This is a genomic window from Streptomyces sp. NPDC002838 (assembly GCF_040295365.1).
Lineage (GTDB): Bacteria > Actinomycetota > Actinomycetes > Streptomycetales > Streptomycetaceae > Streptomyces.
The window spans coordinates 1-56,146 of record NZ_JBEOVF010000009.1; the positions used below are offsets into that span (position 1 = coordinate 1).

Consider the following 56,146-nt stretch of genomic DNA (forward strand, 5'->3'; position numbering starts at 1 on the left):
CCCGGCATCCCCGCGCCGGCCACCGGCTCCGCCCCTGCCAGGCAGGTGATCGTCTTGTTCCGCTCCCGCGGCGCCAGCAGCCCGGTCAAATACTCGCGAAACCCTCGCCGCTGTGCCAGGCTGAAGAAGAGGTCGTCGAACCGGGCCGCGTACTCCTCCAACGGCCCCGGCGCGAGCGGACACGGACGGCGAGCAGTCATCTTCAGCCCCCAGCAAGGCAGTTGACTCCTGCCACCGGCCTACGACCAACCCGACCTGTCGTCAACCCGCACCACTACCGGATTTAACGAACTACCGGTAACACATACGCGAGGACCGTACTCCCATCTGGCCTCGCCCGGTCAGGCCGCGGTCCGGAAGCCCTCGGCACGCAGGTCCTGGTCGCGGAGCTGGGTGAAGTCGACGTCGAGTTTCGGGTCGTACTCCTCGGGCTGGATGCCGAGTTCGTGAGTGGAATACTCGCCGAACCGTTTGATGTGCTCGGTCAGGTACGGCGAGATGTGGGCCAGGTCCTCCGGGTCGATCTCCCAGCCCTCCTCCAGGAGCTGGCGGACGATCTCTGAGATGTCCAGGGCATTGTGAAAGATCACCGCTTCTCTGAACTGGCAGGGCGGTTCGTGAGGTGACGTCCGCTTCGCGGTTGAAGAGGCGGCTTCTTCAGCAGTCCTAGGGCAGGGCTGTGGCCCAGTACTCCATGGCCTTTTCGGCCAGGTAGCGGACCAGCCTCAGGTCGGCGGCCAGGTCTCGTGCTTCCTGGCTGTGTAGACCCAGGAGAGGCGTACCCTTCGGTCCGCCTCCCTCCTTCATGTGCACGATCCTGTTCCGGATGCCGTACACCCGTGAAGAGATGGCATTGCGGTAGTCACTGCCGGGCAGCGGGGCACCGGAGCCGTCGTCCTCAAGCGTCTCGACATGCTGGATGATCGTGGGGTCACTCAGTGTCGTGAACAGCTCCCGATCACGTAGGAGTCCGGCGACGTCTGCCTGTGTCACCGCCAGGTTGATCACGGCATCGAGTTGGTTCTGCTCGCTCCCCAGGCTGCCGGTCTTCTGAGGGCGTGCATACGGAGATTGCGCCTGCTCCTGTTTGGCGACTCCCTGTCGGGCGACCTCCCAGTCGACGGCCTTCGGCATGTAGAACTCGAGCACCTGGTAGAACTTCAGCCACCGCTCGACAGGGTGACGCCCCGCAGCATTGCCGGCACCATAAAGCTCGGCGGGCTCCGCGTCGTATTGCCGCTGAGGGAAACGAAGCTTCGTCGAGTAAGAGGGTCCCCTCCGGCTCCCGAGACGGTATCCGGTGTCCCAAAGGCGCAGTGACGCTGCTTGAGCCTTGGCGAGGCCGAAGAGATACGAGGTGCCGTACGCGACCAGCACCTTCTGTGCCTCGGCTGCGTCTGAGGCCGACACCCCCGAGAGTTCCAGACTTGGTGAGAGCCCTCCTCCGTGGCGCGTGTTGTACAGCAGGGACAGTTCAGGTGGGACGGAGACCAGCCGCAACGACCGGCCTGAGCCGTCTGCCTCCTCACCCACGTGAAACGCCCCTGTCGAGGCAAGCATGCCGGCCAGGTCAGCGCCCAGAGGGCCCTCCAGATCGACGGCTCGCTTCTGTCGTGGGAGGAGACTACGTACCAAAGCATTGTGGAACTGGTCGAAGTCGCCGACAAGGCGAGCTGTGATCACTCCGTTCTGTGGGTACCAGATGGCATGGCGCTCAGGCAGCGGAACTCCTGAGCTGACGATGCGCTCGACGTGCTCAAGCTGCGCTGCCGACCTCAGTCGCATGCGCAGACCGTCGGCGTCGGCAAAGACGACACGTGCATCGTCGCGCCATCGCCGGCCATCCCACTTCTGCTTGCCATCCCACTCGACGACTACGTCGGTGCGTTTGCCCGCAAGGCTTTTAAGGCGTTCGACAGCCTCCTGGTAAGTGATCTGAGGCGGTGCGAACCAATCATCTTCGAAGTCGTCCCAGAGGTCATCGTCGTACTGCGAGATGTCTTCCATGCGGGCCTCTCTGTTCAGGACATGGCCGGCCGAATCGCTTTGTCACCGGCCTCCATCACGGTAGAGATCTAGGGGTGTGTCCAGCACTGGAATTTCTGGACTTGTTCCGCACTGCACCGACTCCCCTCGCGGAGACCGGTGCGGGGATACCGAGGTCGACGACGCTGCGGCTGGTCTGGCGCCGGCCGAGTTGGGCGAGTTTCTCCTCCGCTCCGGCGAGGCTCACTTGCAGTCCTTCGACTTCGCCGAGCCATCCTTCGCGTTCGGCCTCGGCGACGCGGGCGAGGAGGTTGTCGCGGATCTCGACGAGCCTGTCACGCTGAGCAGGGTCGGGCCAGAGCATTGGGCAGCGGACGCCCCGTTGACTGAACGAACAGTGAGAATTGGGCAGTTCAGGGAGCAGATGCTGTCTGCGGTCGCTACGGTCACCGGTCGTGATGGACGATGTTCCCGAGCGGGATCTGGCGACGTTGGTGGTTCCTCGGTGGGGCCGCCTGGTGGAGACCGGCGATCGGTACGAGCCGTATCGGCTCGTCGATCCCGACGGTATGACCGTGGAAGCGGTCGCCGTCTACTTCCAGGAATTACTGGCGGCCGGGAAAGCCCCGTCGACGGTCCGCTCCTACGGAATGGATGTGCTTCGGTGGTGGCGGTTCCTGCAGGCAGTGGGCATTTCTTGGAACCGAGCGACCCGGGCAGAGGCCAGGGACTTCAGCCGCTGGATTCAGCTGACGGTCAAACCAAGGCGAGCGAAGGCTTCGGCTCGGCGGCCGGGACGGGCGGCCAACGCGCCGAACCCTGTGACAGGGAAGCCGTCAGCTGGGCCCGGCTACGCCCCGACCACCGTCGCGCACAGCGAGACGGTGTTACGACGCTTCTACGACATCCACCGCGACGCGGGATCCGGCCCGCTGCTCAACCCGTTCCCACTGGACCTCTCCCGTCGCTCCGGCCGGCCGCACGCGCACCACAATCCGATGGACGGCTGGAAACCGGAGCGGGTGGGGCGTTACCGCCCCAGCATCCCGCGGCGGATCCCGCGCTCCATTCCCGACGAGTGGTTCGACGCGCTGTTCGCTGCGCTGCCCTCCCACCGCGACCGCGCCCTGGTCGCGTTCTGGATCTCCACCGGAGTACGCGCCTCGGAGCTGATCGGCATCCGGCAGCGCGATGTTGACCCCGGCCAGCAGTTGATCAGTGTGGTGCGCAAGGGCACGCGGGCGGTGCAGCAGGTGCCAGCGTCGGCAGACGCGTTCGTGTGGTTGCGCCTCTATCAGCAGGAGGTACACGGTCATGTGCCACGTGGTCGTACGCAGCCAGTATGGTGGACACGGCGACGTCCGCTGCGGCCTCTGACCTATCACGGTGCCCACCGGATGTTCGAGCGGGTCAATGTCTCGCTCGGCGCCGACTGGACCCTTCACGACCTGCGGCACAGCGCGGCCGCCCGCATGGTGCGGGACCCGAAGCTGACGTTGGCCGACGTGCAATGGGTGCTCGGACATGCACATTTGTCCGCCACGGAGCTATATCTGACGCCGCGCAAGGACGAGGTCGTGGCCGGGGTACTGGCCCATCACGAGCGTCAGGCCCGTGAGTACAGCCAGCCGGTGCCGCCACCTCCGGCGCCGGGCTACAACCCGGCGTCGCTGGACGTCTTGTTCGGCCGGTCGTCGTGACCGCCGTCGCCAAGCATGTGACGCGCAAGCCGTTGGAGATTCCGAACGCGACGGCAGAGCAGGCCCAGGCGAGGAACAGCCAGTTGCGGACGCGCTTTCCGGCCCGGCCGGCCGAGCCGTGGTGGCCGCACACCGCACGGCCGCTGGAGGAGACGCTGCGGCGGCTGACGGCGCCGCCGTTTCTCCCGGCGGTCAACGGCACCCGAGCCGGTCGTCGACGCGGGGTGACCAAGCTGCTGCGCTGGTTGTCGAGCCTGCCCGGGGAGACCTGGCAGCAGCGGTGGGAGGCCAGCGGCGCGGAGGATCTCCCTGGAGCCGGCTGGGTGGATCTTCCGCTGCGGTGGCTGCGCGAGTGCGGGTCCTCGCCGTCGTATGACCGCGAGGACCTGTCTTCGGGGCTGCTCATGCTGATCTGCGGAGACGTCATCCGACCTGGCCTGCCGTGGATGCTCACCCGCACGCATCGGTATCTCACCTCGGTCATGGCCGAGGTCCGGGATCCCGACGAGTTCGCGCGCCTGCGCCAGCTGGCCGAGTCCGGGCCGGCGAGCGCGCGCAAGGACGCCCAGATCGCCGCGACGCGCATCGCGACCCTGCTGGCCTGCAAGGGAGGGCTGGTCCGCGACATCACGGTCGGTGACTGCGTGGAGCTCGTCGATGCCCAGCGTCGGGTTCATGCCCGCGGCGGGCAGAAGAAGGTCGACTTCTATCTGCGGCTGCGGGCCTTGGGGGTCTTCCCCGAGGACGCCCCAGCAACGATCCGGGCATTCGGCCTTGCCCTTGGCCAGTTGAGCGTCGAGGAGCTGGTGGACCGCTACCGGATCCAGTGCCGGCCCGTCCGCGATCTGATCGTGGACTACCTGAGGGAGCGGCAGCCTTCGCTGGACTTCGCCAGCCTGGACGCGATTTCGCGCACTCTTGCGGGTCTGTTCTGGGCCCGGATTGAAGCCCTGGCGCCAGGGAGTGCCTCCCTGCGGCTTCCACCGGCAGTGGCCCGCCAGTGGAAGGAGGACTTGAAGGTCAAGAAGCGCACCATCACCGGGCCCGATGGGAAGAGCGTCGAGGTCTCCAGCCCGCGGCTCAATGCCAAGGACGAGCTCATGCGAGTCCGGGCGTTCTACCTCGACATCGCGCAGTGGGCGGCCGAGGAACCAGCACGCTGGGGGCCATGGGCCGTGCCCTGCCCGATCCGTGATGACGAGATCCGCAAGGCGAAGGAACGCAAGCGGCGCAAGGCCCGGATAGACCAGCGCACACGCGAGCGGCTGCCTGTCCTGCCCGTGCTGGTCGCAGCGCCGATCGTCGGCGACGCGCGGCCGCCGACCTGCTCCAGGCAGCGAAGAACGCCGAGCCCGGGGCCTTGGTCTCCGGCACCGACGGGGCACTGCGAAGGGCCGTCGCCCCAAAGGCCGCAGGCCACCTCACCTGGGGCGAAGAGACGTCCAGCGGACGGCGGCGGAACCTGACCTATGAAGAAGAGGAGGCATTCTGGGCGTTCGCCACGATCGAGGTTCTTCGCCTGACCGGCATCCGCAACGAGGAACTCCTGGAGTTGACGCACCACAGCGTCACCCAGTACCGGCTCCCGTCCACCGGCGAAGTCGTGCCGCTGCTGCAGATCGCCCCGTCCAAGACCGACACCGAGCGACTCCTGCTGGTCAGCCCAGAACTCGCCGACGTCCTCAGCGCCATCATCAGCCGCCTGCGCGGCCCCAGCGGGGCGATCCCGTTGGTGGCCTCCTACGACGTCCGTGAGAAGGTCTGGAACCCGCCGATGCCGCTGCTGTTCCAGCGCGACATCGGCTCCGAACACCGCGCATTCACGCCGACCGCAATCCGAAGACTGCTCATCAATGCCCTGGCCGCCACCGGCCTCACCAACGCCGACGGCGAGCCGTACAGGGCCTCGCAGAACTTCAGGCTCAGCCAGTGTTCCGCGAGCCCGCGTCCCATTCCCTGGCCGGCCAGGACGTAGCCGCGGGCGACGGCGTGCAGCACCTGCCACGGCGTCAGCTCGATGGACCGGCCGTGTTCGGCCCGCGCGACGGGGCGCAGTTCGGGTTTCCTGCGTGCTGCTTCCTGGCCTTTTTCCCGGCGCCTTTTGTCGATAGCAGCCGCTGCGGAGTCCACATGTGCGGCCAGTTCGGTCGTCGGGTGGATGTGAACGCTCGTCGAGCGGCTGAGTGCGTTCAGGATCTGTCGCGCGGTTCTCGCCATGCATCCCCCCACGTGTCCGTGTGCCCTGGCCGGCCGGGAATGGTAGTTCGGAGCAATGGGGCGCATACAATTGCGCATGGTGAACAACCGGGTCTGGCACGAGACCCGCGAACTGGCTCTGCCGCCCGCTCTCACCGGCACCCCGCTCGCGAAACGCCCGTACGACCTGCGGCACTCGGCCTTGTCCACCTGGCCGTGCGCGCGCCGATCCGGCCGAGGTCGCCCAGCGGGTCGGCAACAGCGTCGAGGTCCTCCTGAGCCGGTACGCCAAGTGTCTCTATGACCGGCAGTCCATCAACAACCAGCGCATCGAAGGGCTTCTCAGTTCCTACGATCAGCCGCCTGAGCCTGATGAGCAGCACGAGGCGTAGCTCTCCTCGCCCGAGCTGAAGCGGGCGGGGGAGCCCGCCAGGTTCAGCTGGAAGGGCTGGATGCCCCTTGCGCCAAGGCTGCTGCCCTGTGAAGCCCTGGATGCGCTCGGGCCCGGTTGTCAGTGGTGCCGCGTAGCCTCAGTGAGCAGCAGCTCGGCCGGTGGCCCGTAGACGTGCCGTGTCCAGCAGGGAGGGTGTGGTGATGGCTGATCGCAAGACCGTGACGCGCCAGACGTTCATCGGGGAGAAGGGCATCGCCCTGATCGAACGCCGGTGCCTGGAGATGGGCCACCTCTTTCATCCCCGGCGGGTCGATCACGGCATCGACGGCCACATCGATCTGGTCGACCCCGACAACGGTGCCGTGCTGAACCTGACCCTGCTGGTCCAGAGCAAGGCCCAGGACCGGCGCTTCTCCGGTGAGACGGACGACGGGTTCCACTACGTCTGCGACCAGCGCGATCTTGATCACTGGCTGTCCGGCAACTCGCCGGTCATCCTGGTCTTCTCCCACCCTGAGAGTGGCGAGGCGTGGTGGGTGGAGGTCAAGGCTGAGTTTCCGGACGCGGTCAGCCGGGCCAGCCGCGTCGTGCACATCGATAAACACGCGCAGCGCTTCGACCGGGACGCAGCCCATGTACTTCTGCATCTTGCCGTGCCCCGGACGGCGGGCTTGTACCTGCGGCCCGCGCCGAATCACCGAAGTGCTCACCACGAACCTGCTGCCCGTCACCGAGATGCCGCCGACGCTGCATCTGGCCCCTGCGGCCTTCACCGACTACCGCGCCGCCGGTGCCGCTGACCTCCGGCGGGCGCGGGCTCGCGTACATCTGGCCAGACGGCGAGGTCCGCGACGAGGATTGGGACGCCGAGCAGTTCAGGGCCCGACACCTCCAGGAGTACGCCGCTCGGTGCGCACGGATCGCTCCGGGATTGGCCGCCGAAGCTGGCCAGTGAACCGGCCGGCGTACGTACGAGCGCAACGAAAAGGAGAAGGACGAGCGGCGACTGAACGCTGTCCTTGCGGCAGCGCGAGGACTTGTCCGGGGGCGGCCCTTGGTGTGAACCATGGACCGCCCCCGTTTTGTTGGTCGACGAAGGTATGCGACGGGTTTACGGCGCCTGCGAATGGTGCGCTTCGTCTCATCGAGGTCAAGATCAGCAATTCCTCGGCGTTGACCGTGGACATTCGGAGGAGGGGGCGAAGCCGTCGCTGACGGCCAAGATGCGGTACCTGGAGACGCTTCGGGCTCAGGCGGCGCGGTTCGTAGACCCGGAGGAGCTTGTCGTAGCTGCCGCCGCAACGGCTCTCCCCATGCCCGAGCTTCCGCGCGCGGATCCGGCTTTCGCGGTGCTCGGCGGCAACAGCCTGGTGTCCGGGACACTCGTGGACCTGTGGCGCAGGTGGCAGAGCGCGGCCGGGCGGCCCTGGGGAAGGGGCGGGGACGCGCGCATACCTCTCGTACGAGACTGACGAGCACATCCCTCCCTTCCTCGACAGGTGCCGCATTCGCCGCCGGAGTGGGTCAAGGTGGAGCGCCCGCAGGCGCAGCCGAGGACGAACGACCTTGCGCCGGGACGCGAGGCGGCCATCATCACGGCACCGAGGAAGGGCCCAGCCAGCATGAGGACCCCTCAGGGAACTCAGTAGGCGGTGATAGTGGGGCGGGAGAGGATCCTCCATGTCAGGTGATCGCTAGCGAGCGGAGGGCATTCGATGCGGATCAGGGCGGCTCGTCCGGAGGAGGCGGCCATGCTCAGCGAGCTGACCTTGCGTTCGAAGAGCCACTGGGGATATGACGAGGACTTTCTCGCTAGATGCCGGGACGAGCTGACTCTTCAGCCGTTCGAAATCGAGCAGCGGCGCACCGCGGTGGCGGAGCATCAAGGACGGGTCATCGGCTTCGTCACCGTTGAGGGCGACCCACCGGCCGGGGAGTTGGGCATGCTGTTCGTGGATCCGCTGGCCATCGGCAGCGGCGTCGGGTGCTTCCTCTTTCAGCACGCGCTCGCAGTCGCGGGAGCTCTGGGATTCAAACCGTTGGAGATCGGGTCCGATCCGCACGCTGAACCGTTCTACCGGGCCATGGGCGCCACCCGCGTCGGCACGGTGCCTTCCGGATCTATTCCCGGCAGGGAGCTTCCACTGATGATCATCGATCCCTCACGCGGCAGGCTCAAAGACGGGTCCTGAGGTGGCCTCAAAACTCACTGACGTTCCCGCCACCGGGGGCCTGCGACTGGCCTCCCAACTGACCTACATCTGGCTCTCATGCTCACTCATGAAGCCACGCGGGCTTAGGCGCAGGGCCACGAGATCTCACGCCGTGAGCGGTCCTGGCGAACCGACCTCGTGACCCGGCGGCGGCCCTTGGACGTGCGTCACGGATGCCCCGCCGACGATGACGCAAGCATCTCCTCTCTAGCAAGGGAGAGGACTTCGCGACGTTGGCTTGGGGACCAGCTCTGGGGACCAGTGCCCGGTGCACGGATCTGCCTCGCAGCGTCGGCCGTGGTAAAGGTCAGGGAAAAGAGGGAATGCGCCCCAGGGCCGAAACAGAGGGGGCGGTCAGTACGAGTTGCTGCGCGAGACAGACCCGGACTTCGCGCTGCTCGACGGGCCCCTGGGCGAGTGCCTCCGGGGCGGCGACAGCCGCCGACTACTCGGCCAAGTACCGCTGCCTCAGAGTGAACGTCCAGGTCGTCACAGACCGGCCGGCACAGTGCTGTGGATCGCACCTGCGCTGCCAAGACGCACTTACGACCTGGCCGCAGCCCGTGCCCATCGCGTCATCCGGACCTGTCAGCGGCACGGCGTACCCGTCCCGGCCGACGGCGCCTACCAGGGTGCCGGCCGGCCCCGGGTCATCGATGGCTTTGTGCTGGCGTAGAGCGGTGTAGCAGCCCACTCCCGTACCTGCCGTCGTGAAGCGCTCGCGGCAAGGGGAAGTAAGCGAAGTCGCACCTGGAACGCACGTTCGTCCGTCGACGACGCGTCCGTGTGACGGCATCGGCGGACGTGTTTGGGTTGGGGACCATGTCCGGGGACCAGTGGTGGATACATGCATCACTGCCGGCATGGTGGCACGGACTGTTGAGGTGCTGGCTACCCGGCGCGTCGGATGCTTGCCACATTGGCCCCGAGCTCGGCGCCGGCAGTGAGCGTGACGTGCCAACCATCCGCGGTACGGCGGTGTTCGGAGACGTACAGCGGAGGCAGAGTGCGCTGGACCGGGCCGATGGGGACGTTCTGGCCGAAGATCTCGATCTCGTAGGCGGGGTGGTTCTGCCTGAGCCGAACAGGCTGTGGCGCGGTGAACAGCCCTCGAATGGATTCGGTGTCATCGGCTTCCATGGTCACTGAAGAGACCACTTCCTCGACCGCTCCACCCGTCAGCAGTGCGTGGGCCTCGCGTATGGCGCGAAGGTCCTCGGGGCTCGGGTCTTTGGGGACCATCAGAGTGGTCACCGCCAGTTGCTCGATGGTGACGAGCTGTTCGAGTACCCGCAGCACCGGCACCGCACCGCCATGACGCGGTGTGATGCGGAAGGGCGCGGGGTCGTTCACAGCATGTCCTGCCAGGGTCATCTGCAGGCATGTTCCCGGCTCTGCGTAAGAAGCGAATCGGACTACATCCAGCCACTGCCCAGGTCGTAGCGTCTCGGGGACGTTCACATCGATCTTGATCGAGGACTCCCGCGTTGTGCGGTCCAGGCGAAGCCGACAGGTGATGGCTCCTGTGGGGTCGGCTCCCGTGAGGGTGCCTCCACAGGTGCCGGAACGGATGGACGTCATGTGCAGCCCGAGCACGGCGAGGCGCTTGCCTGCTGGGTCGGTTACGATCAGTTGGGCCGGCAGGTCCCGGGGCTCGGGAACCGCTTCTAGGTGGACGCGGTCGGAGCCCTGCGGCGGTAGAAGTGAGGGCGGGCCGGACAGCCGCACGTAGTGTGCCGGCAGCTCGATGGGGTCACCGTACCGCCGGCAGCGCTCGAATTCCGAAGCGGCAGACTCACCCTCCGGGGTGTCGGGGTCGGTGATGCTGAGCGCGATGTGGAGTGGCTGGTCGCGATCGGCTCCTGGATAGGCGGGAAGGACTTCAATTCCGGTGTGCGGTCCCGGGCCGGCGGTGATGCGGAAGGTGTAGTGCGGGTCCAGCTCGGCCAGGCGGTCGCACAACTGTCGGAGCCGCGCGGCTGCGTCGGCCGCCGTGTCAATGGGCGAGATGTGGCTCCGGGCGATCTCCTGAAGCAGGTGCCCCAGCTCTGCGTGATGGTCGGCGAAATAGAACCGGCGCACAGCCGGGTGCTCGGCCAGTCGGGCCTTGATCCAGGTGGCCCCGCGCCACGAAAGGGGGAACGAGAACCCCTGCTGAAGGCCGCAGAACCACTTCTCCTCGGTCGGGTTGAGGTCGATCGGCACGATGACGTCCCAGCTGACGGGGTTCAGCAGCGCGGCCCGACCCAAGGACTTCTCGACCTTGTCCCGGCGCCCCTTTGTCATCCGGCCGGTGAAGGATTTCATCTCGAAGACGTGGAGCCCGTCGGGGTCCGTGAGCTGTGCGTCTCTGCCGCCATCGCCACCTGATCCATCGACGCGCAGGAGCTGCGGGTGCATGCAGCTGAGTAGGACGGCGACGGCCTGTTCGTAGGCGCCTGGATCCTTCGGCCACTCCACGTCACCCACGCCTGCCACCCTCCGAGGCCACGAGCCGATCTGGCTGATCTCACGGTAACGCCGGCCACTGACAGAGCCCCCAGAGCTGACACTGCCGAGCGAGCGGCTATCGGCCCGCGCTCTGCTGTGGGGCTGGACGTGGTCTGCGTTCCGGGGACCAGTGGGGACCAAACGGCATGCGCGATGCCGAACTTCACACCGTGAAGCGCACGGTATCTGCCCTTGAAATAGCCGGTTTATCCAGATAATCCCGGTAGCCCGCACTCCTGGGGGTCAAGGGGTCGCAGGTTCAAATCCTGTCGTCCCGACGGTGTTCACCAGCGGGTCTGCCGACTATGGCAGGCCCGCTGGATGCGTTCTTGTGACACGTGATGGCGGCGTGATGGCAACTCCGTGGCCGCCTCGGCATCACGAGCGGCATAGGACAGTAGGTGGCCGCAGAGGTTGACCGTGGTGGACAGCGTCGAGTGGGGCAGCGTCTTGGAGACCACGGCCAGTGGGAACCGAGAACTGAACATGATGGTGGCGGCGGTGTGCCGGAGATCGTGGCCCCGATCCGGGGTAGGCCGATCTCCTCACCGCGTCGGCGCAGCTCGGTCAGGACGCCCCGTGGGCGTAGCGGGCAGAAACCTGCCAGGCCGAGAAGGGTATGCGGGCCGGCGCCTTCAGCTCGTCGAGGTTGGGGTGTCCGTGTCGGGGTCGACCTGTGGTGAGGGCGGAGCTGTGAAGGAGATGCTGGAGAAGTCGCGACCCTGGAGCACCGGCCCGGCGAAACGGCCGCCGCTGATTTCGTTGTGGACGTCGCCGGTGTCCAGCAGCTCGGCCGAGGCGCACCAGCGCCGCAGACTTGCCTGAAAGTCCGCGTCCAGTGCCGCCCGCACCGCAAGTGCTGTGCTGAGCGCCTGAGCTCTTGCCGTGTCGTCCGGGGCCTCTGCCAGTCGGACTAGCTCCGCCTCTCCCGAACTCACCGCCGGGGCGTCCGCGTTGCGGCTCAGCCCGAACGGGCGTCGTACCAGCGAGCTCAGCCCCGACCAGGCCTGTCGGCCGGCCTCGCCGCCGGCTCCCCCCGCCAGCGCCGCCAGCAGTGCCATCGATATCGGCTCCACCCCCGCACCGCCCTTTCGTATTCGATGGGTGGGGTGACAGCGTGCGCTGCCACCCCGGTGCGCCAATTGACCCTCAGGGGGTCACATCATGATGCACCTCTCCGTCGTGACCGTTGCGGTCGAGGCGAGTTCAGCCGCCGAAACGCTTGGCGCGTTCACGCCAAATATGACCAATGTGGCGGCGAGGCCGACTCCGACGGTCAGTCGACGCATAGTGCTCACGCTAACGAGGTCCCCTCTTGATCGACTACGCTGTGCGGAGGGACCATATATGACTGTCGGCTTGTATGTGTAATTGAACGAAGTTCACTGGTTGTGCATTGAATTACCGTTGGGCGTGTCGAACGTTTGCTGCGGTAGCGCCTGTGCCGCGGCGGCAGCACCTGCCGTCGGTCGTACCGCCGCCAAAACGCTTTCCGCCTCCTCTTTTTCGTCGCTGTCATGCATGCGCTCGGCCAGAGAAATAGCTGCCTTCAGATGCTCCTCTGCCAAGTCGAATCGGCCAGTATCCAAATGTGCCTGCCCGATACGGCGCAGGGCTTGTATTTCTTGGTGGGTTGCGCCGATCCTTCGGGCGATGTCAAGCGCGTCCAGGAGGTGTCGCACCGCCTTCTTGGCGTCACCAGCTTTTCGGTTCGCCTCTCCCAGTCCTATCAGTGTGTCTGCCTGACTCTTCAGGTCGCCGAGTGTGCGGAATTCTGCCAGCGTTTCTTGGTAAAGGGGAATTGCTGCAGGAATGTTGCCCAATTCCGTGAGGGCGTCGGCCAGGCTACCGCGTACTGTGGCGCGGTCGTAGCGGTTTCCGGAATTTTCGAGGAGGGTCAGTGATTCCTCGAACGAGCGGCGGGCGTGTTCCAGTTCCCCGCGACGCATATGCAGATCACCCATGTTGTTGAGTGTCTTGCCCAGCGCCGCATGATCGCCTGCCTCGGTGAATCCGCTGAGTGATTTCTGAAAGTGTTCCAGGGCGCGGTCGTGCTCTCCGAGAAACAGCAGGGTGACCGCCATGTTGTTGTGTAGGCGCGCGCGGTCCAGCGAATCTCCGGATGTCACGATGATGGCGAACGACTTCTGAAAGAGGACGAGTGCGGCTTGATGGTCGCCCAGGTGCCACTTGAGGGTGCCGAGGGTCCGCAGTACCTCGGCCTCCATCTCCGTGTCCCCCGTCGCACGGGCGATCCGCAAGGCTCGGTCTCCGCTTTCGGCGGCCTCCGGGTAGCACGCGGTGTGCGCGTGGACCGCGCTGAGGTGGAGCAGAGTGCGGCACAGGGTGGCCTGCTCACCGGTCCGGGTCCAGTGTTCGACGGCGGGCTGAAGGACGGTCCGGGCGTCGCGCCAGTGGCACTCCTCGTTGAGGAAACCGGCCAAGGCGTAGGCGAGTTGGGCGGCGGCCCCGGGGCGGTCATGGCTGCGGGCGTGGCGCTCCGCGGCCAGCAGATTCGCGTACTCGGCGGCCAGCCAGGACTTCGCGGTCTCGGCGTCGGGCCAGCGCGGCAGCCGGGCGTGGCTGCGGTCTCGCGGTGGGACGGGCTTGGAGCGGCGAGGGTACGCGATGTGGTCGGCGTGGTCGGCTGCGTCGACGTAGAAGTCCGTGAGCCGGTGGAGAACATCGGCGCGGTCCTGGTCGTTGTCCTCTGCGATGGACCGGGAGTGGCCGTACTCGCGCAGCAGGTCGTGGAACTGGTACCGGTCCGGAGTGGGCTCACGGAGCAGATGGCACGCCAGTAGCGATTCCAGTACGCGTTCCATGGCGGCTGGGCTCAGGCCGAGTGAAGCGGCGGCCGAGTCCGCCGTGAAGTCCGGGCCGGGGTGCAGGCTGAGGCGGCGGAACGCGGTGCGCTGCTCCTCCGTGAGGGTCTGGTATGTCAGGTCGAAGGCCCGAGCCATCTCCTGCTCGCCATCCCGGATCTCGCTCAGCCTGCCCTCGGTGCTGGTCAGGCGATCGGCGAGCGTGGTGAGCGTCCAGGACGGATGGGCGTGGAAGCGGCTGGCAACCAGCTCGATCGCGAGCGGGAGATGCCCGCATAATCGAACAATTCGGGCGACCTCCTGGATGCCCACGATGCGTTCCTCGCCGGCGAACAGGCAGAACAGGGTGATGGCGTCATCGGTCGGCAGCACATCGAGCGGGATGTGCCGGGCATGCGGCAGGCCGGTCAGGTGGCGCCGGCTCGTGATGATCGTCAGGGAGGGCGAGCCGCCCGGCAACAGCGGGCGGATCTGGTCGGCGCTCACCGCGTCGTCCAGGACGATCACGGCCCGGCGCTCGGCCAGCATGGTCCGCCACAGCGCGGTACGGCCCTCCAGCTCGACGGGGATGGTCTCCGCGGGCGCGCCGAGCAGCCGCAGCAGCGTGGCCAGGGCCGCGCCAGGGCCGAGCGGTTCACTGGCGGGGGAGTGGCCGCGCAGGTCCAAGTACAGTTGAGCATCGGGGAACCGCTCGGCGAGCCGGCGTGCGCCATGCACGGCCACGGCGGTCTTGCCGACCCCGGCCATGCCGCTGACGGTGCTGACGGACTCCAAGCTGATCACCGACGTGTGCTCCGCCGCAGCATCGACCGAGGTGCTCAGGGCCTGCAGTTCCATGCGACGGCCGATCAGCGACGGCTGATGCGGCAGGTTCCTGGGCGGGCGTGGAGTGGGCGGGGCCGCGGCCGGGCGGGGCGCGGCTGTCCGGCCCCGGACGAGATCGGCGGCCGGTACGCGATCGAGGACCCCGTGGTGTATGCGGTCCAACTCGGCGCCCGGGCGGGAGCCGTACTGCGTCATCAGCAGCTGACGGGTCTCCTGATGCACCCGTAGTGCGTCGGTATAACGGTCGCTGCCGTAGTACGCCAGCATCAGCTGACCCGCCAGCGTCTCGTCGCCCGGATGCCGGTCGACGAGTGAGGTGAGCTCGGCGGTCGTCGCCGCGAACCGGCCCAGCCGGAGGGAGGCGGAGATCCGGGAGACGGCGGCGCTGAGCCGCCGTTCTGCCAGTGTTCGGCGTGCGGTCTCGGCCCACAGGCCGGGCAGTCCTGCCAATGCCTCGCCCCGCCAGAGGCGTTCGGCGCGGTCGAGGAGGGCGACCGTCCGTTCGTCGTCACCGTCCGTCGCGGCGGCACCGGCCTGCGCCACGAGAAGCTGGAACCGGTGCCAGTCGACGGATTCGCGGGTGGCCTCCAAGGTGTATGTGTGGGCCCGGCTGACGATGCGGGGCGCGCTCGCGGACGACGGGTCGGCCGACCGTAGCTGCCTGCGGAGCCGCGAGACATAGCTGTGCGCGTTCTCGCGGGCGTGCGGCGGCGGCTCGCCGTCCCAGAGCCGGTCCACGATCACGCCCAGCGCGACCGGTCGGCCGACGTCAAGTGCCAGAAGGGCCAAGAGGACTCGTATCTTGTCCGAGCCGAGCTCCACCCGCTGACCGCCCGCCCGGAACATCACCGGGCCAAGTACCTGGAATTCCACCAGTGCCTCCCGCCGGTCCGGTCATTTCGACGAACGTGACAGAGGGGAAAGGACGTGCCATGGAGTGATGAGCATGACAGGGAGCGGTGAGTGTTTCCAGGTGCGGCCGCGCGCTGACTGAAACGGGATGCCGGCGCGCTGGCGGAGCACGAGGTGCAGGTGGATGCTGACGGTGCGTTGCTCGTCCGCGGGCTGAATCGAATGGGCGGCGACTGACCGGGGCGCCGGGGTCGGCGGGGTGGCTGAATCGTTTCTTTGTGACGTGCCCGACGCCGGGGGCCCGCATCGTCCGGGCTGTGACGGGGGTAGGACGGCCTTGATCGATGCAGCGGGCAACCGGTCGGAGGGGGACGAGCGGTATGAGTGCGGCGCGAGAGGACGGCCAGGGAAGGGAGACCGGCAACGTCATCGGTGGATCGGCCCGGTTCTACGGACCCACCGTCCAGGCCCGTGACGTTCATGGCGGCATTCACGTCCAGACTGCGCCGCCTCCGCCTCCGCCGGCACCCCGTCAACTTCTCCCCACACCAGCGCACTTCACCGATCGCGTCGACGAACTGGCTGCCTTGGACCGGCTTCTTGCGCGAAACGTGGACACCGATTCCCGTAAGCCGCTGATCGTGGTCAACGGCCCGGCCGGCATCGGCAAGACGACCCTGGTCTCCCGATGGCTGCGCAAGCACGAATCCGTCTTCCCCGACGGGCAGTTGTACGCCGATCTGCGCGGGCACGCAGCGGATGGACCGGCGGGCCCGGGTGAGATCCTCGGCCGGTTTCTGCGGGCGCTCGGCGCCGGGGTGGTACCCACCGACCTGGCAGAGCAGGCATCCCTGTGGCGGTCCGCCACCGCGGACCTGCGGGTCGCGGTCATGTTGGACAACGCATTCACCGCGGCACAGATCCGGCCGTTGTTACCGGGCGGGCCCGGCGGCCTAGTTGTCGTGACCAGCCGGAACAGGCTGACGGGACTGCGCCTGGACGGAGCGGAGTTCCACCGGTTGCAGACGCTTGATCCCGCCGCCGGCCTGGAGCTGTTCATCCGCGGCGCCGGCAAAGACCGGGTTTCCGGTGAACTACCCGCGGTCCGCCAGGTCGTGAACCTCTGCGCGGGCCTGCCCCTCGCGGTATGCCTCGCCTCCGCCCGGCTCGCCGCACGTCCCAAACAGCCCGTTGCCGCACTGGCGGATGCGCTCGCACCGGACGTCGGCCGCCTGGCCGCGTTGGAAGTCGAAGGGGAGGCGACCGTGCGCAAGGCCCTGGACGCGTCGTACGCGGTCCTCAGCCCCGAGGCGGCACGGGTGTACCGGGCCCTCGGCCTGCTGCCGCTGCCCGACTTCGACTCCCGGGCGGCCGCAGCCGCCTGTGCGGAATCCCTGGCGTGGGCGGAACGCCGACTGGACGAACTCGTCGAGGCCAATGTGCTGGAGGACATCGGTCCTGACGTGTACCGCTTCCACGACCTCGTCCGGGTACACGCCCGCGACCGGGCGACTACGACCGACACCGAGGCGGACCGTGAGCGGATCCTGCGGCGGGTCGCCGACTGCTACCTCTGGACCACAACCGAGGCCCAACGCCTCATCACGCCCATCCAGTTGACCCTGCCCCGGGCCTATGAGCACCTACCCACGCTGCCTGCGCCCTTCGCCGACGACCGGGGCGCCCTGGGCTGGCTGGACGACCGGCGCACCCACCTCATGGCGGTGCTGCACCTGGCTGTCGAGCGCGGCTGGCATGCCACGGCCTGGCAACTCGTGGACGCCATGTGGCCGTTGTTCCTCCGACTGCGCCACTACGACCTGTGGATCGAGGCCCACCGCATCGGCTTGGAAGCCGCCCGCAGCCACGGACACCGGGAGGCCGAACGACAGATGCTCAACTCCGGAGCCATCGGCCTGAGCGCCGCTCACCGGATCGACGACGCCATCGAGTGGTACTCGGCATCCCTGCACGCCGCACGCGATGCCGGGGACGCACGCGACGAGGGGCAGGCGCTGCTCGGCCTCGGCGGCTGCCACCACGAGGCGGGGAGTTTCGCCGAGGCTGTGTCGCACCTGAACCGCGCGGTAGCGACCTGGGAGGAGTGCGGCTATCCGCGCGGGGTGGCCCTGGCCAGGATCCTCCTAGGCGAGGTCGCCCTCGCCGAGAACGACCCCGAAGGGGCCGTCGCCTGCTTCTCCCAGGCCCGAGATGGGCTCTTGGCCGTGGCCGACCCGCACGACGCGGCCCGGGCTCTCGCCTTCCTCGGCCGGGCCCACGCCCGGACCGGCGATCACGCCATGGGCACCGCGCAGATGGAGGAGGCGCTCGCGGTGTTCACCGCCTCCGGCGCTCTCCACTGGCAGGCCCGCACGCTGGAAATGCTCGGCGACACCGCACACGAACGGGGCGAGGACACGACCGCCGAGGAGTTGCACACCCGCGCCCTCGCCCTGTACGAGACCACCAGCCCGGTGGACGCACGCCGACTCCGGTGATCGTAGGCAGAACGATCCTCACAAGCCGCGCAGCACGTGGATGTGCTCGATGTTCCGCAGTGTGTGTCCCGCCACCAGCCAGGCGTGCAGACAGGACGCCAACAGCGGTTGTTCCGGGGGAACCCGGTGGGCCAGAGGCACAACCGTTCGGCTCGTTCTCTCGGTGACCGCCCAGCCGCCCCTTGTCAGCGGTACCGCGGCAAGGCGGCAGCCCGGATGAGTGGCCGTGATGTCGCCCAGCAGACGCGTCGCGTCGGCGAACCGGCGTGGATGCCGGGCGTGCAGTACATCGGCGCAGGCCGGCCACCGGACCTCGGTGCACATGTCGGTGTCCACGGCGAAGTGTTCGTCCGTACAGGCCCCCGGCCCGTCGGTGCTGGGAGGGGCGCCGGGCACTGCGGGACCGCCGCGGGCCAGCACGTCGTAATCCCCTTCGGCCGACCGTATGCGGAGCAACAGGCTCGGCACCGCGTCCCGTTGCGGCCCTGGGGTATCCGGCAGTGCCGCCCACAGCCGGACGGATACGAAGCGCATCACGCCGGAACCTCCCGGCGTCCCGGCGCCCAGGTGTCCAGCGGCGGCGGCTGGGGCAAGGGGACCGTCTCCGGTTCGTGGGCAGGCTGGCCCAGTCCCAGCAGGCGGTACACGAGCCGCCGCATGTTGCGGTTGAAGCGGCCGGGTTCGGAGGTGATACGCGTGGCGATCGCCGCATACTCCTCCGGGCGGTATTCGGCGGCGGTGTACTGGAGCTGGCCGACGAGCGGATGGGTGGGCGAAAGTGCCGGCGCGGTCAGGGCGAGGGCAGCGGCGGGTGAGGAGGGGTTGATCTCCCGCTCCGGTGAACTGGCCAGCAGGATGGGCGCGCGGGTGAGAGTGCCGTACACGGTCACCGAACCGTGGTCGCCGATGATCCAGTCCGCGGCGATCAGAACACTTCGCCAATCCGCTTCCGGCGGCATGAGTGCGATGCCCAGCCCGGTGCAGCGCGCCAGCCAGGCCCTGATCTGCCAGGAACCGTGCCCCGACCACACGTTGGGGTGTACGAGGAGGACGGACCTGAACTGGCCGGCGGGCAGCTCGGCGATGAGCCGGGGCAGCAGCGCCTCAAACCGGCCGAAGGACGAGCGTGCACCCCAGGTCGAGACAACGACCACCAGCTTCTCTCCGTCCGACAGGCCGAGAGCGCGGCGGTAGTCGGAGCGCAGCGGAAGGCTCGCCGCGATGCGGTCGTGTGCCGGATCGCCGACCACGTGGGTGAGCGGGAGCACCTCCGGGCAGTGCCGCTGCAGGTCGACCAGTTCGGCATGGTGGGGCACCACCACGGCGGCGGGCAGCCGACCGCCAGGGACGAGGTCATGTTTGCGCAATCCGGCCACACCCGTGTGCGGACCCGAGACCAGGCGCTTGAGATAACCGGCCCCGTGCGGCAGCGTGATCAGCGGAGCGGAAATCCTCTCCACGCCTCGCGGCCCGGCCGCGAGCGCCAGGTCGAAAGTCATCCGCACTGCCTCGTCCCACGGCACCACCGCGCCTCCCAGCCGCTGGAGGAAGCGCGGGACCTCGTCGCCGAAAACGTGCGGTGGTGCCGTGAACACCACCTGCACCCTGAAGTCGGTCTCCAGCAGCGACAGGACGTCGACCAACCGCTTTCCGTAGGTGAGGGTGTGTACGACGACCAGCACCATCTTGCGCTCGACGAGCGTTAGCCACTCGCGCTCCTCGACCGACGGTTCCGTACCCTTCCGCAACGCCGACATGATGTCCCCCGTTGTCCGTGCGGGCCCGGTTTGGCCCTTCCTGCTGGGCGTCTCCCCCTTCCGATGGACGGAAGGCTTGTCAGGACCTTGAGGAAACCTTGCAGTCGCCGTCCTGCTTCGGGTTCAGGACGAGGGACGCGGCGGCGATCATGCGGAACTTGGCGGAGGACCCACGGCTGCGTACGGTCCGAAGGCGGATGGGTGTCCGCGCCGCCCCACCTCGAAGCGGGTTGGCCCCGGGCGCCCTGGCCACCTGCTCGGGGAGTGTCCCTTGGCGGTATTGACAGACGATCCGCATTGCCGCATCGCGCGGCAGCCTGACGTTCGGTCAGCTAGCACGCAAGGTGAGTATGGCGATGTAGTCAGTTGTGGGTTACTTGGGGGTTACAAGGACTGTCCGCCGGGCAGAGCCTCGCTCAGGAACGCGTCGGATATCGGTACGTGGGCAGGAACGTGGTCTGGCACATGGGATTGCCGGCAGGCGGAACGCCTGATCAGCCGTCACGCTGCCCTCGGACAGCCTGCAGCGCTCAGGATGCGTGCCGACGAACTTGCGGCCTCCGCACAGTGGGATAAAGCACTGACCGCATACCGCGTCGCGGCACGATCGCGCTGCGCAGCCGCACTTTCCAATGTGGCGGCCGTATACCGGGCGACCAAACGGCAGGCCGAAGCAGACCGATTGCTCTTGTACGGCTGGGAGCCAGGAGGGGCAATTGCTGAACTGTGGGCGACCCCGGACCCCGGTGGTCTTGAGCCTTGATTTGATGGCCGCCTGGCTGGCGGCAGGTGGTGCGATCAACGACGCGGTCACAGCGTTAGCGTTCGATGTGGTAGCGGCTTTGGGAGATGACGGCTTGGCGGAGTTTGGTGGTGAAGTCGGGGGTGCCGGCGATGCGGTCGACCCCGCCGGCTTTGCTCTGGCGCAGTGCGCTCTTGAAGTTCTGTTCCAGGGTGCCCGTCATGCGGGACATGAGATCGTCGGTGAGGTGGTCGAGGTCGATGTTGAGCTGCGGGGGCGTGGAGACGAGGGCCGCAGTGCTGGGCCGAAATGGGCCAGGCCGTGCATCGCCCTGAGGTACGGCTCATCTGCCACACGTACCTGCAGCTCGACAGCGATGATCAGCGCGGCAAGGGAGGCAATCGCCAAGACGTTTCGGCACCATCAGTGAGAGCCCGAGGCCGGTGACAGTCATGGCGGTGAAGACCGGGTTGCGGACGTGCGCGAACGGTCCGCTGCGGACGAGCGTGGTCCGCTCTGCCTGGTCCACGCCCACACGCCAGGACGCTCCCATGGCCCTCTGGGCGAGCAAGGCGTCGGCGACTTCGAGCACGGCGATTGCCGTCCCGGCCCCCTTGCGTGGCCGGCGTGTCGCCAATGAGGACGGGCAGCCCCGCCAGTGTGGCGACAGACGTGGCGACGGCACCGGGCAGGGCAGCGATGAACAACACCCCTGCCCACCGGGAGGCCGAGCCGGGGGTGCCGGACAGGCCGCGGAAACCTGAGTCGCCGGTGCGGCGGCGTTGGATGAGTGCGCGGAAGCCGAAGGCGGTCAGTGACCAGAACCCGTACAACGCCAGTGCCGTCAAGGCCCAGCCGGTCATCGGGCGTCATTCTCCTGGGCGGGGGTGCAGCAGGCGCAGCCCGGAGCGCAGCCGCAGCCGTCGTCCTGGCCCTCTGCTTCGGCGATCCTTCCGATGGGGACGGCGCAGCAGTTGTCGCCGCGCCACGCCTCGCGGCCTTCCTTCACCGCGACGGCGGCGATCACCAGGGCGGCGACCGGGTCGGCCCAGCTCCAGCCGAACAGGGAGTTGGCGAGCAGGCCGACGAGGAGGACGGCCGAGAGGTAGGTGCACAGCAGGGTCTGCTTGGAGTCGGCGACTGCTGAGGCGGAGCCGAGTTCGCGTCCGGCGCGGCGTTGCGCGGCGGACAGGAACGGCATGACCGCGAGGGAGAGGGCGGCCAGCACGATGCCGGGCGTGGAGTGCGCTGCCTCGCTGGTGCCGGCCAGGGCTCGGACGGAGTCGACGGTGACGTAGGCGGCGAGGGCGAAGAAGGACAGCGCGATGATGCGCAGCGCGGTCTTCTCGCGGGCTTGGCGGAGGGCGTGGTCGGCGGCGGAGAACTGCCAGGCGACGGCCGCGGCGGAGGAGACCTCGATGACCGAGTCCAGGCCGAAGCCGATCAGGGCGGTGGAGGAGGCGAGGGTGCCCGCGGTGAGGGCGACGACCGCTTCGATGACGTTGTAGGTGATGGTGACGGCGACCAGCAGGCGTATGCGCCGGGCGAGTTGGGTGCGGCGGGTCAGGGTGGGGCCGAGGGAGATGGTCGTCATCAGCAGCAGCCCTTTTGTTCGGCGTCCGCGCAGGTGCGGTCGGCCTCGACGGCGAGGACCGCGCCGAGCAGGTCGTCCAGGGCGTGGCCGAGGCGGGCGTCGGCCAACTCGTAGCGCATACGGCGGCCTTCGGGGACGGCGACGACGATGCCGCAGTCGCGCAGGCAGGTGAGGTGGTTCGACAGCCGGGTGCGGGAGATCTCCAACTGCTCGGCCAGATCGGCCGGGTAGGCGGGCGTCTTGCGCAGGGCGAGCAGGATGCGGCAGCGGATCGGGTCGGCCAGGGCACGACCGAAACGGGCCAGGGCGTCGATGTCGGAGGCGAGGGTCAGCACAGCAAAACGGTACACGATTTCCTGGATTCAGGAAATCGTGTACCGTTCGCACCCTTCAGTGGTCGTGCGGTTCGTCCCGGTGGATCGGGCCGTGCGAGTCCGCGCAGTGCGCGGCGTCATCGGTGGCCAGCAGGTCGCGAGCGCGGTGCAGAGCCAGCTGAAGCACGGGGGCCCGTGCGTGGTCGACCTGGAGGGTGGTGTGGGTGATGCCGTAGTCGTGGCGCAGGAGTTCTTCCAGGTCGCGGCGCACAGCGTGGCAGTCGCCGCCGGGTTCGACCAGGATGTGCGCGGAGAGGGCGGCCTGCCCGGAGGTGATCTGCCAGACGTGCAGGTCGTGGACCTCGACGACGGCGGGCTGGGCGACGAGCTGGTCACCGAGCGCGTCGGGTTCGACGTGTGCCGGGGCGGCTTCCAGGAAGATCCGGCCGGACTCTCGCAGCAGCCCGTAGCCCGCCTTGAACATGAGGGCCACGACCACGAGCGTGGCGATGGCGTCGGCGCGGGCGAAGCCGGTGAGGACGACGAGCAGGGCGGCGATCGCGGTGCCGATGAAGGCGAACAGGTCGTTGAGGATGTGCCGGTAGGCGCCCTCGGCGTTGAGGGAGGAACGGTTGGCCTTGGAGATGCACCAGGTCGCGGCCACGTTCTCGGCGATGCCGCGTGTGCGGTGGCGAGCATCAGGCCGCCTCTGCCTCGGGCGGGTCGATCAGACGTTCCGGAGTTGCTGGTCAAGGCGCTCGACGCGCGGTCGTGAGGGCGCGGGTTCGAGCGGGGTCCGAGCGTTGTACGACAGTTTCGCGTACGGCTTCCGGCCGGTAGGGGATGATGGGCGACCGTGCCACCTGATCACGGGACCGGACACGAGGGACGTGTCGGAGCAGGCCGGGCCAGTCGCGCGGGAACGTGCGCGCGGGCCGGCCTGTTCGCCGTGCTCGGCACCGTGCTCGCGACCTTCGGGCATCACGCGGTCGCCGAAGGCACGGTGCCGTGGCGGCTGATGGCCGCGCTGGTCGGGGCGCAGTTCGTAGCGGTGTGGCCGCTCGCCCGGCGCCGCTACGCGCCGGGCGCGACGGTCGTGGTCACGCTGACGGCGCAAGGTGGGCTGCATCTCGCCCTCTCCTGCGCCGACGGTGACACCTCCACGGCGATGCCGCAGCACGGGATGCACGCCGGGCACATGGCCGCCGCCTCGGGGGACGGGCATGCCTGGCATCACACGGGGGCGGCGATGACGCTCGTGCACACCCTCGCCGCGCTGGTGGTGGCCTGGCTGCTGCACCGGGCGGACGTCCGGACGGCGGCCGCGCTCGAGTCGCTGGGCACGCTGTCCAGGGCCGCGGTGGCCGCCCTGGACCAGGTGCTGCCACGGCTGGTGGCCGATCCGGACGCGACTGCGCCCAGGCTGCCCGCCGGGTGGACGGGCAGGTATCGCGCGGCGGCCACGCAGGTAGGAGGGGAAGTACTGGAGCACGCGGTGGTGCGCAGGGGACCACCGCGACGGGAGCACCTCGTGGTCCTTCACCGGCCCCAGTTCCCGCGGGGCCGGATTCTCCCGTCTCAGCAAGGAGTTTCCCTGTGTCCCCGTCCACCCACGTGGTAGCCCACGCCGGCCGCCGTGTCGCCCTCGCCGCTGCCGCCGCGCTGACGGCCACGCTCGCCCTGGCCGCACCGGCCGCCGCGCACGCGGAGGTCGAGGCCGACCGTCCGCAGGCCCTCGCGGAGAACGTCACTCTCACCTTCGTCTCCGAGGCCGAGTCCGCATCCGCGGGCTTCAGCAAGCTGCGCGTCGTACTGCCCGAAGGCATCGCACCCACTGACGTCACCCTCGACGAGGCACCCAAGGGCTGGAAGCTGACGGCCACCAACGACGGCTACACGCTCGGCGGCCCGGTGCTGAAGGCCGGCATCGACGCCGAGCACAAGATCAAGGTCAGGCAGTTGCCGGACGCGAAGGAGCTCGCGTTCAAGACCGTCGAGACCTACAGCGACGGCGAGGTCTCCCGCTGGATCGAACTGCCCACCGGCGGCGAGGAGGCCGAGCAGCCCGCCCCGGTCCTCAAGCTGGAGGCCGCGGCTCCGGGCGCCGAGCCGGTCAGCCCGAGTCCGACGGAGACGGAGCGCGCGACGCCCAGTGCGGCCGCGTCCACTCCCTCCGCCGCCGCACCTCAGCCGGATGCCTCGGCGGCTGCCAGTGACACGGCGGCCGAGGAGGACGACGGCATGTCCTCCGGCGTCCTGGTCGGTGTGATCGTCGTCGCTCTGCTCGTGCTCGGCGGCGGAGCCTGGTGGCTGGTCAAGCGCCGCGCCGCCTCGTCCCAGAGCTGACGCTCACCGCCGTCGCCCTGAGGTGAAACCGCCCGAGGGCGACGGCCGGCGGGCCGCCGTGAACGTTCTTCAGCCCACCGGCGTCACAGCGGTAGCCAACACCGAGGGAGCCACCATGCCTGCCGGACGTTCCCGGTCCCGTTTCGTGTCCGCTGCCGCGTCGATCGGGGCCCTGCTGTGCGCGACCACCGCCTGCGCCTCCGAGAGTTCGTCCCCGGAATCCGCCGTGGGCGGGCAGAAGACCACCTGGGAGGAACCTGCCTCGTACGACTACACGCTGACATCGACCACCCAGGTCCTGGCGGGGACCTTCCGGGTGAAGGTCCGGGACGGCACGGTGACGGAGGCGGTCGGACTCGACGAAGACAGTCGGCGGCAGGTACGGGAGGTGCCCGGTGAAGTGCCGACGATCGGCCGGCTGTTGAAGCGGCTCGACCAGGCTCGCAGCGACGACGCGGACACAGCGGAGGCGCAGTACGCGGCCGACGGGCGCCCGCTGCGGATCTCGCTGGACTGGGACGAGAACGCCATCGACGACGAGGCCCTGTACGTCATCAGCGCCTACGAACCGGGGAGGGTGGCGCGGTGAGACGGGCGCGGCGGAGGGCGGGAAAGGCGGCGGCGACCGCGAGCGTGCCACGACGCAGGCCAGGCCCCCCGTCCACGGGGCAGCGCGGGCGCTGGTCAGTTCGGCGAGGAAGCCGACCGACGGCAGCGTTACGCCGGCGGTGCGAGGGCGACCGGAAGGCCTGGCCGGTCAGGCGCCGCCATAGGCTTGCGCGGTGGAGACGGTACCCATCCGCAGATTCCAGCGCCCCTCCCGGCCGGTGAGCTGGAAGGCGGACAGCGGTGGAACGTCGATGCGCCAGAACGACCGCTGCGGCGCTCCCAGCGCGTGCACCACCGCAGCGCGCGCAATGGCCTGTTCGACCACGGCCGCAGTCCGTCCCGTATCGGCCGGCAGCGCGTCCAGCCAGGCGGCGATCCGGTGGCACACCTGACCCACGGACTCGCCGCCGTGCGGGGCCGCTTCGGGATCCGACATCCAGGCAGCGAGCCCGGCACCGTCACTGGCTGCCACCTCACTGAGGGTCCGGCCGTGCCACCTGCCCATGTCGACGTCCCGCAGGGCCGGTTCGACGCCGGCGTCATCCCATCCCAGGGCCTGCGCCGTCTGCCTGCACCGCTGAGAAGGCCCCGTGTAGCAGGCGGCCGTGGGCAGGGCTGCGGTGACTGCCCGCACCGCCCGCAGCGCCCGCTCGTCCAGGGGCGTGTCTGCGCCGAAGCGCACGTCGTGCTCCACAGGCGCGGCGGCGCACAACAGCGTGAGCCGGACGGTCATCAAATGCCCTTTCCCGCGGGGTCGGTTCATCGTAATTGGCGTACGCCATGTTGGCCGAAGGCCCGCTTGCCCCTACGCTCTGGGGCGACAAGGACGACGGCGCCACGGAAGTCCGGTGCAAGTCCGGCACGGTCGCGCCACTGTGTGCCACCCCTCCGGCCAGACGAGGGTGGTGAGTCAGACCCAACGCCGTCGTCGCGTGCTCCACACGATGCGGGACGCGTTGTTCCCGAGGAGGTCTCGCCATGGCGCAGTCCACTGCCGCCCCCACCCCCACCACCCAGACCGTCACGCCCCTGCCGCTGCGGGCGATCGCCCCCTGGGCGGTCTTCTTCGGCGTCCTGATGCTGGTCCTGCTGTACTTCGTCGGCGCCGAACAGGGCGCCACCGCCGTGGTCTCCGGTGAGGGCGTGCACGAGTGGGTGCACGACGCCCGCCACCTCCTCGGCTTCCCCTGCCACTGACGGAGGCCTTCCATGAACTCCGTCACCGTACGCACCCTGTTGGTGCGAGGCATGCTCGCCGGCGCAGGCGCCGGCGTGCTCGCCTTCGTCTTCGCCTTCCTGGTCGGAGAAGGCCCCGTCGACGCGGCCATCGCGTTCGAAGAGGCCAACTCCCATGAACACGGCGGTGAGGAACTCGTCAGCCGTTCCGCGCAGTCGACGGCCGGTCTGGCCACGGGCGTGCTCGTCTTCGGTGTGGCCATCGGCGGCATCGCGGCACTCGCGTTCTGCTTCGCCCTCGGGCGGATCGGCCGGTTCGGCGCGCGGGCCACAGCCGGACTGACCGCGCTCGCAGGGTTCCTCCTGGTCTACCTGGTACCGATCCTGAAGTACCCGGCGAACCCGCCCGCCGTCGGCAACCCCGACACGCTCGACAAGCGCACCGTCCTGTTCGTCCTGATGATCGCCCTGAGCGTCCTGCTGGGCATCGCCGCCGTCCTGCTGGGCCGCAGGCTCGCCCCGGCCTGGGGCAACTGGAATGCCTCCATCGCCGCCGGGGTCGCCTTCGTCGCGGCGGTGACGGTCGCGATGGTCGTCCTGCCGCACGGGGACAACACCCCGAAGGGCTTCCCGGCCACCGACCTGTGGGAGTTCCGTCTGGCTTCCATCGGCGTCCAAGCCGTGCTGTGGTCGGCGTTCGGGCTGCTGTTCGGCTTCCTGGCCGAACGTGTCCTCGAACCGCAGTCGGCCCGTGGCCGGGTCTCCACCCTGGTGGCCTGAGCCGTCACACACGAGCGGCGGGAGCCGTCGGGGGCGCGCCCGCGGATCCCGCCGTTCCGTTTCGTGTGTACGGGGTCGGGGCCGGAGACGGGGGGAACAGTCATGCCGGGCCCGGGGCCAGCGGCCCTCTTGCAGGACCGCGAAGAACATACGGGGGTGAGGAGGTTGGCTCCGCCTGAGGCAGCCAAGGCATGCCTCAGGCGGAGCCGATCCATCTCCCGACTCAGGAGCTGAGCTGCGCCGACCGGGGCGTCGTCACATGTGGACGACGGGTGCGGCGTCGGGGTCGGTGGCGGGTGCGCCGCGCCGGTAGAGGGGCACGCTGATGAGCAGGCCGACGGCGAAGAAGACGGCCGACCACCAGTACGCGGTGGAGCAACCCTCCAGACCGGCCTGGGCCAGTACGGCGGGGTCCAGCCGCCGACCTGCTGCATGGTGTTGACGGCGGGGGACGCGACGCCGGAGTCCTCCGGCGGCCACGCCGGCCGTGGCCAGGCTCATGGCCGGGGCCATGACCAGGAACAGCTGCCACATCCGGGCGCCGGACGGAGCGGACCTGCGCAAGCTCGACGCTCAGCCCAGGTAGGCGAGTTCGGGGAAGTGCCGCTGGTAGGCGTCCAGCAGACGTCTTGCCACGGCGTACGAGTCGATCAGCGGGTGGATGGTCAGTGCTTTGACCGCGTGGGCGCGGTCACGGGTGGCGGCGGCGCGGATGACCGCGCGCTCCACCTCCTTGACCGAGCACACCAGGCCCCTGGCGTGGTCGGGCAACGGGGCCCCGGCGATGGGGTGGGCGCCGTTGGCGTCCACGTGGCAGGGGACCTCGATGACGGCGTCGTCGTCGAGGACGGGGATCCGGCCCCGGCCTCGGACGTTGAGGATGAGGGCGGTGCGCTCGTCCAGGGCGATGGCGCGCATGAGGGAGAGGGCCACCTGCTCGTAGCCGCCGGACTCCAGGTCGCAGGAGTCGCGTTCACCCATGCCGACGGCGTCGCGGTTCTCCGCCATGTAGGTGACCTCGCGCTCCAGGCGGGTGGCGTCCCAGGCGTTCCAGGCGGCGCGGGGTGCGGGCGGGACGCCGACGGCCGCGCTCGGGGGATCCGTGCTCGTGGAGTGCGTGCTCAAAGAGTCGTAGAAGCGCTGCTGCTGGGAGTGCAGGAAGGCCCCCCGGGTCTGTTCGGCGGCCCGCGCGGAGCCGACCGACTCGCGGTGGAAGTAGTAGTAGTGCAGGTACTCGTTGGGCAGCGCCCCGAGCGTGCGCAGCAGGTCGGCGCCGAAGAGCTTGCCCTCCTCGAAGGAGGTCAGCGCGGCCTCGTCCGCCAGCAGGGAGGGCAGCAGGTCCCGGCCGTCGGCGTACAGGCCGCACAGCCAGCCCAGGTGGTTCAGGCCCACGTAGTCCAGGCGGGTGCGGGCCGGGTTGACGCCGAGCGCCCCGGCCACGCGGCGGCCGAGGCCCACGGGGGAGTCGCAGATCCCGATCACGCGGTCGCCGAGGTGGGCGGTCATGGCCTCGGTGACCAGGCCGGCGGGATTGGTGAAGTTGATGACCCAGGCGTCGGGCGCCAGAGCGGCGATGCGGCGGGCGATCTCCAGCGCCACCGGCACGGTGCGCAGCCCGTAGGAGATGCCGCCCGCGCCGACGGTTTCCTGGCCCAGGACGCCCTCCTCCAGAGCGATCCGCTCGTCCGCCGCGCGCCCGGCGAGCCCGCCGACGCGGATGGCGGAGAACACGAAGTCGGCTCCGGTGACCGCCTCGTCCAGGTCGGTGGTGACGGTGACGGCGGGCGGGTCGGCGTGCCCGGCGGCCTGGTCGGCGAGGACCTTGCGGATGGCCGTCAGCCGGGAGGCGTCCAGGTCGTACAGGGTCACCGTGGTGACGCGTCCTTGGCCGCGGTCGCCGAGCAGTGCCCGGTAGACCAGCGGGACGCGGAAGCCGCCGCCGCCCAGGATCGTGAGTTTCATACTTCGAACACCTCAACTCCCGCCTCGCGCAGCCGACCACAGGTCGCCTCGTCCCCCGGGGCGTTGGTCACCACGACGTCGAGGTCTTCCGGCCCGCACACCCGGGCCATTCCGGTGCCGGGGAACTTGCCCGCGTCCGCCAGCAGAACCACCTGGGCGCTGGCGGCGATCATCGCCCGCTTGACGGGCACCTCGACGGCGGTGGTGTCCAGCACCTGGCCGTCGGGGCGGATACCGCTGGTGCCGAGGAACAGCCGGTCGGCGTGGATCTGCCGCAGGTTGTCCTCGGTGAGGAAGCCGACCAGCGAGCGGTAGTCGCGCCGGACCACGCCGCCCAGCAGGATCAGCTGGACGTCCTTGTCGTCCTGGAGCTCCTCGTAGACGGCCAGGTTGCTGGTGATCACTGTCAGGGAGCGGCCGTGCAGATGGCGGGCCACCCGGTGGGCCGTGGTGCCGATGTCGAGCAGCACCGTCTCACCGTCCCTGACCAGGTCCGCGCACCACGCCGCCAGCGCGTCCTTGGCCTCGACGCGGACCGCGGCCACGTCGGCGAACGGGTCGTCCTCGCCGAGGACGGGGGCGGCACCGCCGTAGACCCGCTTGAGCAGTCCCTCGTCCTCCAGCTGCGCGAGGTCGCGCCGGATGGTGGCCTGACTGGCCCCCACCTTCTCGGCCAGGGCGGTCACGCTGGTGGGACCGTCCGCGCGCAGGGCGCGGAGGATCAGCTCATGTCTTCGGTCAGGGAGCATGGCGCTGACCATACGACCAGAGTCGCGCAAAGTCACGCATGGATGTCTCGATCTCTGCTTGACTCTTGTCAAACCCGCGCACCGGGTGCACTCTCTTGCGTAATTCGAGCCAGGCCCGGACCCCACTCCGGTCGGCCGAAGCACAGAGGCACGCGCATTTTCGCCGCCACCGATGCTTCGGCACCGTCCGAGAGGACCAGCTCACACGTTCCGGGCAGCGAGGTGCGTTCGCGGACATCGATGCTCTTCAGCCGTCCGGAAGCTCCGTCGCGCCCGCCGTCGCCCACGACTCGCAGGTCCCTTCCGGACACGCCGAACACTAGGAGAAGACCGTGGACCTTTCCCGTAGACGATTCCTCGAGGCCGCCGTGCTCACGGCCGCAACGGCCGGGCTGACCGCCGCGTGCGGCGACGGCTCCGGGTCGAGCGGCGGCAAGGACAGCAAGAACCTGAAGTTCTGGTACTGGGCCGGCGGCCTGAGCGACAAGGTCGTCGCAGACGCCAAGAAGCAGTTCCCCGACGTCACCCTGAAGACGTCCGTGATCGGCGGCGACTTCAAGACCAAGCTGCTCACCGGCATGAAGACCGCCCAGACCGCGCCGGACATCACCGGTATCAAGGGCGAGGACATCGCCTCCTTCCTGCCCAATGCCAACCGCTTCCTCGACCTGAACGAACTCGGCATGGACAAGCTGGCGCCCGAGTACCTGGAGTGGAAGCTGAAGCAGGCCACCTCCCAGGACGGCAGGCTCATCGGCTTCCCGATCGACATCGGCCCCTGCGCGCTGTACTACCGCGAGGACCTCTTCGACAAGGCGGGGCTGCCCACCGACCCGGCCGAGGTCTCGTCCCAGCTGTCCACCTGGGACGCCTACTTCGACGCCGGCGTCGAACTGCACAAGGCGGTGCCGAAGTCGTTCCTGATCAACAACATCAGCGCGGTGTTCACGATGGCCGTCGGTCAGGGCACCAAGCGGTTCATCGACGAGGACAACACGTTCATCGGCGACCAGGACCACATCCGTGCGGCCTGGACCACCGCCGTGAAGCCCTACACGCTCGGCATCGACGGCAACATCAACGACAACACCTGGAACGCCGCCATCAGTAACGGCACCGTGGCCACCGGGCTGGGCGCCGCCTGGTACGCGCTGGACATCCAGAACGCGGGACCGGGCACCAAGGGCAAGTGGCGGGTGGCGAGCCTGCCGAGCGGACCGTCCAACCTCGGCGGATCCTTCCTGTGCCTCCCGTCGACCTGCGCCAACCCCGAGCTGGCCTTCGACGTCGTCAAGTGGATCCTCAACCCCGAGAACCAGGCGCGCGGCTTCACCGACGCGGCCCTGTTCCCCTCCACCCCGGCCGCCTACGAACTCCCCGCGCTGACCGGCGGTGACGAATTCTTCGGTGGCCAGAAGACCATCGACATCTTCGGCCCGGCGGCCGAGAAGATCCCCGCCGCCTACGAGGCCCCGGCCGACGCGGCGGTCTCGGCGCCCTACTACAGCCAACTCACCAGCATCGAGGCCAAGGGCAAGGACCCCGAGGCCGCCTGGAAGGACGCGGTCAGCCAGGCCAAGCAGATCGCCCAGCGCCAGGGAGTGAAGTGACATGACGTCAAGCCCGGTAGCCGGTTCGGCCGCCACCGGACCGCCCTCCGGACCCGCCGGGCAGCCGGCCCCGGACCGTCCGCGCGGTCCGGGCCGGCACGGCCGCCGGATCCGGCCGGTGTCGTCCCGGACGCGGCCCGGGCCACGGCGCGGAATCGCCAGGTACTGGACCCAGTACGTGGCCATCTCGCCGTACTACCTGATCTTCTCGGTCTTCATGCTCTTCCCGGTGCTCTTCACCGTGTACCTGGCGTTCCAGAAGTGGGACGGCATCGGGGAGATGGAGTTCGTCGGGTTCCAGCAGTTCCGCTACCTCTGGGACGACCCGGTGTTCTGGCTGTCCATCCGCAACACCATGGTCATCTGGCTGCTGTCCACCGTGCCGATGCTCTTCATGGCGCTGGTGATGGCGGTGCTGGTCAACTCCACCAAACGCTTCACCGGCTTCTACCGGGTAGCGCTGTTCATTCCCAGCATCACCTCGCTGGTGGCCATCGCGATCTTCTTCGGCGCGATCTTCAGCAACAACTTCGGCCTGATCAACGCCATCCTGCAGGGGCTGAACCTGTCGGCCGTGCCGTGGATGAGCAACGAGTGGACGATCAAGCTGGTCATCGCGGCGCTGATGACCTGGCAGTGGACCGGCTACAACGCCATCATCTACCTGGCCGGCCTCCAGGCGATCCCCTCGGAGCTGTACGAGGCCGCCAGGATGGACGGGGCCGGCCCGGTGCGGATCTTCTTCTCCATCACGATCCCGCTGCTGAAGCCCATCATCCTGTTCACCGTGGTGATCTCCACCGTCACCGGCCTGCAGAGCTTCACCGAACCCCAGGTGCTGTTCGGCAGCGACGCGGCCACCAACCCCAACTCCGGCGGGCCGGGCCAGGCGGGCCTGACCACGCTGCTGTACTTCTACCACCAGGCCTTCGACAACAACGACTTCGGCTACGCGGCCGCGATCGTCTGGGCCTTCTTCCTGCTGATCCTGCTCATCGTCATCGTCAACTGGCGCCTGGTGCAGGGTAAGGAGCGACGGTCATGAACGGCTTGAATCGCCAGCGCCTGCGCGGGCTGAGCGTCCATGTGATTCTGATGATCTCTGTCGTGATCTCGGTGTTCCCGTTCTACTGGATCATCGTCATGGCGACGAACACCTCGCAGGACATCTACAGCTTCCCGCCGAAGCTGTGGATCGGCGACAACCTGCTGACCAACGTCGAGAACCTGTTCGCCAGGGTGGACTTCTTCGGGTCGCTGCTCAACACGGTGATCGTGGCGGTCTGCACGACGGTGCTCGTGCTGTTCTTCGACTCGCTGGCGGCCTTCGCCTTCGCCAAGTACGACTTCCCCGGCAAGAAGTTCTTCTTCGGCCTGCTGTTGTCGATGTACATCCTGCCGACCCAGCTGGCGATCATCCCGCAGTACGAGATCATGGTGCAGCTGGGCTGGCTGGGCACGCTCAAGGCGCTCATCGTGCCCGCCGCCGCCAACGCCTTCGGCATCTTCTGGATGCGCCAGTACACCAGCACCGGCGTCCCGGACGAACTGCTGGACGCCGCCCGCATCGAGGGTGCCGGGTTCTTCCGCCAGTACTGGCACGTGGTGCTGCCGTGCGTCCGCCCGGCCCTGGCCTTCCTCGGCATCTACACCTTCATCGCCGCCTGGAACGACTACATCCTGCCGTTGGTGATGCTGGTCAACCCGGACGAGGTCACCCTCCAGGTGGCCCTGGCACAGCTGTACGCCGCCCACTCGACCGACTACAGCATGGTGATGGCCGGAGTGCTGCTCGCGGTCATCCCCCTGGTGCTGGTGTTCACCTTCTTCGCCCGCGGGTTCATCGCCGACGCCACCAAGGGCGCCCTGCGCTGAGCGCGCGGGGGTCGGACGAGCCTCCTGCTCTCCGCCACGTCCTTCGTCGAGGACGGCGCACGGCGGGCGGGCGCAAGCCCGTCGACCACGTCGACCCCAAGCCCGACGGCTTGCACCGCTGGAGCTGTGGAACCGGCGCCGCGGCTTCTACGCGGAGGGCGAGGAGGCCGCCCTCAACCGGTTCATGACCGCGCTGGACCGGGTCGAGGAGGGCCACGAGGCGGTGCAACGCTACGTCATGGACCGGCGGCTGCCGTACGTCACCGCCCGTACGCCCGCGGTCTGCGCACCCGGGGACCACTACTCCCTGCCCGCGCTGGAGAAGTTCGCCACCGCGCTCGGCTGGCAGACCCGGGTCCTCTCCGGCGGGCACGTACCCGCCCCTGAGCAACTGCCGGGGGAGTTCGCCGAGGTGGTACTGGAATGGGTGGCCCGGGCCAGAACCGGACCAGGGGCGGCCGGCACGGCTGTGCTCGGTCAGGCCGGACGCGGGTCGATGTGGATCTTCGGTCCCGGCCCGGCGCCCGCCGGGCGCTCACCGGCGAGGACGGGACCGACCTGTTCCAGCCCGACGGTCGCGGCCACGAGTGGCCTCGGGTCGACGGATCCGTCGGCGTACGCCCGGATGGTCGCGTCGAGGCCGGGGGAGGCGGACAGGATGCCGACCGCGGTGACGTCCTTGAGGGCGAGCGTGCGGGTGTCGACGCGGCTGGGTTCGCCGGCCAGCCCGACGTAGACGACGCGGCCGGCCGGTTCGACCGACTCCAGGGCCAGGGCGGGCAGTCGGGCGGCGTTCGAGGCGTCGACGACCGCGTCGAACGGCAGGTCCGGGACGGAGTCCTCCGGCCACGCGTGCTCGAAGCCGAGCTCCCGGGCGAAGGCCAGCGAGCTGTCGGTCCGGCCCATCAGGTGCACCTCCGCACCGGCGGCCCGGGCGAACATCGCGACCAGCAGGCCGATGGTGCCCGGGCCGAGCACCAGTGCCCGGTCTCCGGGCTGCAACTCGGCGGCCTGAGCGGCGCGCAGGGCGTTGCCGCCCGGCTCCACCAGTGCGCCGAGTTCGGCGTCGACGGTGTCGGGCAGGGCGTGCAACGAGGAGGCGGGCACCGCTAGTCGCTCCGCCAGGGCGCCGGCCCGCCCGCCGCGTATGCCGACTTCCTGCCGTCTCTCGCACACGTGCTGGTGGCCCCGCAGACAGCGGCGGCAGGTGCGGCAACCGAGCATGGTGTCGCCCATGACCCGCCGGCCGAGCCAGACGGAGTCGACGCCGTCGCCGACGGCTGCCACGCGCCCGGCCCACTCGTGGCCCAGCCGCATCGGGTAGGTGGAGTGCCCTTGGTGGAGGTAGGCCATCTCGCCGGTGAAGAACTCCACGTCGGTGCCGCACACGCCGACCCGCTCGACGTCGACGACGACTTCACCGTGGGCCGCCACCGGCGCCGGCACCTCCTGGACTTCGTACTGGCCCGGGCACGTCAGGACGAAGGCACGCATGACGTGGCGAGTGTGGTCCAAGGACGACGTGGTCATGGGTGCGGCCTGCCCAGGGGGCCGAGGGCGGCGCGGATCTCGTCGACCGCGTCGATCAGCGTGCGCAGGGGCGTCCGGTACGCCAGGGCGCTGATGCTCAGCGCGCCGCAGGGGCCCGCCGGTGAGGTGGCGTAGACGGGCAGAGCGAGGCAGTTGACGCCGGTCTCGTTCTCCTGGTCGTCGAGGGCATGGCCCCGTTCCCGGATGGCCCGCAGCTCGCGATGCAGGGCCTCGGGTGTGCACAGCGCCCGCGGTGTCCGGCGTACGAGCGGCGTGTCGCCGATCCACGCCTCGACCTGATCAAGGGTGCCCAACTCCTGGGCGAGCAGCAGCTTTCCGACGCCGGTGGTGTGAGCCGGGTTACGGCCACCGACCGTCGAGGTCAGCCGGACGGCGCCGCTGGGCGGGTCGACCTTGGCGCGGTAGACGACCTCCCGGCCGTCGAGCACCGCGTAGTGGGCCGTCTCGCCGAACCGGTGGGCCAGCGCTTCGAGCACCGGGCGGACGCGGACGTGTTCGGGCCGGGCCTCGTGGTGGGCGAAGGCCATGCGCAGGAACTCGTCGCCGAGCAGATACCGGCCACGGGCGTCCTGGCCGGCCAGCCCCGCCCGGCGCAGCGCGCCGAGCGCCCGGTGCACGGTCGGCTTCGGGCTGCCGATCACCCGGGTCAGCTCCTCCAGCCCCACGCCGTCGGGGTGGCGGGCGAGCTCCTTGAGGACGGCGAGGACACGGTCGGACCCCACAAGTCGGCTGCTCTCGGCGCCGGTTGCGCTGCCCTCGCCGAGGGCTGTCGATCCACCGACCGTCTGCGTATTCTTCATGGCGTTCCAAAAGTTAGACCGCCGTACCGACTATTGGAAGAGGGGCAATGGTGACGCTCCGAAGCGCGCAGTGGTACGCGGGTCAGGACCGCAACGCCTACATCCACCGGGCGTGGATGCGCCGCGGCGTCCCGGGCGACGCCTTCAGCGGCCGTCCGCAGATCGCCATCGCCAACACCGCCTCGGACCTGACCCCCTGCAACGCACACCTGACCGAGGTGGCCTCCTCCGTCCGCGACGGCGTGTACGAGGCGGGTGGCATTCCGCTCGACCTGCCCGTGGTGTCGCTGGGGGAGACGCAGTTGCGGCCCACCGCCATGCTCTGGCGCAACATGGCGGCGATGGCCACGGAGGAGATGCTGCGGGCCAACCCCATCGACGGCGTCGTCCTGCTCGGAGGCTGCGACAAGACCATCCCTTCCCTGCTCATGGCCGCCGCCTCGGTCGATCTGCCCGCCGTCGTCGTGCCCGGCGGCCCGATGCTGACCGGGACCTTCCGCGGTGCGCCGCTGGGCTGCGGCACCGACGTATGGCGGCTGTCGGAGGAGGTGCGGGCCGGAAAGCTCTCCCAGGAGCAGTTCACCCGCTCCGAGTCGGCGATGATCCGCAGCCGCGGGCACTGCAACACCATGGGCACCGCCTCGACGATGGCGCTGGTGGCGGAGGCGCTGGGCACGGTCGTCCCGGGAGTCGCCGGCACCCCGGCGCCCGACAGCCGTCTGCTGGAGGCCGCCCACGGCACCGGCCGGCTGGCCGTGGACATGGTGGCCGCCGACCGACGGCCGGGCACCTTCCTGACCGAGGCGTCCTTCCACAACGCGATCGTGGCGCTGGCCGCCATCGGCGGCTCGACCAACGCGGTCGTCCACCTGCTGGCCATCGCGGGCCGGCTCGGCATCGACCTGACGCTCGACGACTTCGACCGCGTCGGCTCCCGCGTGCCGGTCCTGGTGGACCTGCTGCCCGCCGGCCGCTTCCTCATGGAGGACTTCCACCGCGCCGGAGGCCTGCTCGCCGTCCTGCGCGAGGTCCGCGACCTGCTCGACCCCGACGCGCTGACCGTCACCGGCAAGCCGCTGGTCGACCACCTCGACGACGCTCCCATCTGGGACTCCGAGGTCATCCGCACGCGCTCACAGCCGCTGGTCGCCGAGGGCGGCATCGCCGTCCTGCGCGGCAACCTCGCCCCCGACGGGGCACTCATCAAGCCGGCCGCCGCATCCGCGCACCTGCTGCGCCACCGCGGCCGGGCCGTCGTCTTCGACTCGATCGAGGACTTCCACGCCCGTATCGACGACCCGGACCTCGATGTCGACGCCGACTCCGTCCTCGTCCTGCGCGGCTGCGGCCCCAAGGGCTACCCGGGCATGCCGGAGGTGTCGAACATGCCACTGCCGAAGAAACTGCTCGAACAAGGTGTCCGCGACATGGTCCGCGTCTGCGACGGCCGGATGAGCGGCACGGCGTACGGCACCGTCGTCCTGCACGTGGCGCCCGAAGCGGCGGCGGGCGGCCCCCTCGCGCTGGTCCGGACGGGGGACGTCGTCAGCCTCGACGTCGAGGCCCGGCGCATCGATGTCGAGGTCCCCGCCGACGAACTCGCCCGCAGGACCCCGAACCAGGCCACCGTCACCGGCTTCGCCGCCCCGAGGCGCGGCTGGGAGCGCCTCTACGTCGACCACGTCCTCCAGGCCGACACCGGAGCCGACCTGGACTTCCTCGTCGGCTCCAGCGGTTCGGAGGTCAGCCGTGAGTCGCACTGACCACTCCGGCCGGCTCGTCCGGACGAACCGGATGAGCCGGCCGGGGCCGTAGCCGGGATCGGATTACACGGCTGTCAGCCGAACGTCACGACGAGGCGGCCGTCCGAGGTGAAGGACCACTTCAGGGCGCCGGCGTAGGAGGAGCACCGGGACCCGTTCGAACCGGACCAGAACTGGTTCGAGCCGTCGGCGTTGCCGACGATCCTGTCGTTCGTCCCACTGCCGCTGCGGCACGAGGTGTTGTTGCGGAACACCGAAGTGCCCCCGTCGAACGAGTAGTTGCGCTCCTCGTTGTCGATGCTGACGTTGTCCGACACCGTCATCGTGCCGAGGTTCCTGTTGTACGTGAACCCGTGCTTGCCGTTGTTGTAGGCGATGTTGCGCCGGATGACGTGGTTGACCCCGATGTCCTCGCCGCCGAGCTTGTAGCCGTTGCGGTCACCGTTGCCGGCCTGGGAGCCGTCGCTGAGGGTGCCGTTGTCGTAGGCGAGGGAGTCCTCGATGGTCACCGCGCCGATGGCTCCCGTGTCCGACTTGGTGTAGAGGTCCCAGCCGTCGTCGATGTTGTTGTGGGCCACGGCGTAGCGGAAGACGTTCCCGGGACCGGAGGTGAGCTTCGCGGCGAAGCCGTCGGCGTCCTCGCCGTCCGAGTCGGCGTTGTCGTGCGACTCCGCGCTCAGAATGAGGTTGTTGGACGGCCACTGGTCCTTGGGCGTGCTGGAGAGCATCCGCGAGAGCTGGAGACCGGTGTCACGGTTGAAGCGGGTCACCGTGCGCTCGAAGATGTTGTTGCTGCCGCCGACGAAGATGCCGTTGTCCCCGGCCCGCTCGACGACGATGCCCTTGACGTGCCAGTACGACCCGTTCACGGCGAGCCCGCGGTTCGACGTGGCCTCGCTCTGGGCGGAGAAGTTCAGTACGGGCGTCTCACCCGGGTAGGCGGTCAGCTCGGTGCGGTCACTAGCGGTGCCGTTGTTGCCCGCCGGGATGGTGACCGTCTGCGAATAGCGGTAGGTGCCGCCGCGCATGTAGATCGTCCCGCCGGGCGTGATGCGGGAGATCGCCGAGGTGAGCGTCGTCGGGGCGGACTGCGTTCCGGCCGCGCCGTCGGTGCCGTTCGGCGCCACGTACAGCGCGGGCCCCGTCGGCGCCGGGTTGTCGCCGCTCGTCTCGACCTCGGCGTAGTCGACGTTGGGCAGGCCGGCGGCGGTGGTGGGGCTGAGCCGGATGGTGTTGCTGCCCGAGCTCACCGGCACCGTGAGCGTCTTCGTCGCCCACGTGCTCCACGCGCCGGTGCCCTCGAACGACACGGACGTGGCCGACGAGCCGTTCACCGTGAGGTTCGCGGGCCGTGCGGTGGTGGTTCCGTTGGCGAAGCGGATCCTCAGGGTCGCCGTGCCCGCGGCGGGGGCGTTCACGGTGAACTGGGCATAGGCGCCGACCGCGTTGTTGGTGTTGCAGAATCCGCTGCCGGAGAAGCCGGCCCAGTCGGAGTCGATGGTGCCGGTACAGACCGCCGGGGAGCTCTCGGCCTCGTAGCGGGTGGAGGCGGCCTGTGCCGTGGTGCCGGACAGCGCGACGAGGGTGCCGGCCAGCAGGCCGACGCACGCGATGACGGGTCTCAGTTGCATCGTTCGTCTCCAGGTAGGTGGGCTCGTCTGACCAGGCGTTCGGTGGAACGGTGTCGAGCTGACCCTTCCTCTGCGGGTTCCGGAGCGCGATGATGCGACTAGTTCGAGAACGTGAATGGGGTGAACCGGCCGGGCATCGCATCCGGAGGGAGAAAGCGCTTTCCCGGACGCTAGATGCTTGCCGTGAACGCGTCAATAGACGTGTACTTGATTTCTATTCATCAACATGAACTACTGAAGGGTCGGCAACAGAAAGGCCGCCGTCGCCATGACGGCGACAGCGGCCCCTCCCACAGCGGCCCCTCCAGCGGCCCGCGTACGACGTCGCTCAGCGGAACGCCGCCTGCCCCGTCAGCGCCTGGCCGATCATGAGGGTGTGCATCTCCACGGTGCCCTCGTAGGTGAGGATCGACTCGAGGTTGTTGGCGTGGCGGATCACCGGATACTCCAGGGAGATGCCGTTCGCGCCCAGGATCGTGCGGGCGGTGCGGCAGATCTCCAGCGCGCCGCGGGTGTTGTTGAGCTTGCCGAAGCTGACCTGCTCGGGCCTGAGGCCCCGGTCGTCCTTGGTGCGGCCCAGGTGGAAGGCCAGCAGCGTGCCCTTGGCCAGTTCCAGGCCATGTCGGTCAGCTTGGCCTGGGTCAGCTGGAACGAGCTGATCGGGCGGTCGAACTGCACCCGGTCACCGGCGTAGGCCAGCGCCGTGCGGAAGGCCGAGCGGGCGGCGCCCATCGCGCCCCAGGCGATGCCGTACCGGGCCTCGTTCGGGACGATGTTGACGGCGTGGACGGCCACGCGGACGTCGCCGGGACCCGGCTGGGGGACGGGGAGTTCCTCGAGCCTCATCGGCTCGCCGACGTGGTGCATCCGCGCGGCTCGCATGGTCGCACTCATGGCCTCTCCTAGGGGTGAGTGGTGGAGATGTCGCCGGTGGGCCGGCCCCCATCTCGGTGTGCGGGGATGTGTGTGCGGGGGTGTGGGCGTCAGTCGTCGAGCAGGGTCGTCAGCCGCTGCCGCTGGAGCTTCCCGGTCGCGCCGCGGGGCAGCGCCGGTACGACGCACAGGCGCCGCGGCCACTTGTGCCGGGCGAGCCGGCCGTCGAGGTGGGCGCGGATGTCGTCCAGGGTGGGTTCGCCGGCGTCGGCGACCAGGAAGGCGGTCACCACCTCGCCCCAGACCGGATCGGGCGTCCCGGACACCGCGATCTCGACGAGGCCGGGCAGGTCGGCCAGCGCGTTCTCGATCTCGGCGGGATCGACGTTCTCGCCGCCGGTGATGATGGTGTCCTTGACCCGCCCGACCACCTCCAGCCGGCCCTCCGCGTCGATCCGGCCCCGGTCTCCGCTGTGGAACCAGCCCTCGGAGTCGGTCGCGGGCCGCGGCCCGGCGGCCGTCCAGTAGGCCGAGGCGACGGAGGGTCCGCGCACCCAGATCTCGCCCACGGCGTCCACCGGGGCCCGGGAGCTCGCCTCGTCCGCGACCAGCAGCTCGATGTGGGGGACAGGGCGCCCCGCCGTGGCGGCCGTGTCGGAGTACGTCACCCCGGCACTGGTCTCCGTCAGGCCGTAGGAGTCGACCACCCTGATGCCGCGCTCGGCCAGCTGTGCCCTGGTCGCGGTCTGGGCCGGTGCTCCGCCGGAGAGGATCCAGCGCAGCGTGTCCAGGTCGCCGCCGGCGAAGCGGGGGTGACGGGCCAGCAGGGTGGCCATGGCGGGCACGGCGAACGCGCACGTGACCCGGTGGTCGCGGACCAGGTCGACGAACAGGTCCGGGGCGAACCTCGGGGCCAGCACCACCGTCCCGCGCCGCGCCCAGGTGTACTGCGGCAGCCCGCCCAGTACGGCGACGTGGGCCAGCGGCGTCGAGACGAGCGTGACGTCCGCCTCGCCGACGGGCAGCAGGGCCAGGCCGTTGTCCATGCTCCAGTACAGGTTGTCGTGCGTTAGCGCGACGCCCTTGGGACGGCCGGAGGTGCCCGAGGTGAACGCGATGATCGCGACGTCGGAGCCGGCCGGTGGCTCCGGATCGGCGGCGAGTGCGGACGCCTCGTCGCCGGGGTGCAGTTCGTCCCACGTGAGAACAGGGCCGTCGCCCGGGAACCCCTCGTCGCCCACGACGGCACGCGGCGCCGTCTCCTCGCGCACGACCGCCAGCTCGCCGCCGGTCACCTGGGGATGGACGGGGACGAGCACGGCCCCCATCCTCGTCACGGCGAACAGCGTGACGAGAGCCTCCGGGCGCGCGGCGCCCCGCATCACGACCCGGTCGCCCCTGCGTACCCCGAACTTGTCGAGGCGGGCGACGGTGCGCCGGATGGCCAGGTCCAGCTCGGCATACGTCCAGGACCGGTCCGTGAAGACCAGGGGGACCCGGGACCCGGCCTCGGCCGCGCTCGCCACGAGATGGGCACCGAACCAGGAGGCGGGGGGCGTGGAGGTTCCGGTCATGCCCGCACCTCCGCGGCACGCCGGGCGCGGGCGAGGGCGCCCAGGGTCGACCCCGCGAGGTCGGCGGCGGACACCGGCGCGTGCCGCTCCAGCAGCCGGCGGGCGGCCAGGTGTTCCGCGGGCCAGTTCAACGTCTCCACGGCGACCAGCCGGTCGTCGCGGAAGGCGTACGCGGCCAGCCGTTCCGGGACTCGCCCGGCACCACGCGCACCTCGTCGGTGCCGGTACGCAGCCCGGCGATCTGCAGTTTGATCGCGCCCTGGTCGCTCCAGAACCACGGCAGGCTCTCGTACGGGCCCGGTGACCCGGCGATACGGCGGCCCACCAGCGCCCTTGATCGGTGGCGTTCTGCACGGACTCCAGCCGGACCGGCGCGTGCGCGCGGGGGCGGGGATGGCGGGCACAGTCGCCCACGGCGGAGACGCGGGGGTCGGTGACCGAGCGCAGCTGCTCGTCCACGACCACACCGTCGTCCACCGCGAGGCCGGCGTCCCGCGCCAGCTCGTCCCGGGGAGCGGCCCCGATGCCGTAGACGACGAGGTCGGCGGGCAGGACGCCCATGTCCGTGACGACCTGCCGCACCTGGTCCGTGCCCTCGATCGCCCGCACGGCCGTCCCGGTGAGGATGCGGACGCCGCTGTCCTCGTGTCTGGCCCGCAGGTGCTGCCGCAGCTCGGCGGAGACGGCCCGGCTCAGCAGCCGGTCGGCCAGCTCCACCACCGTGACGCGCGCGCCGGATGCCAAGGCGACCTGGGCGAGTCCGAGCCCGATGAACCCGCCGCCCACGACGACCACGTCGCGGGCCGTCGTCAGCGCCCGGCCGATCGCCAGGGCGTCGTCGAGCGAGCGCAGTGCGTGGATGCCGGGCAGCCCGGCGCCGGGGACGGGCAGCGGCCGGTTGCGCGCGGGTCGCCAGCACGAGGTGCTCGTAGGGGACACGCGCACCCGCGCCGGTGACCACCGTGCGGGCGTGACGTGTCGAGGGCGGTCACGCTCTCGCCCAGGCGCAGGTCGATGTCCCGCTCGCGGTAGAAGGACTCCGGCACCAGTTCGGCTCGGAGGGAGTCCGTGTGCGCCTTCTTGGACAGCGGCGGTCTCTGGTACGGCAGATGGCGCTCGTCGGCGAAGACGGTGACCGGGCCGCCGTAGCCCGTGCCCCGCAGGGCGGAGACGACGCTGAATCCGGCCTGTCCGCCGCCGACGACGACCACGCCCGCGGCGGACGTCATACCTGCTCCTCGGGCACGTGGACGACCAGCCCGTCGAGTACGTCGGAGAGCTCGATCTGGCAGCTGAGCCGGCTGGTGGGCCGGCGCTCGGCGGCGGTGAAGTCCAGCATCTCCTCCTCGACGTCGTTCGGCGGTCCCACGAGGTCACCGTGCTGTGCGTCGACGTAGACGTGGCAGGTGGCGCAGGAGGAGTTGCCTCCGCACTCCGCGACGATGCCGTCGACGCCGTTCGACACGGCGGCCCGCATCAGGACCGTGCCGGACTCGGCGGTGACCTTGCGCTGGGTGCCGTCGGGCAACTCGAAGATGACGATGGGCATGAAGTCCGCCCGATGGGGACGGCTCAGGGCTTGCCGGGCTCAGGCGGGGGGGCGTGCCGGGCTCAGGCGGAGGCGTGCCAGGTGACGTTCAGAGAGGTGGGTCCCCGGAACACCCAGCCCTCCATGCGGTCCTCCGCGCCGTCGTCGAGGCGGAGTCCCTTGAGGCGGCCGAAGACGAGAGGCCAGGCGAGGGCGCTGACCTCGTGGCGCGCGACCCACGCGCCCATGCAGAAGTGCGGACCGCCGCCGAAGGCGAGGTGCGGGCGATGGGGGCGGTCGACGTCGAACTCGTCGGCCCGCAGGAAGACCGACTCGTCCCGGTTCCCCGAGGCGATCACCAGGGCCACGCGGCTCCCGGCGGGCAGGGTCACGCCGGCGATCTCGTAGTCCTGGGTGAGCTGGCGCGGATACATGCCGATCGGCGAGATCCAGCGGGCGGTCTCCTCGAACACCCGCTTCCACAGCGCCGGCTCCGCCAGCACCCGGTCCAGCACCTCGGGGCGCTGGAGCAGCGCCCAGGCGCCCACCCCGAAGACGTCACGCGGCTCGTTGACGCCTCCGCCGACGATGACCTTGACGTTGTTCTGGGTCTCGGCGAGGTCCACCGGCTCGGGGGCGTTGACCATGGAGGAGATCACCGAGCCGTCGGGCTCACGCCGGACGGCCCCGGCCCGCTCGGCCACCGCCATTTCGATGGCGAGGGTGGCCTGCTCGGCGCGCAGCCACACGTCGGGGTCGTTCACGTAGTTGCTGTTGCCGGCCATCATCGCCCGGGACCAGTCGGCGATGTCGTCGGCGCCGGCGTTGTGCAGGCCGAGGACCAGGGCCAGGTTGGCCGCCACCAGCGGTTCCGCGAAGTCGCGGACGAGGTCGGCCTCGCCGCGTCCGGCGATCCGGTCGAGCAGCTCGTGAGCAGTGCGCTCGAAGGACCCGGCCCACAGGTCGCGGACCTGGCGGGGGCGGGTGGGCGGCTCGGCGGCGGCCCGCAGCCGCCGGTGCTCGGGGTCGTCCTCGCGGAGCATGTTGGGGCCGACGGTGCGCAGCAGCGAGCCCTCCTCGCGCGAGCTGAACACCTCCGGCAGCTTCTCGGCGTGGACGATGTCGTCGTACCGGGTGAGCAGGTGCCGTCCGACCGACGGCACCCAGGCCAGCGGTGCGGTGCGGCGCAGTTCGGCGTAGGCGGGGTTACGGGTCGTGGCGCAGCTCGGCGAGGTCGAGCTCGACGACCGGCGCGCCGGGGGCCGCGGTGGTGACGGCGCTCATGACGTCCTGCCCGCACCTATCAGGACGAAGAACATCGTGGCGGGCTCGGTGCCGGTGACGCGCCAGGCGTGGCGGGTGCCGTTCTGCACGACGATGTCGCCGGGCCCAAGGATCGCGGTCTCCCCGCCGTCCAGGTCGAGGACGATCTCGCCCGACAGGACCACGCCGTAGTCGACGGTGGGAGTGGTGTGCATGCCGGGGTTGTCGGGCTCGAAGAGCTCGGCGAGTCCGGGGGAGGTCTCCAGCTGCTCGGCCGCCGCGGCGGCGGGGTCGAAGCCGGGGTCGGCGAAGACACTGCTCGGCGGGAAGGTGACGGTCAGGGCGATCGTTTCGCCGGGGGCGGGCACGAAGGACTTCAGCGATGCCGTCGGGTCGGCCGACGGGGCGGCGGGCGCCGTCGTGTTCCACACCAGGGCCCTGGCATGGCCCGGAGTGTGGGTGCAGTGATGGGTGCGCGGCGGCTCGCCGTCACTGACGATCACGGGCTTGCCGCTGGCGCTGACACCGGTGACGACACGACGGACCATGGTTCTCTCCTTTGAGAAGCACGTCGGGGATGACGAGGGAGCGTCAGGTGTGGAGGTGGCTGGGACGTTAAGGCACGCCGAGCCGAAAACGTTAGAGGTGTGACAGTAAAGGTCCTGACGACCTGTTGTCAGGGGGAAGACGGACGGTGGCCCCCGAGGCCGGTCAGTCCACCGGCGGGGTCTCCTGGTTGACCAGCGTGCGCAGCAGGTGCACCAGCTCACCGAGCTGGTCGTCGCGCAGGATGGCCGTCCAGGCCCGCTCACGCTCGGTCTGGGCCGCGATGGCGCGCCGCAGCGTGTCGCGGCCCTCCTCGGTGAGCTCGACGATCAGCTGGCGGCGGTCGGTCTCGACGCGCCGGCGGTTGACCAGGCCGCGGTTCTCCAGCGTGGTCAGCGCGCTGGAGATGCTGGCGCGCGTGGAGCCGGAGACCCGGCCGATGTCCTGCTGGGCGAGCCCGTCGTAGGCCCACAGGGCGTTCAGGATGCGGAAGCCCGCCCAGGTCAGGCCGAGCGGCCGGTGGACGTGCCGTTCGAAGTCCTTGGTCAGCCGGGCTTCGAGGCGGGTGAGATCGGTGACCATCTCGATCGCGTCGAGGTCCCTGGGGTCGGTCGTGCCCAGCTCACGATGGTGATGGCGGAGCAGCTCCGAGAACTCCCGGGTCCGGCTCGCGCCCGTGGTCCCCGGTTCGCGCACGGTGTCGGTCACGATCTCCCACCCTTCCTGGTCCGGCCGGAACGGTGTCAGCCGGCGACGACCGGATTGACCATAGTGCCGACGCCCGTCACCTCGGTCCGCAGGACCTTACCTTCGGTCAGGTAGAGGCGCGGGGTGCGGCGGACCCCGCAGCCGGCGGGGGTGCCGGTGAAGATCAGGTCGCCGGGCTCGAACGTGACTCGCTTCGACAGCCAGGCGGTCAGCGCGGGCACGCTGAAGATGAGGTCCGAGGTGCGGCCCCGCTGCACCTCCAGGTCGTCGACCCAGCCGGCCACCTCGATGTCGTCCGGGTCCTCGAACTCGTCGACGGTCACCAGGTACGGGCCGATCGGGCTGAAGGTGTCGTACGACTTCGGCAGCGTGAACTGGTTGATCGGCTTGCGCCACTGCTCCCGGCGGTCGCTGATGTCCTGGCCGGCGGTCACGCCCGCCACGTACGACCAGGCGCCGGCCTCGGAGATGGCCTTGCCGGTCTTCCCCATCACCACCACGAGTTCCGCCGCGTAGTCGACCTTGTCGTACTGGGGCTCCACCACGATGGAGTCGTACGGACCGGCCACGGACGAGGCGAACTTGGCGAACACCGACGGCTCGTCCGGGACCGGGAGGTTGGACTCCTCGGCGTGCGCACGGTAGTTGAGGGCCACCCCGATCGCCTTGTACGGCTTGGCGACGCTGCCCAGGTCCTGCGGGTCGAACGGCTTCCAGTCCGCCTCCGCTGCACGCTCGGCCAGGGTGCGCAGCTCGTCATGGAGGGCGAGGTCGGACAGCACCTCCAGGCGCGGCTCGATCGCTCCCTTGCCGGCATCCGCGAGGTCGAGGGCGCGGTCCCCGCGCACGGCGGCGGGGCGGCCGGCGAGGCTGGCGAGCTTCATGCGGGTACTTCCTTCTGGTCGGACAACCGGGGGAGGGGCAGTGCGAGGTCGCCCTCCGTCTGGACCCCGAGGGTGTTGATGACGGTGGCGATGGTCAGGTACTGGCCGACCGTGTAGAGCACGTCGATGACCTGCTCGACGCTCAGGAGAGCCTCCAGTCGGCCCCACAGTTCGTCGTCGACGCCCTGGCGGTCGACGAGCGAGTCGGTCGCGGCGAGCAGGACCCGGTCCGGTTCGTCGAGTCCGCTCCACGCGCCGGTCGCCGCGGCGAGGATCGTCTCGTCGGCCAGCCCTGCCCGGCGGGCGATCCGGACGTGCTGGTCCCACTCGTACGCGGCCCGCGCACGGGCGGCGATCCGCAGGATCATCAGCTCCCGCGACGGCAGTGGCAGGGTGTTCTTGCCCAGCACGTGGTTGCCGAAGACGAGGAAGCGGCGCAGCGCGTCCTCGTGGTGCGCCAGGGTGGCCCAGATCGTGTAGATGCGGCCGTCCTGGTCGCGGTACGGCGCCAGCGACGAGAGCGTCTTCTCCTGCAGGTCGGCCTCTTCCACGGGCCGTACGCGGGCTTTCTCGGGCACGGAGTCCTCCTCGGCTCGATGACGTCAACGTATTCGTATGAGTCTTGACCGTCAAGGATCTAACAAATACCTCGTCCATGACGATCCAGAGCCTTGGGTACCTGGGCATCGGCACACCCGACCCGACAGCGTGGGCGGAGTACGCCCGGACAGTGATAGGCCTCGCGGTCGAGCCCGCCGCTCCCGGGGACTCGGTGCGCTACCGCCTGCGGATGGATCAACATCCGTTCCGTATGTGGCTGGCGGAGGCGGAGACCGGTGGCGTGACGGTCATCGGGTGGGAGGTCCGGGACGGGGCCGCGATCGACGAGATGACGGTGCGGCTGAAGGAGGCCGGCGTCGACGTCTTCGTCGGCACGGACGAGGAGTGCCACGACCGACAGGTGGCCCGGATGGTGCACTTCACCGGCCCGCTCGGCATCCGCACCGAGTTGTTCTGCGGCCGCCGCCTCGCCCCGAGCCAGTTCGTGTCACCGCTCGGCGCCGACTTCGTGACCGGCGAGCAGGGGCTCGGGCACGTCGTGATGAAGACGCCGCACGTGCAGGAGGCGGTCGACTTCTACCGCGACGTCCTGGGTTTCCGGCTCAGCGACACCGCCGACTACCCCTGGGGCACGTTCTACTTCCTCGGCTGCAACCCCAGACACCACAGCGTCGCCTTCATCCGGTCGTACAAGAACGAGGGCACCCACCACGTCCTGTGCGAGGTGACCACACCGGAGGAGGTCGGCCGCGCCCTGGACCGGACGCGTGAGCACGACGTCAAGCTCATGGCGACGCTCGGCAAGCACGCCAACGACGGGATGTTCTCCTTCTACATGACCTCGCCGGCCGGCTTCGGCATCGAGATCGGCGCCGGCGGTGTGCAGGTGGACGAGAGCACCTGGGTCAGCCGTGTCCACACCGCCGACATCTGGGGCCACCACCCGGTCGACTGACGCCCCCTCACCTCTCCCTGCCGGTCTTCGAGGGAAGCGGTCCGTTTCCATGCTCCAGAGCCATGTCCAGGACACCTGGGTCACTCCCACGGCCACCGAGGAATCGGCGGTCGATGTACGCGACGCGGTCACCGGCGACCTGGTCTGCCACGTCTCCTCCGAAGACCTCGACGTCGAGGGGGCGTTCGCCCACGCGCGACGGGTCGGCGGCCCGGCCCTGCGCGATCTGACCTTCCACCAGCGGGCCGCTCTCCTGGACGCGCTCGCCGCCGCCGTCCGCGCCCGCCGCGAGGAGCTGTACGCGCTCTCGGCCCGCGCCGGAGCCACCCTGACCGACGCCCGGTACGACGTGGACGGCGGCATCCGCGTCCTGCGCGACTACGCGGACCGGGCGCGTGCCGAGCTGCCGGACGCGCCGTACCTGGTCGAGGGCCCCGCCGAACGCCTGGCCCGGGGCGAGGACTTCCTCGGCGTCCACCTCTGCACGCCCTCCCCGGGCCTGATGCTCCAGGTGAACGCCTTCAGCTTCCCCGTCTGGGCGCCGCTGGAGAAGCTGGCCCAGGCGGTGCCGGCCGGTGTGCCCGGCGTGGTGAAGCCGGCCACGCCCACCGCGTACCTCACCGCACAGCTCGTCCGGATCGTCACCGACGCCGGTGTCCTGCCGCCCGGCACCCCGCAGATGGTCGTCGGCTCGGTGCGGCCCGCGCTCGGTCTGCTCCGGAAACAGGACGTGCTCTCCTTCACCGGCTCGCCGCCACCGCCGGGACGCTGCGCACGCACCCGAACCTCATGGCCCGCTCCGTCCGGTTCAACGCCGAGGCCGACTCCGTCAATGCCGTCGTCCTGGCCCCGGACGTACGGCCCGGCTCGCCCCTCCCACCTCGGCCGGCGCAGCGAGACCAGCTGGGACGAGGAGACCGGCGCGGGCCGCCTGGTCTTCCCGAACGGGACCGGCTCCCTCACCGCGACCGAGGGCGCCCTGCTGCTCGCGGTGGAGTCCGACGCCGGACACCTCGCCCTCCTGGAGGACGTCGTCGGACGTCACCTGGTCCGCTTCGGCACCAAGGACGAGCTGGTGGTCGAGTGGCACCGCGACACCGGCGAGCCCGGCACGACGCGGCGCAACGACTCCGCCCGACAGCACCTGGACCGGCACCGATCCGACGGCTGACGGCAGCTCGGCCTGCCCGGCCCACGTACTACGGGGCCCTCAGACCACGCAGCCCACATGCGCCAGCGCCTGCTTCAGCAGGACCCCGTGACCGCCCGGCATCTCGCTCTGCACCGCCGGCGACAGGGCCTCCTGCGGGCTGAACCAGACCAGGTCCAGGGCGTCCTGCCGGGGGCGGCAGTCGCCGGCCACCGGCACGACATAGGCGAGGGACACCGCGTGCTGGCGGGGGTCGTGGTACGGCGTGACCCCCTGGGTCGGGAAGTACTCGGCCACGGTGAAGGGCTGCAGGGAGGACGGAACCCGGGGGAGGGCGACCGGGCCGAGGTCCTTCTCCAGGTGCCGCAGGAGGGCGTCGCGGACGCGCTCGTGGTGCATCACCCGGCCCGACACCAGGGTCCGGCTGACCGTTCCGTCCGGGCCGATGCGGAGCAGCACTCCGATGCTGGTGACTTCGCCGCTGTCGTCGACGCGCACGGGCACGGCCTCGACGTACAGGATCGGCATGCGGGCGCGCGCCATTTCGAGCTCGTCGGGCGTCAGCCAACCCGGCGTGGTTTCGGTCATGTCAGACATTGCTTGATCATACTTTCAGAAGTGCCGGTGAAGCGGTTGTGCTCTCAGACCTCTCAGACCTCTCAGACCGATCAGCGCTCTCAGTGTTTGACGGCCACCCCGCCGAACTGCGGTACCGCGGCGGGAGTGCCGGGCTCGGCGCGCCACTGCGAGCACGACACCAGACCCGGTTCGAGCAAGTGAAGTCCGTCGAAGAACGCGGCGATGTCCTCCCGGCTACGGGCGGTGATCGGCGGCGTGGCATTCTCGTTCCAGAACTTCATGGCCGGGATCTGGCCCTCGCCGCCGAGGTCGGCGTCGAAGGTGGGGTGCGTCAGGACCAGATAGCTGCCCGGGGGCACCGTGGCCATCACGCGGCGCGCGATGTCCCGGGCCGCTTCGGTGTCGAGCACGAAGTTGAGGATGCCCAGCATCATCACCGCGACCGGCTTGCTGAAGTCCAGGGTCCCTGAGGCGCGTTCGAGGATGGCGTCCGGGTCGTGCACATCGGCGTCGATGTAGTCGGTGACGCCCTCGGAGGTGCTGGTCAGCAGGGTCCGGGCGTGGACCAGCACGATCGGGTCGTTGTCGACGTAGACGATGCGCGAGTCGGGGGCGATCCGCTGGGCGATCTCGTGGGTGTTCTCCACCGTCGGCAGTCCGGTGCCGATGTCGAGGAACTGCCGTATCCCCTGCTCCTCGGCGAGGAACCGCACCGACCGGCCCAGGAACCAGCGGTCAGCGCGGGCGATCTCCCGGATGATCGGGAACATTCCGGCCACGTGCTCGCCGACCTGCTGGTCGACCTCGTAGTTGTCCTTGCCGCCGATCCAGTAGTTCCAGACGCGGGCGTTGTGCGCCACACCGGTGTTCAGCCTTGCCGACCCGCCTGACCGGGTGTGGCTTTCGCTCACGTCTTCGCTCCTTGCTCGCGCCTGCGGCCGTCGCCGCCATTGTGCCGTCCGATGATCAGCTTGTCCCGGAAACGGCCCGAGCGGAAGAGGGCGGCCTGTTGGCGGGGAGCTCAGTCGAACTCGCCGGGGTTCGCCGCGGGCGTGCGGCCGGCCAGCACGTCCGTCAGCCGCTGGGTGCCCCGCGTCACCGCCCGCTCGAAGGAGTCGTCCTCGTCCCCGTCGAGTCCGCCGGCGGTGACGGTGAGAGCGTCGCTGCCGACGCGTACGGCGGCGACGTCGAGGGTGAGCGTGGCGGGCGTGCCGGCCGCCGTGCCCTGGACCGTCACGTGCAGGCCCTGCCGGGCGTCGCCCGTCTGCGGGACCGAGGTCTCGGTCACCTGCACGGTCCGCTGCTCGCCCGCGGCATTGGTCGCGGTGAACTGGTCGCACTTCGCCGGCAGGGACTCCAGCCAGGCCAGGCGGGAGTCCAGTGCGGCCCGGTCATAGGCGGCGACCTGGTGGAGCAGGCGGGAGTCCTCCTGCTGGAAGCCCCTGAGCGCGGACGCCCCGGACGGCTTGCCCAGCAGGTCGTCGTCGAAGAGGGCGTCGAGGAGCTTCTGGCAGTCGGCGGCGTCGGCCTTGGCGGTCAGGAAGTCCGCGACGTCGACCCTCCCGATGAGCAGAGTGTCGCGCCAGGCGGCCGCGTCCCGGACCTGTGTCCAGTCGTCCTCGAGGTCGGCCTCGGTGACCAACGCGGCCCGCGCGCCCGCCACGGTGAGGCGGCCGGTCGCGGTGGGGGTCGGTGTCTGCCGCGCGGCCAGGGGCGAGGCGGCCGGGGACTTCTCGGCGGTGGGCGACGCGGCGACGTCCGAGGCTGCCGAACCGCCACCGCCGCCGTCGTCCGAGCAGGCCGTCGTGGTCAACAGCGCGCCCGCCGCGAGGGCCGAGGCGAACAACCGGACGGGGAGGGACGGACGACAGGTCATGGCGGAAGCCTCCTGAGAGCATCGCGGTACGTGCCCTCAGCGCACCATCGGCCCCCGCGGCGCACCAGCGCACCGGACTGTTCGGGTGAGCCGCTGACCAATTCCCGGGCCCTCCCGGCCCTTCACGCCCCTGGCTGCGCCTGCCCCTGCTGCCAGACCCAGGCCGCGATCTCGACTCGGTTCCGCGCGGCCAGCTTGAGCTGGACGCTGGACAGGTGCGTCTTGACCGTGGAGAGGGAGACGTACAACTCTGCGGCGATCTCGGCATTCGTGCGGCCCAGAGCGACCAGCCGGACCACCTCGAGCTCGCGCTCGGTGAGGGGCTCGGTCGGCGGCGCGGGGCGGCGTGGGGCGGCCTGCCGCGGGGACTCGGTGACGTGCTTGAGCAGGCGGACGGTGACCGAGGGGGACACCAGCGAGTCGCCGGCCGCGGCAGCGCGGACCGCCTCCGCCAGGAGGGTCGGCCCGGAGTCCTTGAGCAGGAACCCGCACGCCCCGCCGCGCAGGGCCCCGTACACGTACTCGTCGAGGTCGAACGTGGTGACCACGACCACCCGCATCGGGTCGGGCACGTCCGGGCCCGCCAGCAGCCGTGTCGCCTCCAGCCCGTCCAGCCTCGGCATCCGGATGTCCAGCAGGCACACGTCGGGCCGCACCTCGCGGGCGAGCGCCACGGCCGTCTCGCCGTCGGCGGCCTCGGCGACCACGGTGATGTCGGGCTGTGCGTCCAGGAAGAACCGGAAACCGGTGCGGACCATGTCCTGGTCGTCGGCGATGAGGACACGGATGGGCGCGCCGGGCGGGGTGGGGCTCGTCATGGCTCGATCATGCCTCAGGGCGTGTACGGGACGACGGCCCGCCGGCTATTGCGGCGGGCCGTCGCGGCGGTGGTCGGTTGGCGGTGGTCAGTGGCGGTGGTCGGTCGGCCGTGGTCTGTGGACAGTCGTCGGTTGGCGGTGGTCGGTGACGCTGGGTCCGTCGGCGGTGGTCGGTTGGCGGTGGTCGGTGACGCTGGGTCCGTTGGCGGTGGTCTGTCGACGGAGGTCTGTCGGCAGTCGTCGGTCGACAGTGGCCAGCCGACAGTGGCCAGTCGGCGTGGTCAGTCGGCGGTCTGGGCCGGATCGGCCGTCACCTTCCGCAGCAGCGGCCTGCTGGCGCCGATCGCGGCGAACATCGCCAGTGCGCCGAGGACCACACAGGCGGCCAGTTGCAGGGCGCCGGTGGTGTCGATCCCGACGTCGGCCGCCTGGTTGAGCTTGTAGGAGCCGTAGACGCCCATCCCGGTGGTGCCGCCGGCCAGGACGACCAGCGGGAGGACCGTCTCACGGAGCCTGGCCCGGTCCAGTGCCTTCAACGGGGTGCCGGCCAGCCGCAGCAGACCGTAGACGCGCCGCCGGTCGAGGACGTTGGCCTGCCGTGCCTGCGCTGCGTCCGCGGTGACCACCGCGACCTGGCCCTGGTACCGCGAGCCCTCCATGCCCAGCTGGCTGACGGAGAAGAACCCGGCCACGAACCCGGCGAGCACCAGACCGCTGACCGTGCGCTAGGCGCCGCGCGGGTCGTCGCTGAGGCGGCGCGCGGCCAGCAGGGTCGCCGGGCGGCGGGCGTAGCGGCCCACGATCCGGCCCAGCCGGTCCACGACCCACGGGCCGAACAGCCAGAACGCGCCGTAGAACAGCACCAGCAGGGCGAGTGCCTGGCGAGGCGTCAGATCACCGCTGCCCGCGGACTGAAAGACGTACAGCAGAGCAGCCGCGAAGGCGACGAACCGGATCCAGCGGGTGCGGCGCGCGTTTGCCTGCTGGGCGACGCCCAGGGGTGACGTCGCCACCTGGCGCAGCATCGACACCGCGCTGACGGTGATGAGCGCGGTCACCGCCGCCGCCACGGCCGCGAACCACGGCAGGCCCACCCACAGCTGGCCGGTGTACCAGGTGCCGATGCCGTACGGGATCCGGGCCAGGGCGGGCAGCTCCACGTAGGCGAGCGCACCCGAACCGGTCCTCTTCTAGCGCTCGAATTTCCAGGTGATGGAGTCGGCCGTGGCCTTGACCACGGCGACGGGGATCTCGACGGGCTCGCCGTCGCTCTTCTTGCCGGAGCAGGTGAGTGTGGCTCCGACGAGGAACTTGCACTGCATCACGTACTCCTGAGGGTGCTGCGGGTCGGAGGGGAGGAAGTGGCTCCACCCTCGCCCGCGGGCACGGGCGCGCGCCTCGGCTGAACGGTCAGGCTTCAGGCGATGGCGCCTCGACCGTTCGGCCGATCCCGCCGCCGTCGGCGCCGCATACCGTGAGCGGCATGAAGTCCGTTTCCCTCCGGGGCCTGGCCCGCGGCTTCGGCATCGGAGCCCTCGCCGGGGCGGCGCTCGTCGACCTGGCCTACGCGGCCGGCAACGACGAACCCGGTATCTGGCCGGTGGCCGCCGTGCTGCTGATCGGCGCCGTCGCGGTCCTGTGGCCGGCCGGCCACCGTCCCTCCTGGCTCACGCCGCAGGTGCGTACCGTCGTACCGGCCGTGGCCTCCGGCCTCTACACCGTGGCCTCGGTGCCGTACCCGGAGGCCCTGTTCGGCCCGGGCGAGCTGGTGATCCTGCTGTGCCTGCTGTTCGTCGCCGTACGGCATTGTTCGCGCCGCTGGGTCGTGATGTGCGCCGCGCTGGACGGCGCCGCCGTCCTGGCCCTGCCGGTGCGGGCCCTGCGCGGCATGCCGGACACCATGATGGGCTTCATGCTGATCGGGCTGGTCCTGATCGGTCTCACCGTCGGGTTCGCCGCATATCTGCGCTCCATGGACTACCGCAGGACCGTCGCCGTCAGCGAGACCCGCCGGTCCGAACGCCTGGCCATCGCCGCCGACCTGCACGACTTCGTCGCCCACCACGTGACCGGGATCCTGGTGCAGACCCAGGTGGCCCGCATGATGGCGACGTCCCGGCCCGAGGACCTCGACTCCGTGCTGGCGGGCATCGAACACGCGGCGACGGAGGCGCTGGCGTCGATGCGCCGCACGGTCGGCGTGCTGCGCGACACCGGCACCGAACAGGCCGACCGCAGGCCGGTCGGTGACCTCGCGGGCATCGCCGGCCTGACCGACGGCTTCGCGAGCCCGATCCAGAAGGTTTCCCTGCTCCGCGACGCCACCGTGCCGGACGACCTCCCGCACGAGGTGCAGGCGGCGGCCTTCCGGGTCGTCCAGGAGGCGCTGACGAACGTACGGCGGCACGCGGGCGACGCCACACAGGTCACCGTCCGGCTGTGGTACGAGGCGGGCCGCCTGGAGGTGTCGGTGGCGGACGACGGCCGGGGCGGCAGCCAGCTGCCGGACGCAGCCCACGGCGGCGGCTTCGGCCTCGTCGGCCTGAAGGAGCGGGTGACCGCCCTGGGCGGCGACCTGCACGCGGGCCCGCTCATCGGCCACGGGTGGGAGGTCCGGGCGGTCTTCCCGGCCTGAGCGCCTCGCGCGCGGGCGAGCAGGCCGCCGCGCAGGCCGTCGGCGCGCAGCACCGGGGCCAGGCCGGACCCTTCCGCCCCGGACGCGACTGTTCAACGCGGGCCGGAACGTGCCGGCCGTCGCTGAGCACGCCGTACGCCATCACGACCGGCGCTCGGCGTCTCCGCCGGGGCGCCGTCGGGCGCGCGGAGGCCGCTCCGCCTCCGGCGATGGCGGCGGGCCCGGTCCCCGGGCCGGTGCGCGACCCACGCTCGATGGGTCGGACGCGACCTAGGCCCGAGGAGCTGGGCGCCGCCCACTACCGATGGGCCGGGGCGCCACCCAGGCCCAAGGCGCCGGGTGCGATCCGCTACCGATGGGCCGGGGCGCCGCCCACGCCCGAGGAGCCGGGCGCCACCGACGTCCGAGGTGCCGGGCGCCGCCCACTACCGATGGGCCGGGGCGCCGCCCACGCCCGAGGCGCCGGGCGCCACCCACGCCTGATGAGCCGGGGCGCCGGCGCCCGGCGATGCGCCGGGCTCACCGCCGCCGCGTTGCTCGCGGGCGCGGCGGCGGGCGTCGCACGACGGCCCGCGCCCAGGGACGGTGGGTGCGGGCGACACGGCGGGAGCTATGAGTCGTGCGCGCCCCGGGACGCAGCACGCGTTCGCCGCCCTCGCCGCCGGCCCGGAGCGCCGGATCGGCCGCATGCCGGGCACCGACGTCGACTTCCTGCTCGTCACCTACGGGCGGTCAGGCCAAGGAACGCCCCTACCCGGGGCCGAGCGGAGTCATCGCTTGATGCCGACCGCGCCGTACAGCGACACAGGGCCGCCCTCCTCCGCGTCCTCGCCCGCCGAGGGGTGCCAGTCCGTCAGGGACACGATCCCCGGCTCCATCAGATCAAGTCCCTTGAAGAAGCGGCCTATTTCGGCGTGCGAGCGTGCGACGAGCGTCACCCCGCTCGCCGTGTACGCCG

The 56,146-nt window shown here is 70.0% G+C and carries 51 protein-coding genes and 8 pseudogenes (1 of these 59 cut by a window edge); 20 read left to right on the forward strand and 39 right to left on the reverse strand.

The window, feature by feature from the left end; genetic code table 11:
• The 3 genes and pseudogenes from ABT063_RS14145 to ABT063_RS14155 all read right to left on the reverse strand — a co-directional run.
• Positions 1–200 (reverse strand): annotated as a pseudogene (locus ABT063_RS14145) (IS701 family transposase); the annotation flags it as partial.
• A gap of 141 nt (positions 201–341) precedes the next feature.
• Entirely contained in the window at positions 342–590 is a 249-nt protein-coding gene (locus ABT063_RS14150; RefSeq protein ID WP_351057559.1) for a Tn3 family transposase, read from the reverse strand.
• A gap of 76 nt (positions 591–666) precedes the next feature.
• A complete protein-coding gene (locus ABT063_RS14155; RefSeq protein ID WP_351057560.1) occupies positions 667–2,007 on the reverse strand; it encodes a hypothetical protein in 1,341 nt (446 codons plus the stop codon).
• Positions 2,008–2,555: 548 nt separating this feature from the next.
• Between ABT063_RS14155 and ABT063_RS14160 the strand changes: the two genes are divergently transcribed.
• The 7 genes and pseudogenes from ABT063_RS14160 to ABT063_RS14190 all read left to right on the forward strand — a co-directional run bounded on the left by ABT063_RS14160 (position 2,556) and on the right by ABT063_RS14190 (position 8,468).
• Positions 2,556–3,686 (forward strand): tyrosine-type recombinase/integrase, encoded by a 1,131-nt coding sequence (locus tag ABT063_RS14160; protein ID WP_351057789.1) that lies wholly within the window; start codon positions 2,556–2,558, stop codon positions 3,684–3,686.
• On the forward strand, positions 3,683–5,152 hold the full coding sequence (locus tag ABT063_RS14165; RefSeq protein WP_351057561.1) for a hypothetical protein: 1,470 nt from the start codon (positions 3,683–3,685) through the stop codon (positions 5,150–5,152). The genes ABT063_RS14160 and ABT063_RS14165 overlap by 4 nt, the downstream gene beginning before the upstream one ends.
• An 86-nt stretch (positions 5,153–5,238) precedes the next feature.
• Entirely contained in the window at positions 5,239–5,661 is a 423-nt protein-coding gene (locus ABT063_RS14170; RefSeq protein ID WP_351057562.1) for a hypothetical protein, read from the forward strand.
• A gap of 327 nt (positions 5,662–5,988) precedes the next feature.
• Positions 5,989–6,274: pseudogene (locus tag ABT063_RS14175) on the forward strand (tyrosine-type recombinase/integrase); the annotation flags it as partial.
• Positions 6,275–6,476: 202 nt separating this feature from the next.
• Positions 6,477–7,076 (forward strand): DUF4365 domain-containing protein, encoded by a 600-nt coding sequence (locus tag ABT063_RS14180; RefSeq protein WP_351057563.1) that lies wholly within the window; start codon positions 6,477–6,479, stop codon positions 7,074–7,076.
• Positions 7,077–7,589: 513 nt separating this feature from the next.
• On the forward strand, positions 7,590–7,748 hold the full coding sequence (locus ABT063_RS14185; protein WP_351057564.1) for a hypothetical protein: 159 nt from the start codon (positions 7,590–7,592) through the stop codon (positions 7,746–7,748).
• 243 nt (positions 7,749–7,991) lie between these two features.
• Positions 7,992–8,468, forward strand: a complete 477-nt coding sequence (locus tag ABT063_RS14190) for a GNAT family N-acetyltransferase (RefSeq protein WP_351057565.1) — start codon at positions 7,992–7,994, stop codon at positions 8,466–8,468.
• 912 nt (positions 8,469–9,380) lie between these two features.
• Here ABT063_RS14190 and ABT063_RS14200 read toward each other — a convergent pair.
• The 4 genes and pseudogenes from ABT063_RS14200 to ABT063_RS14215 form a co-directional block, all read right to left on the reverse strand.
• Positions 9,381–10,694, reverse strand: a complete 1,314-nt coding sequence (locus ABT063_RS14200) for a hypothetical protein (protein WP_351057566.1) — start codon at positions 10,692–10,694, stop codon at positions 9,381–9,383.
• Positions 10,695–11,263: 569 nt separating this feature from the next.
• A pseudogene (locus tag ABT063_RS14205) lies at positions 11,264–11,491 on the reverse strand (hypothetical protein); the annotation flags it as partial.
• Positions 11,492–11,614: 123 nt separating this feature from the next.
• A complete protein-coding gene (locus tag ABT063_RS14210) occupies positions 11,615–12,040 on the reverse strand; it encodes a hypothetical protein (protein ID WP_351057568.1) in 426 nt (141 codons plus the stop codon).
• A gap of 321 nt (positions 12,041–12,361) precedes the next feature.
• Positions 12,362–15,502 (reverse strand): AfsR/SARP family transcriptional regulator, encoded by a 3,141-nt coding sequence (locus tag ABT063_RS14215; RefSeq protein ID WP_351057569.1) that lies wholly within the window; start codon positions 15,500–15,502, stop codon positions 12,362–12,364.
• A 359-nt stretch (positions 15,503–15,861) separates the two neighbouring features.
• Here ABT063_RS14215 and ABT063_RS14220 point away from each other — a divergent pair, with 359 nt between their 5' ends.
• The gene (locus ABT063_RS14220) at positions 15,862–17,979 is read left to right on the forward strand and encodes a tetratricopeptide repeat protein (protein WP_351057570.1); all 2,118 of its coding nucleotides are present in this window, start codon (positions 15,862–15,864) and stop codon (positions 17,977–17,979) included.
• An 18-nt stretch (positions 17,980–17,997) separates the two neighbouring features.
• Here the strand turns inward: ABT063_RS14220 and ABT063_RS14225 are convergent, their stop codons facing one another.
• From ABT063_RS14225 to ABT063_RS14250, 6 genes and pseudogenes are all read right to left on the reverse strand, one after another.
• Positions 17,998–18,513: a hypothetical protein gene (locus tag ABT063_RS14225; RefSeq protein ID WP_351057571.1), complete on the reverse strand. Its 516-nt coding sequence runs from the start codon at positions 18,511–18,513 to the stop codon at positions 17,998–18,000.
• Entirely contained in the window at positions 18,513–19,736 is a 1,224-nt protein-coding gene (locus ABT063_RS14230) for a hypothetical protein (RefSeq protein WP_351057572.1), read from the reverse strand. The genes ABT063_RS14225 and ABT063_RS14230 overlap by 1 nt, the downstream gene beginning before the upstream one ends.
• Before the next feature lie 818 nt (positions 19,737–20,554).
• On the reverse strand, positions 20,555–20,710 hold the full coding sequence (locus tag ABT063_RS14235; protein ID WP_351057573.1) for a hypothetical protein: 156 nt from the start codon (positions 20,708–20,710) through the stop codon (positions 20,555–20,557).
• 627 nt (positions 20,711–21,337) lie between these two features.
• Positions 21,338–22,072, reverse strand: a complete 735-nt coding sequence (locus ABT063_RS14240) for a cation efflux transmembrane domain-containing protein (protein WP_351057574.1) — start codon at positions 22,070–22,072, stop codon at positions 21,338–21,340.
• The gene (locus ABT063_RS14245) at positions 22,072–22,407 is read right to left on the reverse strand and encodes an ArsR/SmtB family transcription factor (RefSeq protein WP_351057575.1); all 336 of its coding nucleotides are present in this window, start codon (positions 22,405–22,407) and stop codon (positions 22,072–22,074) included. The genes ABT063_RS14240 and ABT063_RS14245 overlap by 1 nt, the downstream gene beginning before the upstream one ends.
• Positions 22,408–22,462: 55 nt before the next feature.
• Positions 22,463–23,120: pseudogene (locus ABT063_RS14250) on the reverse strand (cation diffusion facilitator family transporter); the annotation flags it as partial.
• Positions 23,121–23,335: 215 nt separating this feature from the next.
• Here ABT063_RS14250 and ABT063_RS14255 point away from each other — a divergent pair.
• The 3 genes from ABT063_RS14255 to ABT063_RS14265 all read left to right on the forward strand — a co-directional run bounded on the left by ABT063_RS14255 (position 23,336) and on the right by ABT063_RS14265 (position 25,321).
• Positions 23,336–24,007 (forward strand): hypothetical protein, encoded by a 672-nt coding sequence (locus ABT063_RS14255; RefSeq protein WP_351057576.1) that lies wholly within the window; start codon positions 23,336–23,338, stop codon positions 24,005–24,007.
• The gene (locus ABT063_RS14260; protein ID WP_351057577.1) at positions 23,983–24,732 is read left to right on the forward strand and encodes a DUF1775 domain-containing protein; all 750 of its coding nucleotides are present in this window, start codon (positions 23,983–23,985) and stop codon (positions 24,730–24,732) included. The genes ABT063_RS14255 and ABT063_RS14260 overlap by 25 nt, the downstream gene beginning before the upstream one ends.
• A 115-nt stretch (positions 24,733–24,847) precedes the next feature.
• Entirely contained in the window at positions 24,848–25,321 is a 474-nt protein-coding gene (locus ABT063_RS14265) for a DUF6174 domain-containing protein (RefSeq protein ID WP_351057578.1), read from the forward strand.
• Positions 25,322–25,489: 168 nt separating this feature from the next.
• Here ABT063_RS14265 and ABT063_RS14270 read toward each other — a convergent pair whose 3' ends face one another.
• A complete protein-coding gene (locus ABT063_RS14270; RefSeq protein ID WP_351057579.1) occupies positions 25,490–26,074 on the reverse strand; it encodes a histidine phosphatase family protein in 585 nt (194 codons plus the stop codon).
• Between the two features lie 245 nt (positions 26,075–26,319).
• Between ABT063_RS14270 and ABT063_RS14275 the strand changes: the two genes are divergently transcribed.
• Positions 26,320–26,538 (forward strand): CbtB domain-containing protein, encoded by a 219-nt coding sequence (locus ABT063_RS14275; protein ID WP_351057580.1) that lies wholly within the window; start codon positions 26,320–26,322, stop codon positions 26,536–26,538.
• A 12-nt stretch (positions 26,539–26,550) separates the two neighbouring features.
• Positions 26,551–27,297, forward strand: a complete 747-nt coding sequence (locus tag ABT063_RS14280; RefSeq protein ID WP_351057582.1) for a CbtA family protein — start codon at positions 26,551–26,553, stop codon at positions 27,295–27,297.
• Positions 27,298–27,552: 255 nt separating this feature from the next.
• Here ABT063_RS14280 and ABT063_RS14285 read toward each other — a convergent pair.
• The 3 genes and pseudogenes from ABT063_RS14285 to ABT063_RS14295 form a co-directional block, all read right to left on the reverse strand.
• A pseudogene (locus tag ABT063_RS14285) lies at positions 27,553–27,822 on the reverse strand (MFS transporter); the annotation flags it as partial.
• A gap of 48 nt (positions 27,823–27,870) precedes the next feature.
• Complete coding sequence (locus ABT063_RS14290) at positions 27,871–29,259, reverse strand: 6-phospho-beta-glucosidase (RefSeq protein WP_351057583.1); 1,389 nt, start codon at positions 29,257–29,259, stop codon at positions 27,871–27,873.
• Positions 29,256–30,008, reverse strand: a complete 753-nt coding sequence (locus ABT063_RS14295; RefSeq protein WP_351057584.1) for a DeoR/GlpR family DNA-binding transcription regulator — start codon at positions 30,006–30,008, stop codon at positions 29,256–29,258. Before ABT063_RS14295 ends, ABT063_RS14290 begins: the two co-directional genes overlap by 4 nt.
• Positions 30,009–30,340: 332 nt before the next feature.
• Here ABT063_RS14295 and ABT063_RS14300 point away from each other — a divergent pair, with 332 nt between their 5' ends.
• The 3 genes from ABT063_RS14300 (at position 30,341) to ABT063_RS14310 (ending at position 33,493) form a co-directional block, all read left to right on the forward strand.
• Positions 30,341–31,618, forward strand: a complete 1,278-nt coding sequence (locus ABT063_RS14300) for an extracellular solute-binding protein (RefSeq protein WP_351057586.1) — start codon at positions 30,341–30,343, stop codon at positions 31,616–31,618.
• Positions 31,619–31,772: 154 nt separating this feature from the next.
• Positions 31,773–32,663 carry a carbohydrate ABC transporter permease gene (locus ABT063_RS14305; protein ID WP_351057790.1) on the forward strand — a complete coding sequence of 297 codons (891 nt, stop codon included), beginning with the start codon at positions 31,773–31,775 and terminating at the stop codon, positions 32,661–32,663.
• The gene (locus ABT063_RS14310; RefSeq protein ID WP_351057587.1) at positions 32,660–33,493 is read left to right on the forward strand and encodes a carbohydrate ABC transporter permease; all 834 of its coding nucleotides are present in this window, start codon (positions 32,660–32,662) and stop codon (positions 33,491–33,493) included. The genes ABT063_RS14305 and ABT063_RS14310 overlap by 4 nt, the downstream gene beginning before the upstream one ends.
• Before the next feature lie 477 nt (positions 33,494–33,970).
• On the opposite strand, the gene ABT063_RS14315 is transcribed toward ABT063_RS14310, so the two are convergent.
• Both ABT063_RS14315 and ABT063_RS14320 read right to left on the reverse strand, forming a co-directional pair.
• The gene (locus ABT063_RS14315; protein WP_351057588.1) at positions 33,971–35,023 is read right to left on the reverse strand and encodes a zinc-dependent alcohol dehydrogenase; all 1,053 of its coding nucleotides are present in this window, start codon (positions 35,021–35,023) and stop codon (positions 33,971–33,973) included.
• Entirely contained in the window at positions 35,020–35,844 is an 825-nt protein-coding gene (locus ABT063_RS14320; protein ID WP_351057589.1) for an IclR family transcriptional regulator, read from the reverse strand. Before ABT063_RS14320 ends, ABT063_RS14315 begins: the two co-directional genes overlap by 4 nt.
• Positions 35,845–35,891: 47 nt before the next feature.
• Between ABT063_RS14320 and ABT063_RS14325 the strand changes: the two genes are divergently transcribed.
• Positions 35,892–37,607, forward strand: a complete 1,716-nt coding sequence (locus tag ABT063_RS14325; protein WP_351057590.1) for an IlvD/Edd family dehydratase — start codon at positions 35,892–35,894, stop codon at positions 37,605–37,607.
• 74 nt (positions 37,608–37,681) lie between these two features.
• Here the strand turns inward: ABT063_RS14325 and ABT063_RS14330 are convergent, their stop codons facing one another.
• The 13 genes and pseudogenes from ABT063_RS14330 to ABT063_RS14390 all read right to left on the reverse strand — a co-directional run bounded on the left by ABT063_RS14330 (position 37,682) and on the right by ABT063_RS14390 (position 47,192).
• On the reverse strand, positions 37,682–39,238 hold the full coding sequence (locus tag ABT063_RS14330; RefSeq protein WP_351057591.1) for a right-handed parallel beta-helix repeat-containing protein: 1,557 nt from the start codon (positions 39,236–39,238) through the stop codon (positions 37,682–37,684).
• Between the two features lie 328 nt (positions 39,239–39,566).
• Positions 39,567–40,132: pseudogene (locus ABT063_RS14335) on the reverse strand (acyl-CoA dehydrogenase family protein).
• A gap of 89 nt (positions 40,133–40,221) precedes the next feature.
• Positions 40,222–41,685 carry a class I adenylate-forming enzyme family protein gene (locus ABT063_RS14340; protein WP_351057791.1) on the reverse strand — a complete coding sequence of 488 codons (1,464 nt, stop codon included), beginning with the start codon at positions 41,683–41,685 and terminating at the stop codon, positions 40,222–40,224.
• Positions 41,682–41,864, reverse strand: coding sequence for an oxidoreductase C-terminal domain-containing protein (locus ABT063_RS14345; RefSeq protein ID WP_502990814.1), 183 nt, complete (start codon positions 41,862–41,864; stop codon positions 41,682–41,684). The genes ABT063_RS14340 and ABT063_RS14345 overlap by 4 nt, the downstream gene beginning before the upstream one ends.
• Positions 41,813–42,010, reverse strand: a complete 198-nt coding sequence (locus tag ABT063_RS14350) for an oxidoreductase C-terminal domain-containing protein (protein WP_351057793.1) — start codon at positions 42,008–42,010, stop codon at positions 41,813–41,815. Before ABT063_RS14350 ends, ABT063_RS14345 begins: the two co-directional genes overlap by 52 nt.
• Before the next feature lie 65 nt (positions 42,011–42,075).
• Positions 42,076–42,576 (reverse strand): annotated as a pseudogene (locus ABT063_RS14355) (FAD-dependent oxidoreductase); the annotation flags it as partial.
• Positions 42,495–42,914, reverse strand: coding sequence for an FAD-dependent oxidoreductase (locus tag ABT063_RS14360; protein WP_351057592.1), 420 nt, complete (start codon positions 42,912–42,914; stop codon positions 42,495–42,497). The pseudogene ABT063_RS14355 and the gene ABT063_RS14360, both read right to left, overlap by 82 nt.
• Positions 42,911–43,234, reverse strand: coding sequence for a 2Fe-2S iron-sulfur cluster-binding protein (locus ABT063_RS14365; protein WP_351057593.1), 324 nt, complete (start codon positions 43,232–43,234; stop codon positions 42,911–42,913). The genes ABT063_RS14360 and ABT063_RS14365 overlap by 4 nt, the downstream gene beginning before the upstream one ends.
• A 62-nt stretch (positions 43,235–43,296) precedes the next feature.
• Positions 43,297–44,376: a cytochrome P450 gene (locus ABT063_RS14370; protein WP_351057594.1), complete on the reverse strand. Its 1,080-nt coding sequence runs from the start codon at positions 44,374–44,376 to the stop codon at positions 43,297–43,299.
• A gap of 117 nt (positions 44,377–44,493) precedes the next feature.
• The gene (locus tag ABT063_RS14375) at positions 44,494–45,024 is read right to left on the reverse strand and encodes a cupin domain-containing protein (protein ID WP_351057595.1); all 531 of its coding nucleotides are present in this window, start codon (positions 45,022–45,024) and stop codon (positions 44,494–44,496) included.
• A gap of 163 nt (positions 45,025–45,187) precedes the next feature.
• Positions 45,188–45,730 (reverse strand): MarR family winged helix-turn-helix transcriptional regulator, encoded by a 543-nt coding sequence (locus ABT063_RS14380; RefSeq protein WP_351057596.1) that lies wholly within the window; start codon positions 45,728–45,730, stop codon positions 45,188–45,190.
• Between the two features lie 35 nt (positions 45,731–45,765).
• Positions 45,766–46,614 carry a fumarylacetoacetate hydrolase family protein gene (locus ABT063_RS14385; RefSeq protein WP_351057597.1) on the reverse strand — a complete coding sequence of 283 codons (849 nt, stop codon included), beginning with the start codon at positions 46,612–46,614 and terminating at the stop codon, positions 45,766–45,768.
• Positions 46,611–47,192 carry a carboxymuconolactone decarboxylase family protein gene (locus ABT063_RS14390; RefSeq protein WP_351057598.1) on the reverse strand — a complete coding sequence of 194 codons (582 nt, stop codon included), beginning with the start codon at positions 47,190–47,192 and terminating at the stop codon, positions 46,611–46,613. The genes ABT063_RS14385 and ABT063_RS14390 overlap by 4 nt, the downstream gene beginning before the upstream one ends.
• A gap of 77 nt (positions 47,193–47,269) precedes the next feature.
• Here ABT063_RS14390 and ABT063_RS14395 point away from each other — a divergent pair, with 77 nt between their 5' ends.
• Complete coding sequence (locus ABT063_RS14395) at positions 47,270–48,130, forward strand: VOC family protein (RefSeq protein WP_351057599.1); 861 nt, start codon at positions 47,270–47,272, stop codon at positions 48,128–48,130.
• A gap of 49 nt (positions 48,131–48,179) precedes the next feature.
• A complete protein-coding gene (locus ABT063_RS14400) occupies positions 48,180–49,301 on the forward strand; it encodes an aldehyde dehydrogenase family protein (RefSeq protein WP_351057600.1) in 1,122 nt (373 codons plus the stop codon).
• Between the two features lie 39 nt (positions 49,302–49,340).
• On the opposite strand, the gene ABT063_RS14405 is transcribed toward ABT063_RS14400, so the two are convergent.
• The 6 genes and pseudogenes from ABT063_RS14405 to ABT063_RS14430 form a co-directional block, all read right to left on the reverse strand.
• Positions 49,341–49,877, reverse strand: a complete 537-nt coding sequence (locus tag ABT063_RS14405) for an NUDIX hydrolase family protein (protein ID WP_351057601.1) — start codon at positions 49,875–49,877, stop codon at positions 49,341–49,343.
• Positions 49,878–49,957: 80 nt separating this feature from the next.
• Positions 49,958–50,770 carry an SAM-dependent methyltransferase gene (locus ABT063_RS14410; RefSeq protein WP_351057602.1) on the reverse strand — a complete coding sequence of 271 codons (813 nt, stop codon included), beginning with the start codon at positions 50,768–50,770 and terminating at the stop codon, positions 49,958–49,960.
• 110 nt (positions 50,771–50,880) lie between these two features.
• Positions 50,881–51,735 carry a hypothetical protein gene (locus tag ABT063_RS14415; RefSeq protein WP_351057603.1) on the reverse strand — a complete coding sequence of 285 codons (855 nt, stop codon included), beginning with the start codon at positions 51,733–51,735 and terminating at the stop codon, positions 50,881–50,883.
• 122 nt (positions 51,736–51,857) lie between these two features.
• Positions 51,858–52,553, reverse strand: coding sequence for a response regulator (locus ABT063_RS14420; RefSeq protein WP_351057604.1), 696 nt, complete (start codon positions 52,551–52,553; stop codon positions 51,858–51,860).
• A gap of 281 nt (positions 52,554–52,834) precedes the next feature.
• A pseudogene (locus tag ABT063_RS14425) lies at positions 52,835–53,731 on the reverse strand (FtsX-like permease family protein); the annotation flags it as partial.
• A 12-nt stretch (positions 53,732–53,743) separates the two neighbouring features.
• Positions 53,744–53,875 (reverse strand): hypothetical protein, encoded by a 132-nt coding sequence (locus tag ABT063_RS14430; protein WP_351057605.1) that lies wholly within the window; start codon positions 53,873–53,875, stop codon positions 53,744–53,746.
• Between the two features lie 161 nt (positions 53,876–54,036).
• Between ABT063_RS14430 and ABT063_RS14435 the strand changes: the two genes are divergently transcribed.
• Positions 54,037–55,188, forward strand: a complete 1,152-nt coding sequence (locus ABT063_RS14435) for a sensor histidine kinase (RefSeq protein ID WP_351057606.1) — start codon at positions 54,037–54,039, stop codon at positions 55,186–55,188.
• A gap of 770 nt (positions 55,189–55,958) precedes the next feature.
• Here the strand turns inward: ABT063_RS14435 and ABT063_RS14440 are convergent.
• A protein-coding gene (locus ABT063_RS14440) for an SAM-dependent methyltransferase (RefSeq protein ID WP_351057607.1) crosses the window boundary here: on the reverse strand, positions 55,959–56,146 show its 3' end. Its footprint extends 619 nt past the window's final position; only the last 188 of its 807 coding nucleotides appear in the window; the start codon falls outside the window, past its right edge — the gene reads right to left on this strand; its stop codon occupies positions 55,959–55,961.

Bases quoted from the DNA above. Each gene is read 5' to 3' on its own strand.
- ABT063_RS14295 (WP_351057584.1), bottom strand. From the start codon at position 30,008: ATGCTCCCTGACCGAAGACATGAGCTGATCCTCCGCGCCCTGCGCGCG.
- ABT063_RS14240 (WP_351057574.1), bottom strand. From the start codon at position 22,072: ATGACGACCATCTCCCTCGGCCCCACCCTGACCCGCCGCACCCAACTC.
- ABT063_RS14405 (WP_351057601.1), bottom strand. From the start codon at position 49,877: ATGTCTGACATGACCGAAACCACGCCGGGTTGGCTGACGCCCGACGAG.
- ABT063_RS14220 (WP_351057570.1), top strand. From the start codon at position 15,862: ATGAGTGCGGCGCGAGAGGACGGCCAGGGAAGGGAGACCGGCAACGTC.
- ABT063_RS14375 (WP_351057595.1), bottom strand. From the start codon at position 45,024: ATGGTCCGTCGTGTCGTCACCGGTGTCAGCGCCAGCGGCAAGCCCGTG.
- ABT063_RS14435 (WP_351057606.1), top strand. From the start codon at position 54,037: ATGAAGTCCGTTTCCCTCCGGGGCCTGGCCCGCGGCTTCGGCATCGGA.
- ABT063_RS14265 (WP_351057578.1), top strand. From the start codon at position 24,848: ATGCCTGCCGGACGTTCCCGGTCCCGTTTCGTGTCCGCTGCCGCGTCG.
- ABT063_RS14275 (WP_351057580.1), top strand. From the start codon at position 26,320: ATGGCGCAGTCCACTGCCGCCCCCACCCCCACCACCCAGACCGTCACG.
- ABT063_RS14160 (WP_351057789.1), top strand. From the start codon at position 2,556: ATGACCGTGGAAGCGGTCGCCGTCTACTTCCAGGAATTACTGGCGGCC.
- ABT063_RS14225 (WP_351057571.1), bottom strand. From the start codon at position 18,513: ATGCGCTTCGTATCCGTCCGGCTGTGGGCGGCACTGCCGGATACCCCA.
- ABT063_RS14210 (WP_351057568.1), bottom strand. From the start codon at position 12,040: ATGGCACTGCTGGCGGCGCTGGCGGGGGGAGCCGGCGGCGAGGCCGGC.
- ABT063_RS14290 (WP_351057583.1), bottom strand. From the start codon at position 29,259: ATGAAACTCACGATCCTGGGCGGCGGCGGCTTCCGCGTCCCGCTGGTC.
- ABT063_RS14235 (WP_351057573.1), bottom strand. From the start codon at position 20,710: ATGTCCCGCATGACGGGCACCCTGGAACAGAACTTCAAGAGCGCACTG.
- ABT063_RS14365 (WP_351057593.1), bottom strand. From the start codon at position 43,234: ATGCCCATCGTCATCTTCGAGTTGCCCGACGGCACCCAGCGCAAGGTC.
- ABT063_RS14415 (WP_351057603.1), bottom strand. From the start codon at position 51,735: ATGACCTGTCGTCCGTCCCTCCCCGTCCGGTTGTTCGCCTCGGCCCTC.
- ABT063_RS14315 (WP_351057588.1), bottom strand. From the start codon at position 35,023: ATGACCACGTCGTCCTTGGACCACACTCGCCACGTCATGCGTGCCTTC.
- ABT063_RS14185 (WP_351057564.1), top strand. From the start codon at position 7,590: ATGCCCGAGCTTCCGCGCGCGGATCCGGCTTTCGCGGTGCTCGGCGGC.
- ABT063_RS14420 (WP_351057604.1), bottom strand. From the start codon at position 52,553: ATGACGAGCCCCACCCCGCCCGGCGCGCCCATCCGTGTCCTCATCGCC.
- ABT063_RS14230 (WP_351057572.1), bottom strand. From the start codon at position 19,736: ATGTCGGCGTTGCGGAAGGGTACGGAACCGTCGGTCGAGGAGCGCGAG.
- ABT063_RS14385 (WP_351057597.1), bottom strand. From the start codon at position 46,614: ATGAAGCTCGCCAGCCTCGCCGGCCGCCCCGCCGCCGTGCGCGGGGAC.
- ABT063_RS14180 (WP_351057563.1), top strand. From the start codon at position 6,477: ATGGCTGATCGCAAGACCGTGACGCGCCAGACGTTCATCGGGGAGAAG.
- ABT063_RS14395 (WP_351057599.1), top strand. From the start codon at position 47,270: ATGACGATCCAGAGCCTTGGGTACCTGGGCATCGGCACACCCGACCCG.
- ABT063_RS14400 (WP_351057600.1), top strand. From the start codon at position 48,180: ATGCTCCAGAGCCATGTCCAGGACACCTGGGTCACTCCCACGGCCACC.
- ABT063_RS14360 (WP_351057592.1), bottom strand. From the start codon at position 42,914: ATGACGTCCGCCGCGGGCGTGGTCGTCGTCGGCGGCGGACAGGCCGGA.
- ABT063_RS14310 (WP_351057587.1), top strand. From the start codon at position 32,660: ATGAACGGCTTGAATCGCCAGCGCCTGCGCGGGCTGAGCGTCCATGTG.
- ABT063_RS14330 (WP_351057591.1), bottom strand. From the start codon at position 39,238: ATGCAACTGAGACCCGTCATCGCGTGCGTCGGCCTGCTGGCCGGCACC.
- ABT063_RS14270 (WP_351057579.1), bottom strand. From the start codon at position 26,074: ATGACCGTCCGGCTCACGCTGTTGTGCGCCGCCGCGCCTGTGGAGCAC.
- ABT063_RS14155 (WP_351057560.1), bottom strand. From the start codon at position 2,007: ATGGAAGACATCTCGCAGTACGACGATGACCTCTGGGACGACTTCGAA.
- ABT063_RS14190 (WP_351057565.1), top strand. From the start codon at position 7,992: ATGCGGATCAGGGCGGCTCGTCCGGAGGAGGCGGCCATGCTCAGCGAG.
- ABT063_RS14340 (WP_351057791.1), bottom strand. From the start codon at position 41,685: ATGACCGGAACCTCCACGCCCCCCGCCTCCTGGTTCGGTGCCCATCTC.
- ABT063_RS14280 (WP_351057582.1), top strand. From the start codon at position 26,551: ATGAACTCCGTCACCGTACGCACCCTGTTGGTGCGAGGCATGCTCGCC.
- ABT063_RS14325 (WP_351057590.1), top strand. From the start codon at position 35,892: ATGGTGACGCTCCGAAGCGCGCAGTGGTACGCGGGTCAGGACCGCAAC.
- ABT063_RS14320 (WP_351057589.1), bottom strand. From the start codon at position 35,844: ATGAAGAATACGCAGACGGTCGGTGGATCGACAGCCCTCGGCGAGGGC.
- ABT063_RS14430 (WP_351057605.1), bottom strand. From the start codon at position 53,875: ATGCAGTGCAAGTTCCTCGTCGGAGCCACACTCACCTGCTCCGGCAAG.